Raw genomic sequence first — 45,026 nt, forward strand, 5'->3', positions numbered from 1 at the left:
GATTAATGACATCTAGGGCTTGAGAAACGAGCATAAAAAATCCGATAAACAATGTTTATCGGATTTTTACATACTCAGAAGATCGTTCAATTGATCTGTAAATAAATGCCTAACTGATCGGTATTACATCGAAAGATGGGCTTTTTGACTATTTTGGTAGAAATAAAAATTTATCAGCGATTATGCCAATGAATCTTGTAGCGGCGGCACTACTTGTTTTTTGCGGCTCATCATACCGTCAATCCACACTTTGCCGTCAACAGATGCTTTACCGTAAGCTTTTTCGGTTAAGTCGTCATTGTTGCTAACCACTAGCACTTCTGAGCCTTCTTGCATAATGTCTGTTAACACTAGCATTACACTGTGGTAATCGCCTTCAGCTTTTAATGCAGCGATATCAGATTGTAAGTCGGCTTTCATGTCATCAACTAGATTTAAGTTGATTAACTCTAATTGGCCGATACCAATTTTGTTACCGTGCATATTGAAGTCTTTAAAGTCACGCATCACTAAGTCACGCACTGGTGTACCCGCAACCGCTGATTTCACTTCAAACATTTCCATGCCTAATGCTTTGAAATCTTCAATGCCTGCAATTTCTGCTAATGCTTCAACGCATTTGATATCGGCAGTGGTACAAGTTGGTGACTTGAAAATAACGGTGTCAGATAAAATTGCACACATCATGGCACCCGCAATATTTTTTGGAATTTCTACGCCGTGAAAATCGTACATCATTTTGATAATGGTGTTTGTACAACCTACTGGGCGGATCCAACATTCAAGCGGAGTTGAAGTGGTGATGTCACCTAATTTATGGTGATCGATAATGCCTAATACCGTAGTGTCATCAATATCATCTGGCCCTTGAATGCGATCTGAGTGATCAACCACATAAATGCCATCGGTATCAGCAAAAGTCATTTTTAGTTCAGGTTGTTCAAAACCAAACTTATCTAAAATAAATAAAGTCTCTGGTGATAGCTCGCCTAAACGTGCTGGTTTTACATTTTCACCAGTTTGGTTTTTTAAATATGAAAGGGCAATTGCAGAGCAAATTGAGTCCGAATCTGGCACTTTATGACCAACGGCATAAGCTGACATTGAGCTATTCTCCAAGCAAATAGTTAACTTTAAATATGGAATGTATAATTGGCGCGTATTCTAGCAGCTTTTAGTGGATAAAAAAAAGCCGCTAATATTGCTAGCGGCCTTGTTTTTCATGTTTTTGCAGAGTTTCTTTATTTATTCACTACTTATAGTAACTCAAACATTTTTCTACTTCGTTGGCCGAGCCCATAATTACTTCAACGCGCTGGTGAATGTCGTTTGGTTCAATATCCATAATACGCTCTTTACTGGTTACCGCTAAACCGCCAGCTTGTTCAATTAAAAAGCTCATTGGATTGGCTTCGTACATTAGGCGAAGTTTGTAAGGCTTTTCTGGGTTTTTATTATCAGCAGGGTAAGTAAAAATACCACCGCGGGTTAATACTCGATGAATATCGCCCACCATGGCAGCAATCCAGCGCATATTAAAATAATCACCGCGCGGGCCCGCTTCACCAGCCACTAAGTCGCTAATGTAATTTTGCATCGGTTGTTCCCAGAAGCGTTGGTTTGACATATTTATTGCGAATTCGCGGGTATCTTTTGGTATCTGCACATTACGCTCAACCAGCAAGTAACCACCGTAGGTACGATCAAGGACATAAAAATGTGTGCCTTTACCTGTGGTCATCACTAGCATGGTTGATGGCCCGTAAAGCACATAACCGGCACACACTTGTTTGTGACCAGGTTGTCTAAATTGTGCTGGGTCATCGGCTTCCAAACCCGGGATGGCTTCATGAATAGAGAAAATAGTGCCGATTAGCGAGTTAATATCAATATTTGAGCTGCCATCAAGTGGGTCAAAAGACACAAGGAACTTGCCGCCTTTGTCACCTGCAACAGAAGTATCTTCTTCTTCCGATGAAATTGCGCGAACAAAGCCTGATTCTAACAAGATATCTTTAAATAATTCATTGGCAACCACATCCAGCTTTTTCTGTATTTCACCTTGAATGTTTTCATCTAAGGTGGAACCCATTAACCCACCGAGTTGTGCTTGGCTAACACGAAATGAAATTTCTTTGGTGGCTGCTAGTATGGTTTTGATTAATGAAATTAAGTCTAAAGGTACGTTGTCTTCACGTAAGGCTGGCGCTAGTCGTTGCATGGTTTTACCTAGTTACTTTTGATGAATTGGCAATTTAAGTTCAAGGTTAACTAATCAATAGATTGATTGATCTTTGCCAAGTGTATATTTTATAAAACATGATTGTTAATCATGGTAGCAAGTGGTTATTTTTCCTTCGTTTATTTGATCTAAATAATTGAAAGCTTTTAACAACACTTTCGGCCGATTATACAGTAATTTTATGACCGTTTTTAGTAAAAATAATAAGGAATTAGGATGAAAAATATTCGACTATTGGGATTGCTCATTGTCGGTGTCTTGATGCAGTCCCAAGTTTGGGCTGATATGGCTAGCTTTACCAAAGGTAAAACACTAACCAAAGGTTACTTCTCTTTTTACCATGATGCTAAAACAGGACAAGTGTTTTTAGCCATTGATAAACTTAACCAGCCATTTTTATTTCAAAGTAGTATGCCGCACGGTATTGGTTCAAATGATATCGGTTTAGATCGAGGCCAATTAGGTGATACTCGCTTAGTGCAATTTGAGCGTGTCGGCGACAAAGTATTTTTACGTCAGCTTAATACTTACTACCGCGCTACTAGTGACAATCAGTTAGAGCGACAATCAATAAATGAAGCGTTTGCTAGTTCAATTATTTGGGGCTTTAAAGTTGCAGAAAGTGATAAAAATACTGTGGTTGTTGATTACACGCCGTTTTTACTTTCTGATATTCATGGCGTTGGTGAGCGTTTAAAGTCGGCAAAACAAGGTAATTTTAAAGTGGATGCCAGCCGCAGTGGTTTATATCAAGCGCGCACTAAAGCCTTTCCTAAAAACACTGAATTTGAAGCAATGGTAACCTTTAAAGGTAGCGATGCAGGCGATTATTTAAAATCAGTAACGCCAGATCATTCTGCGGTAACCGTTAATTTTCACCACTCTTTAGTGGAATTGCCGGATGATAACTATCAAGCGCGCACTTTTCATCCGTTCAGCGGTTACTGGTCAATTAGCCATGCCGACTACGCTAGCGCGATTGATGAGCCATTAATTCAGCGAGTAATTCCGCGTCATCGTTTACAAAAGCGTGATCCTGATGCTGATTACTCTGAAGCAGTTGAACCTATTATTTATTACTTAGATGCGGGCGTGCCAGAGCCAGTGAAAAGTGCGTTACTTGATGGTGCGCGCTGGTGGAACCAAGCATTTGAAGCCATCGGTTATAAAGATGCATTCCAAGTGAAAATGTTACCGGCAGATGCAGATCCTATGGATGTACGTTACAACGTTATTCAGTGGGTACATCGGGCAACACGTGGTTGGTCATACGGGGCGTCGGTTATTGATCCGCGTACTGGTGAAATAATCAAAGGCCACGTTACCTTAGGTTCACTGCGTGTACGCCAAGACTACTTAATTGCTTTGGGCTTAACTTCACCATTTACCGAAGAAGCGACAGACACTTCGGCAATGAAAGAAATGGCACTTGCCCGCATTCGCCAGCTGTCTGCCCACGAAGTTGGCCATACCTTAGGGATTTCTCATAACTTTGCCGCGAGTGTGAATAATCGAGCGTCTGTAATGGACTATCCGCACCCGTATGTTGAATTAAAAGACGACCACATTGATTTATCTAACGCTTACGACACAGATATTGGTGAGTGGGATAAATACGTTATTGCTTATGGTTACAGTGATTTAGCGCCAGAAATAGAGTCACAAGCGTTATCAGGGTTAATGGCGAAAGCGAAACAACAAGGTTTGCTTTACATGTCAGATCCTGATGCGCGTCCTAAGTCAGGCGGCCATGCTACTGGTCACCTTTGGGATAATGGCGAAAATGCTGCGCAAGAGCTTAAACGCGTATTGGCGATCAGAGCAACGGCATTAAATAATTTTGGTATTAACTCTATCGCGAAAGGCACACCATTGTCGGAAATTGAGCAAGTATTGGTGCCAATCTATAACTTCCATCGTTACCAAGTTGAAGGTGCGGCGAAATTAATTGCAGGCGTTCATTATAGCTATGAAGTCAAAGGAGATGATGAACTTGCTGGCGTATCTCCAGTTGAAGCCGAAGCGCAGTACCAAGCAATAGACGCGTTACTAGCAACCTTATCGGCAAATACCTTAACCCTTAGCGACGAGCTAGTCTCATTAATTCCACCGAAAGCTTATGGTTATCAACGTGATCGTGAAAGCTTTAAAAGTAATACCGGTATTACCTTTGACCCAGTTAGTGCTGCAGAAGCCGCTGCAAAACATACAATTTCGTTAATGCTAAATGCCGAACGATTAGCACGACTTCAGCAACAAGCGGTGATGGTTAATGATATTCCATCAGTAGAAAAACTTATCGACCTGTTGTTAGAAAGCACCATTAAAGCGGAATCAAGTAAAGGGTTGGCATTATTAGTTCAACAACGAGTCAATCAACAAGTGGTAGAGCATATGCTGAGCCTTTGGCTGCAGGAAAATTTAGTGACAGAAGTACGTGCTGAACTTTATGTGGCATTAAAGGATCTAGAAGACTGGTTTTCGGAAAACCGTAAATCGAGAAAGCATGCTGGCATGAAAGCGCAGTTTACCTTGTTAGCTGAGCAAATTGACTTTGGTTTAGCGCAAGGGAAGTTAGTGGCACCAGTTTCTAAAATTAGCTTGCCGCCTGGTTCACCGATTGGCACAGACAGTTTATAGCGAATAATAAAAATGGCCTATTGAATGAAATTCATAGGCCATTTTTAATGCATTGTTAACACAAAGAAATATACCCTTATTCAGAATCGACACTTGTACTATGCTGTTGTATAAACAGGCTAATTGGTTACCGCCTTGTTCGATGTATCAATATCTTCTTGTAAGTTATCACTTACTTCTAAAGCTTTCTTTAATTCTCTCGGCTTGGTTAGCACCACGATATTGCCTATCATTATGGCAACAAACCCCAATACTGTATTCATATGCCATTCAAATCCTTCAACTACGGTTGATATGGCGACAGCAACCGCAGGAAATAAAATGTTAGCGTAAGAGGTTTTATGCGGCCCTATTTTAGTCATTAAGGTTAGGTAGCAGCCAAACGCGATTACCGAGCCAAATATTGATAAAAATAGTAATGAACTGACATAGGAAAATGACCAATCAAAAGTAAATGATTTACCTTGGACAAATATTAAACTGGTCATAAAAATAGTGCCGTAGAGCATGCCCCACGCATTTGACTGAACCACAGGCATAGCACGTCGTTGGTTACGAATAGAAACCATATTGCCAGTGGACGCTGATAATGTGCCAATTAAGCAAAGTATTAAACCATATAGGGTTTTATCATTTAGGTTGAGGCTTTGTACTTGCGGCCAAAATAAAATAACAATACCTAACAGCCCTAAACTACCACCAATAATGACCTGAGCAGAGACCGGCGTTTTATACCAAATACGGGCGTTGATAATGTTAAAGAACAGCAAAGTTGAAAATGCAATGCAGGCTAATGCCGAATTAATGTTTTGCTGGGCTTGATACAGCAGAAAATAATTAAAACCAAATAAAGCAATACCGAATAAGCCCAACCAAAGATGTTGAGAACCGGTCATGGCAAGCGGTAATTTTTTTATTTTACAGTAAATAAATAATACCAAAGTAGCTAAACCAAAACGGTAAGCAATAGATGCTTCAGGCGCTACCGTACCTAACTGGTAATTGATCGCTATCCAGGTACTTCCCCAGATGAGAACGGTAAGTAGGTAGAGTACTGAGTTGTTCATTGGCAATTTTCCTATAGCGCTCCATTGAGCATAAATAACTTTAGCTGAAGTAGCATCATTTTGTAACGCTGATATTGTTAGCGCATTTTACTCGCTACAGTTTTTAACTGATAAATATCCTTTTACTAATAACAATTACTTCAACAAATGGTCATTAATTTAGCGCTTTTCTGTGTTGTTCATGCGCAAAGGCAAACGTTTGATTGAAGTAATTAATAGTAATTTTACTGTTAATTTGTTTTAATAACATATACAAAAAAATGAAAATGCAACCTATACAGTTTGATGAAGTTACTTAATAAAAACTCTAACGACTTTTTATATCAGCAAATCGTTGAGTTTATCGATCAGCAGCAAAACCAAGGTTTGTTAAAAGCCGGGGATAAATTGCCGAGCTTGAGAAAATTGAGTAAGCAACTGGAAATCAGTGTACCTACGGTTAAGCAGGCCTATATTGAGCTAGAGCGCCAAGGGCGAGTTTGTGCAAGGCCACAATCTGGTTATTATCTGCAAGCAGAGCAAGTAAAAAACTTGCAACCAAGACCAAACAAATGGGCGGGTAGTCAACCGGTAGAAGTTAATTGTCGTAGTTTAATTGAACAAGTATATGATGCCGTACATTTACCGAATACGGTCGCGTTAGGCATTTCAAATCCGGTTAATGCCCACCCGCCTGATAAAGCATTAGCAAGGTTAATGCGTTCAGTGATCAGTAAAGTCGCTGAAAAAGCAGTGAGCTATGGACCAGTTAATGGTGATGCCAAGTTGCGTATGCAGTTGGCGTTTCGTTATCAAGAGCAAAGTGTTGCAGTTAATTTTAACGATATTGTTATCACCAATGGCGCACAGGAAGCTTTAGCTATTGCCCTGCAATGTGTGGCGAAAAAAGGCGATATTATTGCTATTGAGTCGCCAAGCTTTTTCGGGTTAATTGAGTTAATTGAAAGCTTGGGCATGAAAGCGCTTGAGGTGTACACCTGCCCGGAAAATGGTATTTGTTTGGATGATTTACAACAAACTATCAGCCAATATCCAGTTAGTGCCTGCCTTTTTTCTACTGCGATTAATAACCCGTTAGGCTCTTGTAGCTCAGATAGTCAACGACAACAACTAGTGGCGATGTTGGAATCGGCAGATATACCGTTAATCGAAGATGATGTTTATAGCGATTTATATTTTGAAGGACACAGGCCAAAGCCGGCACAGCTGTACAGTGAAAAAGGCCTAGTGCTAACCTGTTCATCATTTTCAAAAACCGCAGCGCCGGGCTATCGCATAGGCTGGCTTATTCCAGGTCGTTTTGAAGAACAAGCTAAACGAATTAAGCGCGCTCAGTCTTGCTCAACAGCTATGCTGCAACAGTGGACAATTACCGAATATCTGCTGTCGGGTGAATACGATAGACATATTGCGACCTTAAGAAAAAAATTAACTTATAACTGTGAACGTATGCGAGCATTAATTGCCGAGCATTTTCCAGACAATGTTTGCGTGTCTAAACCTAAGGGCGGTAGCGTACTTTGGGTCAGATGTCGTTCTCATATTGATACCAGTGAATTGTTCCATCAAGCCATCGCACAGGGGGTGAGCTTTGCCCCCGGCAATGTATTTTCACCTTCGGATAAATATCGAAATTATATGCGGATAAGTTTTGGTGTACGTTGGGATGAACAAATCGAACAAGCAATTCGTACCTTAGGTGCTTTGGTAAAAGCACATCAATTAAATTAGAGGAAGTGCAGTGACCCCGTCTGCCCGAATTATTTCTACTAAATTACTTCTACCTTTGCTGGCATCAATTATGGCGGTATCACCGCTAGCGATTGATTTATATTTACCAGCCATGCCACAGCTAGCTAGTGCACTGCATACTGATATGCCAGCCATTCAAAATACCTTAAGTATTTATTTAGTTGGCTATGCAATGGGCTTACTATTTTTTGGTCCGCTGGCGGACAAGTACCCGAGACGTCATTTAGTACTACTTGGCTTAATTGGCTTTTTGGTGGCAACGGTAGCTTTGTTATTTGCTAGCAATATCGAGACATTTCTTGCGATGCGCTTTATCCAAGCATTTGTCAGCAGCGCAGCAACTGTTGTGGTGCCAGGAACGATTAGAGAAGTTTATCAACACAATACCGCTAAAGGGCTGTCGTATGTCAGTATGATCATGATGTTGGCGCCTATGATTGCACCGAGCATTGGTAGTGTTATTTTGCTGGCGCATAGTTGGGAAGCGATTTTTATTTGCTTGTCGCTATATGCTGTGGCGGTGTTGCTATGCGTTTACTTTTTTCTACCCAACTCTTCGACGTCAGTTTCAACTGAGCAAGTCAGCTTTTTAGGTCGTTATAAAATTGTTCTAGCTAATAAAGGCGCGCGATTAGAGCTGTTTGCGTCTATGCTGGTTTCATTGGCCTTTTTTGCCTATATCACGGCCATTCCTTTTGTTTATTTAACGGTGTTTGGCCTAAGTGAATTTTGGTTTAGCATATTATTTGCTGCGAATGTTTTAGCGTTAATGTCGGCGCACTTTATCAATTCTAAATTAGTTACACGTAAAGGTTCTCGCCGAATGTTTGGCTACGGCGTAGTAGTTGCTACCTTAGCTTCTTCATCATTAGTCTTGGTTAATTATTTAGCCTTACCTTTGTTTTATACTGTGCTTTCGATTTTACCTTTGATGGGCAGCATCTCAATGGTTGCGGTTAATGCAGATGCATTGGTGTTGCAAAACTTTGCTCACCAGTCTGGCACGGCAACGGCAGTAATTGGCGTATTAAGGTTTGGTGTTGGTGGGTTCGCTGGACCAATATTGGCGTATTTCTATGACGGGAGTGCTTTACCCTTTAGTTTACTGATGTGGTGCTCTGTGCTGTTGGTTGTTGCCGCGCAAATGCCAAGAATTTTCAGAGAGCGTAAATTATCTAAAGCTTAATTGCCGTTCTTTGAAACAGTTATACGGGGTAATACTAGCGTAGGCTACTAACCAAGTTAATTAATCTGTAGAGCGCTAGTTCTGCTGTTCTTGCTCTTGTTCTTTTAGTTTTGCTTGTTGGATACGCCACTTTTGCATTGCTGCATAATAATGATCCCATACGCAAGGGTTGCAGGCGCTATCACAACATTCGCCATCAGCGGGTGGCTTTGGTTTTTCCAATAATTTTTCAGGTTTTTTGTCATTCATAGTAAATTTAAATCAAAGTAAACACTTGCTCCAAATAGCAAATGTGTTGCTGGCTATTATAACGAAATTTACCCATAAAAAAACGCCAAGCTGTTGCTGGCGTTTTTATATCTGAGCGGCCCCTAAGTGACAGCTAATAAAGCTTAATCTTGCTCTGCTAATTTCTTTTCAAGGTAGTGAATGTTCGCACCACCATTAACAAAGCCTTCATCACTTAAGATATCTTTATGTAGTGCGATATTGGTTTTAATACCGTCAACTACTAACTCATTTAACGCATTGCGCATGCGAGCAATTGCTACTGCACGGTTATCACCGTAAGTGATCAATTTACCCACCATTGAGTCATAATATGGCGGTACTGAGTAATCGGCATAAATATGGGAGTCCCAGCGTACGCCTAAGCCACCAGGAGGGTGGAAACGGGTAATTTTACCCGGCGATGGGATAAAAGTACGAGGATCTTCGGCATTGATACGACACTCAATGGCATGGCCAGAAATTTTAATATCATCTTGGGTGTAAGATAATGGTTGGCCAGCGGCTACACGTAATTGTTCTTTGATTAAGTCAACACCAGTGATCATTTCTGTTACTGGGTGCTCAACCTGAATACGAGTGTTCATTTCAATAAAGTAGAACTCGCCGTTTTCATATAAGAACTCAAATGTACCTGCACCGCGATAATCAATTTCGATACAAGCACGGCAACAACGTTCACCAATTTGCTTACGCATTTCTGGAGTGATGCCTGGTGCTGGTGCTTCTTCCACAACTTTTTGGTGGCGACGTTGCATTGAACAATCACGCTCACCTAAATGAATAGCGCCACCTTGACCATCAGCAATTACTTGAATTTCAACATGGCGTGGGTTTTCAAGGAATTTTTCCATGTAAACCATATCATTGTTAAAAGCAGCGCGTGCTTCAGATTTGGTTAATTGAATGGCATTAAGTAGCTCAGATTCTTCACGTACTACGCGCATGCCACGACCACCGCCGCCACCAGAGGCTTTGATGATTACCGGATAACCAATGCGTTTACCATGAGCTAAGTTCGCGGCATTATCATCAGTTAATGGACCGTCTGAACCTGGTACACAAGGTACGCCTGCAGCTTTCATTGCTTTAATGGCTGAAACTTTATCACCCATTAAGCGAATGCTATCGGCTTTTGGTCCAATAAAGGTAAAGCCTGACTGTTCTACTTGTTCGGCAAAATCAGCGTTTTCGGCAAGGAAACCATACCCAGGGTGAATAGCGACGGCATTTGTAATTTCCGCCGCAGTAATAATACTAGGAATATCTAAATAACTTTCAGTCGCAGGTGGCTTACCAATACAAATGGTTTCATCAGCAAGTAAAACGTGTTTTAAGTTTTTATCTGCCGTTGAATGCACCGCTACAGTTTTAATACCGAGTTCTTTACATGCACGTAAAATACGTAATGCAATCTCTCCTCGGTTAGCGATAACAACTTTATCTAACATGAAATTACCCTTAATGGTTGGGCTTATTCAATGATGAATAGCGGTTGGTCGAATTCAATAGCGTCTTCGTTTTGCGCTAAAATTTCTTTGATAACGCCTGACTTGTCAGCTTCGATTTGGTTCATCATTTTCATTGCTTCTACGATACATAACGTATCGCCAGCGTTTACATGTTGACCCACTTCAACGAATGCTTTTGCATCTGGAGATGGAGAAGCGTAGAAAGTACCAACCATTGGTGAGCGTACAATATGGCCTGTTAATGCTGGCGCTGGAGCATCACTTGCAGGCGCCGCAGCTGCTGGCGCTGGAGCTGGTGCTGCCATTGGTGCCGGAGCCGCCATAGGTGCTGCGTGCATCATTGGCGCTTGAATCATAGTACCGCCTTTATTAATGCGGATTGATTCTTCACCTTCTGAAATTTCTATTTCGTTGATACCTGATTCTTCTACTAATTCAATTAGTTTCTTAATTTTTCTAATATCCATGATTACACCTTGTTGTTGAGTGTGGATTAATTATTCTGTTGGTTGGCCTTTAACCAATTTTGTGCTGCATCAAGTGCTAGGAAATATCCTTGGGCACCTAAACCGCAAATAACGCCATTGGCTATGTCCGATAAATAAGAGTGATGCCTAAAGGCTTCACGTTGATAAATATTGGAAAGGTGAAGTTCAATAAAGGGAATAGATACTGATAATAGTGCATCTCTTATTCCAACACTGGTATGGGTATAAGCAGCAGGGTTGATCACGATAAAGTCCACTTCTTGATAAGCCGCTTGTATACGGCTTATTAGTTCACCTTCTGAGTTTGATTGAAAATGTTCAACGGTTAGATCGTTTTTTGTGCCATGGTTCGTGACTTGAGACATTAATTCATCTAATGACAATGTTCCATATATGCTAGGCTCACGTTTACCCAACATGTTTAAATTTGGTCCATTTATAATCAGAATGTTAAATTTTGTTGTCATATTCTTCAATCTTGCTGTTATTTGTATTAAGTTGAACTTTTGAACAATATATAAGCTATACATTGTGGAGTCCAGAGCGAAATAACAGATTTAAACTCATTTAGCCGGATATTATAGTTATTTCGCAGAAATTAGCAGCAAAATACTGGTCTAATGACTAACGAGGGTTAAGCCGACAATAAAAAGGCTTTGCGAGCAAACTAGATTTGACTACAATGTATTAGTGTCATGTCCCACTAAATGTCTGTAATTAAAATAGAAGTGCGACTTTAAATTCAAATTATTGCTAGCTTACTAGTTAGGTGTTCCTAGAAGCGTTACAAGGACGTTGTTATTAAAAAATTCATTTTCCTTGCCATTTGCTTTGCCTTTTTTCCTTTTTCTTCGCTTGCTGAAGAGATACAGGCAATTGCGCATCAATCCGTTAGTCAACAGCAGCTTTCAAAACTTGAGCTAAGACGGATTTTTTCCAAGCGAGTCACTAAATGGCCTAATGGCCAACCGATTGTTGTTTTTGTCTTACCCAGTAAGCACCCTATTCATCAGCGTTTTTCAAAAGAAGTTTTAAAGATTTTTCCTTATCAGCTTGATCGCATCTGGAATAAAATGACGTATTCCGGTGTTGGGACGGCACCAGTGGTTATTGAAAGTTATCAACAATTGCTTGAGGAGGTTAAGAGTACACCTGGCGCCATAGGTTATGGCGAGAATGTATCGCAAGAAGGAGGTTTGCATGTCATTCAGATCACAGATTAAGGTGCTGCGTAATAGTTTAGCTAACGCTATTGCGTTAATTGTATTAATTAGCGCCAGCCAAGTATTTGCCCAACAAAACGATAAGCTACAAGTGCACGGCTTTATTGCACAAGGGATGATTAAAGCTAATGGTAGTGACTTTGTTAATGACGATGGCGATCTATCATTTGAGTTAACAGAAGTTGGGGTTAATGCGTCATATCAAATTAACAATAGTGTGCGTTTTGCTGGCCAAGGTGTTTACCTTAATGCTGGCAACCGTTTAGCTGCAGGCGCTCGTATTGATTATGCCTTGATTGATTGGTCGGCATATCAATCATTGTCTAGCCAATTAAATATTTATATTGGCCGCTATAAGAATTATCACTGGCTTTATTCAAGTACACGAGATGTACCATTTACCCGTCCAAGTATTGTTTTACCTCAATCAGTTTATTTTGATGGCTTTAGAGATATAGCCGTTGGCGGAGACGGCATTGCCCTTTCATATAAACATAATAAAGAAGGGTGGGGAGATTTCGACTTCATTATTAGTCATGGCACATCAAATATCTCAAATGAGCAGACGTCAATCATTTTAAGTGAATTTGCTAAGGGCGATATGGAGCACGACTTAGATTATCAAGCCAGCATTTATTGGCAGCCTGAAGCGAGCCAGTGGCGATTTGGCGCTGCGGTTGTTGACGCTGACTTTACCTATAAAGCAGATGATATCGACAATTTCCAAAATGCCGGTATTACCTTGCAGCGTTATTTATTTAATATGTTGTATGAAGGGGAGCGCTGGGAAATTAGTGGTGAAGCAATTCAGGAACGCTTTGTTTTAGATGGCTTTTACTACCCTGACTACCATCAGGATAATTTTGGTCAGGGCTTTTTTGTTCAGTCACGTTATCAGGTTAATTCTAAAGTTAAGTTTTTAAGCCGGTTTGAAAAATTTTATTCAAATAAAGATGACCGCAGTGGTAAAAAGTTAGAAGAGAGCACTAACGGCCTTGTTCCTTCGTATTTTGGTTATCAACATGATATTACTTTAGGATTATCAATAAGTTTTATGCCTAATTTAGAACTTCAATTTGAGCATCACTGGGTTGAAGGAACTGCGCGACTAACGCCCGTTGTTTTACCAAATAGAGTGATTAACGATCAACGAAAATGGCGCATGTGGGCAGCGCAGTTAATGTATTGGTTCTAGTTAAATGGATAAAACTTTTATCAGTGTACCGCTAAAGTTATTAAGCCTTATTGTTGGTACGTTATTGCTTATGAGTGCTGGCTTTTCAGTATTGTCACTTTGGCGCTTGCAAGGTGAATTTAAGCAATTTCAAATAGATAAACTAAGTCAAGGTTCCACGCAATTTTCTTTAGAAAAAGAAGGGTTGGACAACCAATTACGTATATGGGTTGAGTCATTTTCCGATATTGTTGGTGTTAGCGAAGAAGATAATTTTGAACAATTGTCTGGCGCAATTGCTGCTCAATTCTATGCGTTGCAACTGCACCTAAATGTTGAAAAATTATGGTTAATGGATGAGAACCTGCAAACCTTGTGGTTATCACCCGATTTTACTCCGCGATTGGTGAGAGAACACGCCAGTGAAGTGTTAAAAGCACAAGAACCCTTTAGTGCTATTCACTGTGAAAGTGATTGTCAGCTTTATACTAGTGTCCCTGTGATTAATGCAGAGGGGAAAATTGCGGTTATTACTATGTCTGCTTCACTAATTGATGTGATTTTTGCCTTAAATCGCAGTTTAAAAAGTGATGTTGCCGTGATTAGCCTGCCAATAGAAGAACAATTGTTGTTAAAGCAAGCTCAATTTGTTTCTTCTACTAACCCGCAATTGGGTAACGACTTATTTGCGTTAGATTATCCTGAAACTTCTATTGCTAAAGTGGCCACAGAGGGCATGGAACTATCGAGTATCGATAATCACTTCTTGATCAATTTACTGCCTTTGGCGTCGAATGATAAGCGAGATTTTTATTTAGTGCTTATCGACAATGTGTCTGAGTTTAAAGAAAAAAATGAAAGTTATCGTCGATACTTTTTAATTACTGAACTATTAATTTTTGTAACCTTGGCGCTATTGGTATTTTTTATTACCAGTCCATTTACTCGTCGATTAATCAACTTAGCAAATGCTTTACCTTTGTTAGCACAAAAAGAGTTTGCTGAGTTTCGTAAGGTGCCACTTAAACGGCGGAGTTTCTTTGTCGATGAGTTAGATATCTTGGCCAATTCAGCTCAAGAATTAAGTTTTGAGTTAGAGCAACTTAATATTGAAATTGAGCAAAAAACCAAAGAACTTGAAAATATTGCTATGTACGATTTGCTCACCGGCTTACCGAATCGCAATATGCTAAATCACCAGTTACAAAAGATGGTCGTTAATTTACATCGTAGTCGCGGTGGTTTAGGTATTTTATTTCTCGATTTAGATGATTTCAAAAAGGTTAATGATAGTCATGGTCATGGCACCGGTGATCGTTTGCTTGAAGAAGCGGCGAACCGCATTCGTACTTGTGTCAGTAAAGGAGATTTAGTGTGCCGATTTGGCGGTGATGAATTTGTTATTGTACTCAACCAAATACCGTCAATTGATAAAGCGAAAAAAGTCGCCGAAGATGTGCTGAGCCGCTTTAAAGCGCCGATTAAAATTGATTCCAGCATTTTTTACGTATCGACCAGTATTGGTATGTTATTTAGCGATGATGAATCTATTCGCGCCGATGACTTAGTCAGCTTTGCCGATATTGCCATGTATGAAGCTAAGAAAAGTGGTGGTTCGCAATATCACGTCTATCACCCTGAGCTATTTGAGCGGGTTGCGCAACGAGTTTCGCTAGAAGGTGAAGTACGCCAAGCGCTTCTTAAAAAACAATTTAGCGTGAGCATGCAGCCACAATTGTCGGCCAAAGATAAAAAACTGGTGGGTTTTGAAGCGCTATTGCGCTGGCACCACCCAGAGAGAGGCATGATCCCGCCAGACGACTTTATCCCTATTTTAGAAAACTCAGAGTATATGATTGAGCTAGGTTACTGGGTAATGCGTCATTGTTTTGAACTTGTAGGCGAGCTAGTCAATAAAGGCTTACCAGATATTCGAATTGCGATAAATTTATCGGCCATGCAGTTCTTAGATCCTAAATTGACTGACTATTTACGGCAGTTAATGCGACGCTTTAACCTGTCACCGCGTCATTTTGAATTAGAACTTACTGAGCAAACGTTAGTTACCGATATCGATAAAGCTATAGCTGTGATGCATAGCCTGAAAAATATTGGCTTTAGCTTTGCTATTGATGATTTCGGCACTGGCTATTCATCGCTAGCGTATTTAAAGAAAATGCCAGTTGATGTCATTAAGATCGATAAAAGCTTTGTTTTCGGGATGTTAGAAAATGACTCTGACTATCAAATTATTCGGTCTACTATCGCCATGGTCAAAAACTTAGGGTTAACTGTGGTTGCAGAAGGTGTTGAAAGCAGTGCTCAGCTACGTAGCTTAACTCAAAATGGTTGTGATGTAATTCAAGGTTATTATTTTTCTAAACCGATCCCTGAACATCAGCTCAATGACTTTATTGAAGAAAAATTGTCTGATGGTTATTGGAAAACCCAAGTTAAAAAAGATAGCGACTAAGGCTAGAAGATAAGAGAAACGATATGACATCATGGGCCGAGCTGCTCGCGAATGAAAAGCAGCAAGCATACTTTATTGATACACTAAATGAAGTTGACGCTAGACGGTCGCAAGGTATTACCGTGTTTCCGCCACAAGATGAAGTCTTTAATGCTTTTAAAACACCGCAATTTGACGATATTAAAGTGGTTATTTTAGGGCAAGACCCATATCACGGCGCTGGGCAAGCACATGGTTTATGTTTTTCGGTAAAGCCAGGCATAAAGCCACCGCCTTCGTTAGTTAATATGTATAAAGAATTGGCAACCGATATTGAAGGTTTTGTCATCCCAGAACATGGTTATTTGCAGTCATGGGCCGAGCAAGGCGTGTTTTTACTTAATACTGTGTTAACCGTTGAAGAAGGGCAAGCCCACTCACATAAGCATTTAGGCTGGGAGCGTTTTACTGACCATGTTATTAGCCAATTAAATCAATATGGCCAGGGCATCGTCTTTATGTTGTGGGGCTCTCACGCCCAGAAAAAAGGCAAGGCGATTGATACTGCTAAACATTGCGTATTAACCGCTCCTCATCCGTCACCGTTGTCAGTTTATCGTGGCTTTTATGGTTGTAAGCATTTTTCTAAAGCCAATGAATACTTGACGTCACAAGGCAAAACGGCAATTAATTGGCAGGTTTAAGCTATCAATAACGCAAGTTAATAATGCCATTTAACAGCTAATACTTAGTTGTTTCAATTGACCGCCTTTTGGTAAAGGCGGTAAGTCGAATACCTTTAATTAAAGGTATTGTTAATATGTTCGGCAAATTCTTTCGCTCCCATAAATCCGGTTACCCGTTTATTGGTAACTTCATTGCCAGATAAATCGAAAAATAAGATTGATGGCAGTCCAAAAACATCAAAATGTTCCATAAGTTCAATAGAGCTTTTGGCACCGGTATCGGTTAGATCAATTTGTACTAACACAGTGTTGCTTAGAGCTTGCTGAACCTCTGGTTTAGGGAAGGTGTATTGCTCAAATTCTTTACAGGCGATACACCAGTCGGCGTATAGGTCTAACATTACCGTTTTACCTTGTTGATTGGCATCAGCAATGGTCGCGGTTAATTCAGCTAAGTTATTTACATGAACAAAAGTTTGTTCATGTGTGGCTTCTATTTGGCTTGATTGGCTCGGAAAAAGTGTTTGGTATAAGTAATTGGCGCTTAAAAATAAGCCAATAAAAATAACCGCACTGCGCAGGCCAAACCAAAAATTCTTGGCTGAGTTAAGGTTGGCGACATAGAAATAAGTTGCCGCGCCTAATGCTAAAGCTCCCCATAACAGTGCTGCAATATTAGCTGGAATAAAACGCTCTAGTAAGAAAATAGGGACAGCAAGCAATAACAGGCCGAAGATATTCTTAATGATATTCATCCAAGCGCCAGCTTTAGGTAATAATTTACCGCCAGAACTGCCTAAAATAAGCAGCGGTAAGCCCATACCAATACTTAATACATAAAGCGCGGCAGCACCTAAGATAATGTCACCAGTTTGTGAAATATAAATAAGGGCACCAGTTAGTGGTGCGGTAGTGCAAGGTGATGCTACTAAGCCAGATATTGCCCCCATAGACAACACGCCATTATATGAACCGCCACTTTGCTGGTTACTAAGTTCGTTAAGCTTATTTTGCCACGCGGCTGGCAGTGCTAAATTAAACATGCCAAACATTGAAAGTGATAAAAAGATAAACAGCGCACTCAGCACAATTAATACCGCTGGATGCTGAAACATCGCTTGGAACTGGGCGCCGGCAAGTGCAACCACTACACCTAAAATAGTGTAGGTAATTGCCATACCTTGCACGTAAAAAAATGACAAACTAAATGCGCGTTTGGTCGATAATTTATTACCTTGGCCAACAATAATACCGGTTAAAATTGGGTACATTGGAAACACGCAAGGCGTAAATGATAATAACAAACCGCCAGTAAAAAATGCGATTAAGGTAACTAACAAACTTTCGTTTTCAAGCACTGATAATAACTTAAATTGTTCGCTGTCACTGTTACTATCGCTACTTGATGTTTCAACGTTATTACTAGGTGTTAACGCTTCTGCAGAAGGTGAATTCGTTTGGTTTAGTGCCGCTAAAACATTAGCAGATGAAGTAGCAGTTACGGCTGACAACTCCACTGTTTTAGTGGTTGGCGGATAGCAAAGACCTTTTTTGGCGCAGCCTTGATAACGAATGGTAACGCTACTCTGGTCAGTTGCCGATAAAATAGGAATAGTAAATTCGACATTTTCTTCGAAAACTTGCTGGATACCGAAAAATTCATCTTCATGTTCTATTCCTTGGGGAATAACCACTTCAGCTAACTCAGCATTTTCTGCAGTAATTTTAAATTGATGGCGATATAGGTAGTAGCCCGGCTTAACATTAAAACTCACCAGTAGCTGATCGTTATTTTGGAAAAAGTCGAAAATAAAGGCTTCATCGACTTTTAAAAATTCATCATCATTACTAAACAGACTCGATGATGAAGTATCGAAAATGCTATTTTGGGCTAGTGTTGGTGCAGGAAGGGTTAACAGTGATATCCAGCTTAAAAATAAAAACGTCAAATTTTTCATAGGTTACTTCAAAGAATTCGCTATCCAGTTTAAATAATCACTATCACCTTGTTGGATATCCAAAGCGATAATTTCAGGCACTTCATATGAGTGAAGTTGCTTAATAAGCTCAGCAACTTCAGCAAATAACGCTCGTGAAGTTTTAATGATTAACATTACTTCACTGTCTTGCTCTATCTTACCTTGCCATTGATAAATCGATGTGACATTCGGCATGATATTAACGCATGCCGCCAGTTTTTGGCTCACTAATGCTTGCGCTATTTCTTCTGCAGATGACTGCGTTGGGCAATTACACACTACAACTTGATACATTGTTTACTATGCTATTTGACAATTTATCGCGTATTTTTACCATTTTGGCGGCAATAATGCACTGTTGAAAGCATTGAACTGCTATTACGCTTGAAAATGACCAGATAATCCCCATTTATGTTTCATCTATTTTAAAGAGATTTATTATGTTCCGTATCTTATTTGTTTTATTCGTTGTTATTCCAATTATTGAAATTGCCGTATTAATGCAAGTAGGAGAGTTAATTGGTGCATGGCCAACAGTGGCAATTGTTATTATTACTGCTTGGCTTGGCGCGAAAAATGTTCGTCAACAGGGGCTTGCTACGGTACAAAACTTACAAACTAAAATGGCGTCTGGTCAAATGCCGTCAAAAGAAATTGTTGCCGGCTTATTATTACTTGTTGCTGGTGTGTTACTGGTAACTCCAGGCTTTGTCACTGATGCATTTGGCTTAAGTTTACTTATCCCGCAAGTGCGTTTAGCGCTGGTTAAAAGTGTACAGCAACATTTAACGGTACACGCGGCTAATAGCAACAGTTTTACCTATTCAGCGCATTTTACTGAAACCCAGCAACAATCGCCGTTTAACGATGAAAAATTAAATAAGTCAAAGCCTAACATTCACCAAGGCGACACAATTGAAGGTGAATTTGAACGCAAAGATTAAAAAATTTTTGAAAAAGGGTTGTATTGGACAAATACGACCCTATTTATTCAAACAACTCTTTAATAAACAACTATTCTCAGGAGAGAAAATCAATGAGCATTCGTCCATTACACGATCGCGTAATCATCAAACGTAAAGAAGTAGAGTCAAAATCTGCTGGCGGTATCGTTTTAACGGGTAGCGCTGCTGAGAAGTCGACTCGCGGCGAAGTAGTTGCTGTTGGAAATGGCCGTATTCTTGAAAACGGTGACGTACGCGCTTTAGACGTTAAAGTTGGTGACCAAGTTATTTTTAACGAAGGTTACGGTGTTAAAACTGAAAAAATCGACGGTGAAGAGGTTCTGATCCTTTCGGAATCAGACATTTTAGCAATCGTTGAATAATTTTTTAGATTAGCTTGTCGCTACTTCATCTTAATTGCGGCATCAGAAGTGCTCACATATGGGTATATGCTTCGCGCTTCTTCTTCGCTCTTAAGCGAATTAGCTTAAAGCAAATTAAAAAATGAATAAATTAATAAAAGGAAGATATTAGACGTAGGAAATTTGCTTTAATGCAATGACAATTTACCGAGTTTACAAGTGTAAATGAGTAAATTGAAGGCGGCAGCAAAGCAAAGTTACAAGTCTTCCTTTCAGTGAAAGATTAAGGAATTTTAAAATGGCAAAAGACGTACTATTTGGTAACGACGCTCGCGTAAAAATGCTAGCGGGTGTTAATGTTTTAGCAGACGCAGTAAAAGTAACCTTAGGCCCTAAAGGTCGTAACGTTGTATTAGACAAATCATTTGGCGGTCCATCTATCACTAAAGATGGTGTATCGGTTGCGAAAGAAATCGAGCTAGAAGACAAGTTCGAAAACATGGGCGCACAAATGGTGAAAGAAGTAGCGTCTAAAGCAAATGATGAAGCGGGTGACGGTACAACAACCGCTACTGTGCTTGCTCAAGCAATTGTTAACGAAGGTTTAAAATCAATCGCTGCGGGTATGAACCCTATGGATCTTAAGCGCGGTATCGACAAAGCCGTAATCGCTGCAGTTGAAGAATTAAAAGCAATTTCTACTCCTTGTGCAGATAACAAAGCAATCCAGCAAGTGGGTACTATCTCTGCAAACGCTGACGAAAGCGTAGGTGAAATCATTGCTACTGCAATGGAAAAAGTTGGTACTGAAGGTGTTATCACGGTTGAAGAAGGTCAGTCGTTAGAAAACGAATTAGACGTAGTTGAAGGTATGCAGTTCGACCGCGGTTACCTATCTCCTTACTTCATCAACAACCAAGAAAGTGGTGCGGTTGAATTAGAAAACCCATTCATTTTATTAGTTGATAAGAAAATTTCTAATATTCGAGAATTATTAAGCACGTTAGAAGGTGTTGCTAAAGCTGGTAAGCCGTTATTAATCATCGCTGAAGATGTTGAAGGTGAAGCGTTAGCGACATTAGTTGTTAACAATATGCGCGGTATTGTTAAAGTTGCAGCAGTTAAAGCGCCTGGTTTTGGTGACCGTCGTAAAGCCATGTTACAAGACATAGCAACGTTAACTGCGGGTACAGTAATCTCTGAAGAAATCGGTATGGAGCTTGAAAAAGCGACATTAGAAGATTTAGGTCAAGCGAAGAAAGTGGTTATCTCTAAAGATAACACAACCATTATCGACGGTATTGGTGAAGAAGCTGACATTCAAGCTCGTGTTGCTCAAATTCGTGGTCAAATCGAAGAAACGTCTTCAGATTACGACAAAGAGAAACTTCAAGAGCGTTTAGCTAAATTAGCTGGCGGTGTTGCGGTAATCAAAGTTGGTGCAGCGACTGAAGTTGAAATGAAAGAGAAAAAAGATCGCGTTGACGATGCACTTCACGCAACTCGTGCTGCGGTTGAAGAAGGTGTGGTTGCCGGTGGTGGTGTTGCACTTGTTCGCGTTGCAGACAAGATTAAAGCGCTTAAAGGTGACAACGAAGATCAAAACCACGGTATTAACGTAGCACTTCGTGCGATGGAAGCGCCACTTCGTCAAATCGTGGCTAACTGCGGTGATGAGCCATCAGTAGTATTAAACGAAGTACGTAACGGCGAAGGTAACTTTGGTTACAACGCGGGTAATGGTACATACGGCGACATGTTAGAAATGGGTATCTTAGACCCTGCTAAAGTGACTCGTAGCGCGTTACAATTTGCCGCATCAGTTGCGGGCTTAATGCTAACAACAGAAGCTATGGTTACTGACTTACCAGCAAAAGATGCTCCAGCAATGCCTGATATGGGCGGTATGGGTGGCATGGGCGGCATGGGCGGCATGATGTAGTGCGAAGCACTCAAGCGCCTTACTGCTAATACAGCTATTTAAATTGGAAATAAAAAGCCTGCTTTATGCAGGCTTTTTTACATTTGAAATTTCATTAGAACCAAATCGTCAACTGGTTATCTAACCACTCAAGCTATTCTTTGTATGCGTACATTCTGTAGCAAATTTAATATGATTTGATGCTGCGTTATGAGTACAATCAATTAATAACTCTTTGAGAAAGCTATGTTTTAGGATGAACTAATGAAACAACTGAAAATATTTATCGCTATTGCTTTTACCAGCTTGTTGTATGCGTGTGTGCAAGTTGAGTCTGCGCCGGCATCTTCGCCTTTAGCTGTTTCTAGTGTGAGGGATTTACCGACTAATTATGCCCAAGGCAGCAGTTTTGTATTACAGCCAAGGTTTTTAAAAAAGTATTCGCTTTCAGAAAGTGAGCAACAAAAACTATATCAACAATACGGGCAAGCCATTGTTTCAGTATTTGAGCAAGCAGGGTATCAGCACGCCAAGTCGCAAACGCCGGACTTTGTAATAGGCTATGGAATTGCACTTTCCAGTGATTTTAGCGATGACAATATCAGCAAATTATTTGGGGTTTCTCCCGGGCTTGCTGACAACAATGCAGCAGTAAAAGGTAGCTTTCTTATTTATGTTGAAGATGCTGAGACTAAACAAAGGGTTTGGCGAGGTGCGGTACAAGGCTTTACGCAAAATGAGTTTACCCAAGAGCAACGAGAACAGCGTATAGCCAATGTTATAGATATGGTTATTTCACAATTTTTTAAATCAAGTTAACACTTTGTAACAGACGTTGGCGATTGAAGATGCTTCAATGATGATGTTAAGAAAATTGTTAACTAGGAGTAAATGCAATGAAATTTAAATCGTCATTACTAACTCTTATATTAGGTGTAGTGCTATCTGGCACCGTAATGGCTCAACCAGTAGAAATTAGTTGGTCAAACCCTGACAAATACCGAGATTTACGCTCTGTTGTTGAAACTAAAACTAAGATTCAGCACCGCTTTTTTAAAGAAATTAATCAGCATATGAACAAGTTGAGTGAGCAACTACCACATGGCTATAAGCTAACCATGGACGTTACTCAAGTTGATTTGGCTGGAAAAATTGAATTTGTTAATAGTCAACAAATACGGGTAGTTAAAGATATTTTTTACCCTAATATGGCATTTAGTTATCAGCTTGCTGACGAGAGTGGCACGATATTGTTTAAAGATGATGCCCAAATTAAAGGCAAAAATTTCTTAATGAACAGTCGCCAATACAGCAGTTTTGAGCAATTTCCTCATGAGAAGAAAATGCTGACAGAATGGTTTAATAAAGAAATAGTGACTAAGGTTACAAAATAGTTGCAGTTTGAGGAGTTAGATATGAAAAATGTTAAGTTGCCTACAGCTTTTGCTACGTTAGCTTTATTGGTTTCCGGCATGGTCAATGCTGCTGCCGTAGAGGTGGAATGGTCTGATCCTGATAGCTATCGTGATATTCGCCCTGCAAATGAGTCGCGAGAAGGTTTCAAACAGCGCACATTTAAAGATTTTGAGAAAATTTTTGCCAAGCTTGCCGCTAAGTTACCAGAAGATAATACCTTAAAGCTTAAGGTGACCGATGTTGATTTAGCCGGTAGTGTCGAATTTGGTCGTACTCAGCCAATTCGTGTGGTGAGAACCATAGATTTTCCTCGCATTGATTTTAGTTATCAACTGTTAGATGGAAAGCAACAGGTGATTGCTAGCGAAGAAGTTAGCTTAAAAGATATGAACTTTATGTCGAATAACCAAGCTCGATTCAAAAACCAAAGTTTAGGTTATGAAGAACTAATGCTGGAACGTTGGTTTGATAAAACTATGAAAGATTATATTGTTCAAACAAAATAATTCCTTATCACCGTCATCGTTAGTAAAAAGGCCGCGATGTTTCATATACATAGCGGCCTTTTTTTGATCATTAAACTATCTGGGCTTATTCGGTGTAACTGCGCTCAAAGTTATTGAGTACTAAAAATAATTGCTCAATTTTTTTTACTAGACTAACCAGTTTTTCTTTGTTTTGCGACTGTTGCCAAATCAGTAGTTCATCAGCAATTTCTTCAACATAAGGTTGGAATGTATTGGCGTTTGATCTAAAGCCGGCATCTTGTTTAAAAATAGCGGAAAAGCCGGCTTTCTTTTGTTCACGTAGCGCAGCTAAGGTGGCATCTGCTGCCAGTGATTTTTTTAGAATAATCGAAATATTATCGATAAGTTGCTGATTAATAGACTCTGACATAGTAACAAATATTTAGGGTGGAAATTATCGGCACATTATCGCAAATTTATTGGCGTTTTGTTAGCTTCACCGGCAATTTCTCTCACCAGTTTCGGCATTAAAAATCCCGGTAAAATCGCCATTAATTCATTTACTATGTTTATCGCATCTTGCTCAGCAACGTCGAAATGTGCAGCTCCTTGCACTTTGTCTAATAAATGCAGGTAATAGGGCTGAATACCGTTATCAAATAGTTGCTCACTTAATTCTGCTAATATTTGCGCGTTATCGTTTACTGTTTTTAGCAATACGCTTTGGTTAAACAGTGGAATGAAGTGTTGTCGTAATTGAGCTACTGCGGCGCTTACTTGCTGATCAATTTCCTGAGCGTGGTTAATATGAAAAACTACCGCTGGCTTTAAACGGGTTGTACTTAGTAATTCAACCAAGTTATCGGTGATACGGCTTGGTATAACTATCGGTAAACGGGTATGAATACGTAACCTTGTGACATGAGGAATTTGTTCAAGTTGCTCAACCAGCCAAGTGAGGTGTTCATCGCTTGCCATCAGTGGGTCGCCGCCACTAAAAATGACTTCATTAATTTCACTGTGTTGTTTTATATAGTTAAGTGCTTGCTGCCAGCGTAGTTTATTCGGGCTGTTATCCTGATAAGGAAAATGTCGGCGAAAACAATAGCGACAATTTACCGCGCAGCCGGCCTTAACAATCATTAATACCCGATGTTTATATTTATGCAATAAACCTTCGGCGACAGTATTGTGCTCTTCAAGCGGATCTGCGCTAAAGCCCAAGTTTTCATCAAATTCGGCATTAAGCGGCATTACCTGTTTTAATAAGGGATCGTTGATGTCACCGATATTGATTCGGCTTAGATAAGGTCTAGGTACACGTACGGGAAATAGCTTACGGGCAGCAAAGTGTTGTTGGTATTGCGCTGGGTTAATTTTCAGTAAGTTTAATAGCTCATTCGGATCGGTAACAACATTGGCCAATTCTTTTTGCCAAGAACTATGCAAATTTTCTTTAAATTGAGTTATTATCTGCGGCATTTCTAAATTCAATCTCTCGAAAGTAAAGCGAGTAACTATGGCTTCTTATAGTACAAACCAATTTAAAGCCGGTCTTAAATTAATGATCGACGATGAACCTTGTAACATTCTGGAAAACGAAATTGTTAAGCCAGGTAAAGGTCAAGCGTTTAACCGCGTTAAAATCCGTAAACTAATCTCAGGTAAAGTGTTAGAGAAAACCTTTAAATCTGGTGATTCTGTTGAAGGTGCAGACGTTATGGATTCAGATCTTGGTTATTTATATGCCGACGGTGAATTCTGGCATTTTATGAATAATGAGACCTTTGAGCAAGTTGCAGCCGACGAAAAAGCGGTTGGCGATAACGCAAAATGGCTAGTTGAAGGTGATGTTTGTACTATCACGTTCTGGAATGGTAACCCAATTGCGGTAACGCCACCTAACTTTGTTGAGTTAGAAATCACCGAAACCGATCCAGGTCTTAAAGGTGATACTGCCGGTACCGGTGGTAAGCCAGCAACATTAACTACGGGCGCTGTTGTACGTGTACCTTTATTCGTACAAATTGGCGAAGTAGTAAAAGTTGATACGCGTAGCGGCGAGTACGTATCACGCGCAAACAAGTAAGAATATTATTGATGGAAAAGCTCGCTTCGGCGGGCTTTTTTTATCGGTAATTTTCGTTAGCACTATTGAAAATCAACAGTTTGACCACATACTAAGTTATTCAATCCAGATGAGGTATTGTTCATGATTCCCGCTTTAGAAATCAAAGAGTTACAGAAAGTCTATAAAGGTGGCTTTCACGCATTAAAAGGTATTAATTTAACTGTACAGCAGGGTGACTTCTTTGCGTTGCTGGGACCCAATGGTGCCGGTAAATCAACGACCATTGGTGTGATCACTTCATTAGTTAATAAATCATCAGGCACAGTTAAAGTGTTTGGCCATGATATTGACCAAGCATTAGAAACTGCGAAATCCTTTATTGGTTTGGTGCCGCAAGAATTTAACTTTAATCAGTTTGAAACGTTAACGCGCATTTTGGTTAATCAGGCCGGTTATTATGGCGTTGAGCGATCATTAGCCCATAAGCGAGCAGAAAAATACCTTAAGCAACTGGATTTATGGGATAAACGCGATACGCCTGCGCGTATGCTGTCTGGCGGTATGAAACGTCGATTAATGATTGCTCGTGCACTAATGCATGAGCCAAAAATTCTTATCTTAGATGAACCAACCGCAGGGGTTGATATTGAGCTACGTCGCTCAATGTGGGAGTTCTTACGAGAGTTAAACAGCCAAGGTATTACCATCATTCTGACCACGCACTATTTAGAAGAAGCGGAAATGCTTTGTCGCAATATCGCGATTATTGATAAAGGTAATATTGTTGAAAACACTAGCATGAAGCAATTATTGGCGACGCTAGATATTGAAACGTTTGTTTTAGATTTACCTAGCGATAGCATTAAACCAAAGCTGAACGATTTTACTTATCGTTTACTTGATGATCACACTCTGGAAGTGGATGTGCAAAAAGCCCAAGGCTTAAACGGAGTGTTTGCTCAGCTGTCAGAGCAAGGGGTGCAGGTGTTGAGTATGCGTAATAAATCGAACCGCCTCGAAGAACTCTTTGTGCGTTTAGTCGCTAAACAAGAACAACAAGCGTAGGAGCTAAGATGATCTCTACCACAAACTTTATCGCGTTAAAAAGTATCCTACATAAAGAAATTCATCGCTTTATGCGTATTTGGGTACAAACTTTGGTGCCACCAGCGATCACTATTAGTTTATATTTTGTTATTTTCGGCTCATTAATTGGTAGCCGTATTGGTGAAATGGGCGGCTTTGATTATATGTCGTTTATTGTACCCGGCTTGATCATGATGAGTGTAATTACTAACTCATACTCAAATGTTGCCTCATCATTTTTCAGTGCTAAATGGCAGCGTAATGTCGAAGAAATGTTGGTAGCTCCTGTACCAAACTGGGTCATTGTTGCTGGCTATGTTGGTGGTGGTATGGCGCGCGGCATTTTAGTGGGGGCAATCGTCACTATTATTGCGTTGTTTTTTACTAACCTGCATATTCACAATATTTGGGTGATTCTTATTACCGTCAGTTTAACATCGGCAGTGTTTTCTCTTGGTGGTTTAATTAACGCGGTGTTTGCTGGTAGCTTCGATGATATTTCGATTATTCCAACCTTTGTATTAACGCCTTTGACCTATCTTGGCGGGGTATTTTACTCGATCAGTTTATTGCCTGAATTTTGGCAGGGCGTATCACAAGTTAACCCAATTGTTTATATGGTCAATGCCTTCCGCTATGGCTTCTTAGGGATCAGTGATGTTGATTTATCAGTTGCGTTTGGCGTGTTAGGTGTATTTATTGTTGGCCTTTGGGCAACTGCTATGTATCTAATTCGCAAAGGCATTGGCTTAAGAAGCTAGTCAAATATGAATACAAATTCTACTCATAAGCCGATTGGTGACTCGAAAGCGATTGTCACCAATCAAACGGGTATTCACGATAATTTGGCTGAAGTCGTCAATAAGCACTTAACGCATCAATTTGAAAAGCCGTTTCAGGCACATACTCTTGAAGTGTTTAATGAGCTTGATGCGAAAGTTAAGGCGTTTAATGGTGACATTATCTTAGATGCGTGTTGCGGCGTTGGTCAAAGTACAAGGTTATTGGCAAAAGCCAACCCAAATGCATTAGTGATTGGTGTTGATAAGTCAGCACATCGTGTTAATCGTAATGTTGAACAGCATTTTCCTGTCGACCTAACTGGGGTCGATAACTATGAGATTGTTCGTGCCGATTTAAATGACTTCTACAGACTCGTGGATCAAGCTAAATGGCCTGTAACTCAGCATTATATCTTGTACCCTAATCCTTGGCCCAAGTCGAAGCACCTTCAGCGTCGCTGGCATGGCGCTGCTGTTTTCCCTAATATCATTGGGATAGGAAACAAAATCACTTTACGTAGCAATTGGTTACTTTATCTTGAAGAATTTAAGGTGGCGGCTAAATTGGCAGGGCGAACAGGGGAAATAACTCCTTTTCATCTTGCCGATAATGAAGTGGCGCTTACGCCGTTTGAGCAGAAATTTTTTAATAGTCATCAGCCGTGCTGGCAGTTAGAAATTAGTTGACTAATAGCGCGTAAACCTTAGTCGGTTTTAATAAAAATTGGTGAAAATTACTAATAGCATAGTGGTTGTAATCAGTTGTTTGGTGTGTAAGTTTTTGAATTACAAAATTAAATTACTGTTGGTTTGATATTTGAAAGATCATAATAAAAGGAGAATTATTATGACCACGAATATCAAAAGAAATGTATTAACAATTTCACTATCGGCTGTAATGTTAATGCAAGCAACCATTATTTATCTTGGCTAATTGTTAGTTTTCTACTTATTTGAGCTTAAATGGCGCTAAGTTGGGCTTTAATTAGGGTAAGTTAGCTGCTAGCAAAGATAAAGATACAAGACATTTGATTTAATTTTGATTAAACTGCCGCATCCATTTTGTATCGCTAAAAGCTGATCGGTAACATTTTAATTACGGTAACATATGACGGCAGGTAAACGCGCAGCCGATGCATCTATTGAATCGCTGCACCGCATTTTTACAATTCCAGAAGCGCCAGATTCGACTTTAGGTCGGATAGAAAAAGAAATTTCTGAAAATTTGGCTGGCTTCTTAGGGAATCATATTGTTGCTACGGAACAAGCACTAACAGATATTGAAAAGGACTTTGCAGGCGCCACTATCCCCGAACAACCGTCGTTCGTTTCCGATCATATGCACCACTTGCTCGAAAAGTTGGTGTCGCGTTCTGTTCACACTTCAAGCCCAAGCTTTATCGGTCATATGACCTCTGCCTTGCCTTATTTTATTTTGCCTTTGTCAAAATTAATGGTTGGCTTAAATCAAAACTTAGTAAAAATCGAAACCTCAAAAGCCTTTACACCGCTAGAGCGTCAGGTGCTTGGCATGATGCATCGTTTGGTCTATCAGGATAATGATGAGTTTTACCAATCGTGGATGCATAGTGCTAACCATTCACTGGGCGCATTCTGCTCAGGCGGCACTATTGCTAACCTGACGGCACTTTGGGTTGCTCGTAATAATTTACTTAAAGCGGACGGTGAATTTAAAGGTGTTGCTAGAGAAGGTCTATTTAAAGCGCTTAAACACTATGGTTATGAAGGTTTAGCCATTTTAGTCTCTGCGCGCGGTCATTATTCTCTGAAAAAGTCTGCGGATGTTTTAGGCCTAGGTCAAGACAGCGTTATCGCTATTCCAACTGATGAACTTAACCGCATTGATATTGAGCAACTTAAACTGAAGTGTCAGGAACTGAGTGACAAAAATATTCGCGTGTTAAGTATTGTTGGCGTGGCCGGTACCACTGAAACAGGTAATATTGACCCGTTAGATCAAATGGCAGATATTGCGCAAGATTTTTACTGTCATTTCCATGTGGATGCTGCTTGGGGCGGGGCAACGTTATTATCAAATAAATATCGTCCATTACTGAAAGGTATTGAACGCGCTGACTCTGTCACTATTGATGCCCATAAACAAATGTATGTGCCAATGGGCGCTGGCTTGGTGGTATTTAAAAACCCCGCTTCTGTTGCTGCCATTGAGCATCATGCCGAATATATTTTACGTAAAGGCTCAAAAGACTTAGGTAGTCATACCCTTGAAGGTTCTCGCTCAGGTATGGCAATGCTAGTTTATGCCAGCTTGCATATTATTAGCCGACCGGGTTACGAATTGTTGATTAACCAAGGGATTGAACGAGCAAATTACTTTGCTGACTTAATTGATCAGCATCCAGAGTTCGAGTTAATCACTCGCCCAGAGCTGTGTTTATTAACCTATCGTTATGTGCCATCGCAAGTTCAGGCATTTATGAAAAGTGCTGATGTTGCTACTAATCAACGCATTAACAAGTTTATTGATCGCTTAACTAAGTTGATTCAAAAGCGTCAGCGTGAAGCCGGTAAATCGTTCGTTTCTCGTACTCGTATTGAAGTACAAAAATACGGTGGAGAAAAAGTGTTAGTATTTCGTGTAGTGCTAGCTAACCCATTAACCACCAATGAAATTCTTGAAGATATTTTGGCTGAACAGGTTGAATTGGCGCAGGCAAGTATTCAATATTTGCCGGACTTATTAGACCGAATCAAGTAATCAATTGAGTAACAGGTGGCGAGTTTCACTTCCATCTGTTACTTATTTCTCTGCGCTTTATTAAATCAAATTCCCGCTTTTAAACTATTTATTTAACAAAAAATTTACTAATTTTAATTAGTTTCTTATTATCCGATAAAATTGCTCTATAATTTGTTTATCAGATGTTCTTTGAGCGCTATTTATTTGTATTTTATGGAAAATTTATCGGAGATTAAAATGGATAAGGTCAAAATTTCCCTATTGATGCTTAGCATATTTACAGCTTCTAGTGGCGCGGAAAGTTATTCGGCTAAACGTATGGGGAAAGGCTTTACTTCGGTGACAAAAGATTTCACCTCACTTATCAGCAATCCAGCCTTGCTACAACGTTACCAAAAAGAAGATGACCTATCATTCTCGCTTAATATCGGTGCGGCATTATCTGATGAATATGAGGTAGTAGATAAAGGGGAAAATATTGCTGATAATCTTGATGAACTTGATGATGCCATTGACAATATTAGTGATGTCCCACCTGAGGAATTACTTGAATATATTGCTGCACTTGAAGGCTCTGTAGATGAAATCTTAGATGATTTAAATGGTATAGAAGGTAACCCTTTCGAGGGACGAGCGGGTATCAATGGATTTATTAGCTTACCTAATGAAGTTATTAGCTCGGCAATATTTGTTAATGCTTACGGTCGTATTGGTGGGTTAATTGATTATGTTGAAACTGATGAACAGGTGCTTAGAGAAGCTATTGATAATCGAGAGTTAGATTTAAACGATTTACAATCGTATGCTTTGGCTATTGGCTATAATGTGCTCGATATTGGCTTAGCGATTTCTCATCAGTTTGAATTGGCTGATGACACCCAATTAGATGTTGGTGTTAACCTTAAATCTCAGCGTATTGACTTGTTTTATAATAGCATTTCTATTGCAGACTTTGATAAAGATGAGTTTGATATATTCGGCGAAGACAATTTACATGATGATACGGCTTTTAACTTAGATCTTGGTGCCCATATTACTTTTGGTGAACATCAAAATTGGCATGCAGGGCTTGTTGTTTACAATGTAATGGGACATGACATTAACTTTAAAACTCAATCTTTAAACTTTGGTTTAGATCCAAGTGCGGTAGCAGGATTAAGTTATGAAGGTAGTTGGTACACACTTTCAGGTGAAATTGACTTAATTGATCGAGATGAATTTGCAAGTTTAGATGGTTCAAAATATGTTTCAGTTGGCGCAGAATTTAGAGCGGGTCGACATGCACAATTACGAACTGGTTATCGTAAAGATTTTAACGATGTTGAAGGTGATATTTTTACTTTAGGTGTTGGTATTTCACCTTTTGACACGGTATTTGTTGATATTGGTGGTTACAAAGGTGATAACGACTTATATGGTGTTGCACTGCATCTTGGCTTTAAAATTTAGTGTTACCAAGTAATAAATAAAAGTAAAAAGTATAAGTAGCAAAGCAATAAAAAAAGCATAGTGTTTAGTCGACACTATGCTTTTTTTATGACTAATTCTTTAAATGAAAAATTAGTCAGTTCAATAGATTATCACTACCTTTTGATATTAACCTGAAGGTTATCAATCAACCGAGCTTTGCCACAATGGGCGGCAGCTAAAATGACTAGCTCTGCATCGTCCTCACTTGCAGGCTGTAATGTGCGCGCGTGAACTACTTGAATATAGTCAACAGTTAATCCAGCTAGATTAATTTTATGAGCAGCTTGTTTCGCTAAGCCAATAAAATCATCATCATGCTGAATTTGTTCAGCAAGCCACTGTAAACTTTGATAAAGCACTGGAGCTATAGTTTTTTCATCATCGGTTAAATAGCCATTTCTAGAACTTAACGCTAAGCCGTTGTCTTCACGCACTGTTGGTACCGCGACTATCTCAATCGGCATATTTAAGTCTTCAACCATAGTCTGAATCACTTGCACTTGTTGATAGTCTTTCAAACCAAAATAGGCAACGTCCGGCTGCACAAGGTTAAATAGCTTACATACTACTGTTGCCACGCCTCTAAAATGGCCTGGGCGACTTTCGCCACAATATCCTTCAGATACCTGCAATACTTCAACAAAGCTTTGTTTATCAAGCCCTTTCGGATAAATAATATCGGGAGTTGGGGTAAATAATAAGTCCGTGCCTAGTTCAGATAGTTTGTGTTGATCCGCTTCCATGGTGCGTGGGTAGCTGTCGATGTCTTCATTAGCGCCAAACTGCATAGGGTTGACAAAAATACTGGCCACCACTTTATCAGCACGCTTTTTAGCTTCGGTGATAAGTGATAAATGCCCATCGTGCAAGTTCCCCATCGTAGGAACAAAACCTATGGTTAATCCTTGTTTTTGCCAAGCTTTAATTTGTGTGCGTAAGGTAAGAATATCACTAACAATTTGCATACTGTACTCGTCTAACTTATCTGAAAATGTGCGCTTCGCCAGGGAAGTTGCCATTGGATACTTCTGAAATATAAAGCTCTATCGCTTTTTTAATATCACCGGTATCTATTAAGAAGTTACGTGAAAATTTTGGCATATAACTGCATGAAATGCCGAGGGCATCATGCATGACTAATATTTGCCCATCAGTATAGCGACCTGCACCGATACCAATAGTTGGAATGCTGACTGCTTCAGAAATTGCTTTACCAAGCGCTTCTGGAATACATTCTAATACTAACAATTGAATGCCCGCCGCTTCTAGCGCTTTAGCTTCTTCAATCATGGCATCAGCTTGCGACTGTTCACGGCCCTGAACTTTAAAACCACCAAAAACATTTACCGATTGCGGTGTTAAGCCTAAATGGCCACAAACTGGAATACCGCGCTCAACTAAGCCTTTAATGGTATCAATCAACCAGCTGCCGCCTTCAATTTTGACTATAGAAGCACCGGCCTGCATTAATTTTGCCGCGTTAACAAAGGCTTGTTCTTTAGTGGCATAGCTCATAAATGACATATCGCTGATAATCAAGGTTTCTTCAACTCCTGCTTTTACGCAGCGAGTATGATACGCCATATCATCAATGGTTACGGGTAAGGTATCGTCTTGCCCCTGCAAAACCATGCCTAATGAATCGCCAATTAAAATGGCATGAATACCTGCCTGATCAAATAATTTTGCAAAACTGGCATCATACGCGGTAATGGTGGAAATCTTCTCACCATTTTGCTTCATTTTTAAAAGTTTAGAGGTTGTTATTTTTGCCATAATTGTGTCCAATTTTTTGTGTCGGCTGCATCTGACTCATTATTGGTAGTGCAACTTACCATAAATTTTTAAGCCGTTGCTGTCTATTTGCTCACTAAGCTGTTGAATACTATCGCCATCGGGTAATACTAAGTCGGTGGTAATTTCTGCCAGTGGCAGTAATACAAACTCACGCACTTTTAAACCATAATGAGGAACGATTAAACGGTCGTTATCTATCACTAGATTGTCAAACAGTAAGATATCTAAATCAAGGATACGCGGCCCCCAGCGGTTATCTTTGCGAATACGACCTGCAAGATTTTCTATACGCTGCAATTCATCTAATAACGCTAAAGGGCAAAGTGACGTTGATAATTCAACGACGGCATTCATATAGTCAGGTTGATCTTGAGGCCCCATCGGACGGCTAAAATATAATGATGACACTTGGCTGATGCAAGATTTTGGTATGCCAGCTAACGCATCAACAGCTAACTGTATTTGTTTTGCTGGCTCAGATAAATTACTACCTAAACCAATGTATGCTAGCGCCATATTAATCGGCCTGTACGGTTTTACTGCGAGGCTTACGACGTTTTCTTATATTGCGTCTTGGTGAGCGCGGTGATGGCAACGATTTGATCATCATCTGCTGTAATTCCTGATTCGCCGCTTGGAAATCAGTCCACCATTTCGCCAGTGTTTCTACCTCACCACCTTCAATTTCACCGCGTAACAACAAGAAGTCATAGCCCGCTCTAAATTTCGGGTGTTCAAAGGTTTTATAAGCACGTTTACCATCGCGTCGCGCTAACTTATCTTGCAGAATAAAAATGTCTTTCATCGGCGCCTGAAAGCGCTTTGGAATAGCGATGCTGCGTTGTTGCTCTGACATTACTTCATGAAGCGCGCCAAAGAACGCATCTTGCGGTGTTAATTGGGTGGTATTTTTTAACTGCTGAACTTGCTTTTCTAGCGGATACCATAACATTGCCGCTAATAAAAAGGCTGGCGTTACCCGTTGCTCATTATTAATACGGGCATCGGTATTGGTCATTGCTAAGGTGATAAAGGCCGTAGAATATTTATTGTTAGGTTCAGCCAAATGTTGCTCAACAAGAGGGAATAGGTATTTAAACAGACCATAGTCACGCAGCATAGTAAAATTAGCGACCGCTTTGCCTGAAATAAATAATTTTAAAAACTCTTCAAACATTCGTGCTGGTGGAATATTACCCAGTAGTGACGCCAGCTTGCTAATAGGCGCCTCAGTTTCACTACTTATGTGCATATCTAACTTAGTAGCAAAACGAACGGCACGTAGCATACGCACGGGATCTTCACGGTAACGAGTTTCCGGATCGCCAATTAAGCGTATTTGTCGTTTATTAATATCTGCAACACCGCCGGCAAAGTCATAAACGTTAAAGTTGGCAACATTGTAATAAAGCGCGTTAATGGTAAAGTCGCGACGCTCAGCATCTTCTTCTATGCTGCCGTAAATATTATCGCGTAATAGCATGCCATCACTGCTTTGCTTGGATGTTTTCTTACAGTTTTTTTGCTGTTCATCAGCGCTTTCGTGATGACCTCGGAAGGTGGCAACTTCGATAATATCGCGGCCAAACACAATGTGAGCTAGTCGAAAGCGACGGCCGATTAATCGGCAATTGCGAAATAGTGCTTTTATTTGCTCTGGTGTTGCATTGGTGGCGATATCAAAATCTTTTGGGGTGATACCTAGTAGCATATCGCGGACACCGCCGCCTACAAGGTAGGCTTCAAAGCCACCTTTTTGTAATCGATACAGTACTTTCAGTGCATTGTCGCTGATCAGTTTACGAGAAACATTATGTTGATCGCGGCTAAAAACGATAGGGAATTGCCCAGCGTTCTGAGTATCTGATTGAGATTCTTTATTTAGTAATTTTTTACACAAATTAATAACGCGTTTGATAATAATAACCTTAGATAAATAGAGCGCGCAGAAAACGCCGCAATTTTAACCTAGCGTCAGGCAAAAGAGAATGAAAACTATCATTATTCTAGAATAAAAGGTCTAATCTTAACGGCACGTTACTTTAAATTAGCTTATTTTTACGGACTTGCTTTAGCCACTTTGGCTTAGGTTGCAGGTTGTATTTGGCCAATTTGAATTTCTGAGCTTAGTTAAAAAGCAATCACTTGTTGATGGGTTTTAGGTACTTGAGTGATTTGCCAATTGGCAATTGCCCAGTTAATCACTTCTTCAGTAGTTGCCTGTGATAACTCTGATGGAGGCTGCTGATTCAAAAATTTAAGTGCGGCAATTAAGCTGGCTTGTGGCGCGTTAATATCAATCGCTGGCGCTTTGTTTTGTTTACTGAGTTTGTACCCTTCAGCGGTTACGACTAGCGGTACGTGCGCATATTGCGGCGGGTTAAAACCGAAGGTTTTATATAAGGTTAACTGCCTGGCAGTTGGTTCAAGTAAGTCACAGCCACGGACAATGTGGCTAATGCCTTGGTAAATATCATCCGCCACTACCGCTAGCTGATAAGCATAAAGCCCATCTTTGCGTTTAATAATAAAATCTTCACTAGCCAGAGCTGCATTGCATTGCACCTGACCTTGAATCATATCTTGGTACTGATTAATGCCGTGATGGTTGATAAGTCTAGTACCATTACCTTGTTCTGGTAAATTAAGGGAACGACAAGTATAGGTATAAATACTACCGAGCGCTTTGATTTGTGCCCGTGTACATTGGCAATAATAACTTAAAGCTTGCTGATTTAGTTCGGCAAGTAAGGTCTCATAAAGTGCACTTTGCTGGCTTTGATATAGAACATCTTCGTCCCAATGCATGCCGTATGCCTCTAATGTCCGCAAAATATCGCTGGCGGCACCAGCTTGCTCACGTGGCGGATCGATATCTTCTATGCGAACCAACCAAATGCCATTATTGGCTTTTGCATCGAGATAACTGGCTAACGCGGTAACTAACGAGCCAAAATGAAGTAAACCTGAAGGGGAGGGAGCGAAGCGGCCTCGATATTGATCATCAGACCGCTCGTTAAGCGAAAACGCCATATAATTTATAGGTTAGTGGCGAGTTAGCCTGCCATTTGACGTTCTTTGATTTCAGCAAGCGTTTTACATTCGATACATAAATCGGCTGTAGGACGCGCTTCTAAACGGCGAATACCAATTTCGATACCGCAAGAGTTACAGAAACCAAAATCATCTTCTTCAATAAGTTGAAGTGTTTTTTCGATTTTCTTGATCAGTTTACGTTCACGGTCACGAGTACGAAGCTCTAAACTGAACTCTTCTTCTTGCGCGGCACGATCAACCGGATCAGGGAAATTCGCTGCTTCATCTTTCATATGGGTAACGGTGCGATCCACTTCTTCACGAAGTTGGTTACGCCATGCTTCCAAAATCTTCTTAAAGTGTTCTAGCTGCGCAGCGTTCATGTACTCTTCACCAGGCTTCTCTTGATATGGCTCTACGCCAGCTAACGCTAGAATACCTAATGCTTTTTGTTTGTCTGGCATGCTGAATCTCCTAATGCTACTAGTCCAGTATGGGGAGTATGATTACTCGCTTGAATATGCCATCTGGTTTCAATTGCCAAGTTTTAGGCCCTAAGACCTTTCCATAACCTAATTTAAAACGGCTATATTGTGCTTATTAAAATGGTTTTCAAGTAAAAACGCTGAATAATTTAACTAAAGTAATATTTTCAATGGGTTAAACAATAGCGTACCGAAGAGTGGTTGCCCCATTTATAAACAAGCATGACCTTTTAGCAAGATTTACTAGCGTTAGTCAATGTTTATTGGGTAGATATCATCAATAAATTCAATTTTTATGATTGGATCGTGTGGGAAAATCCAGCGTTTAACGGTAATAAAATGTTAAATTTTGTTGTGAATAAGCTTGAGCTTTATGTAAAAAAACGTTTCAAATCAGTTGAATGAAACAGCTAGTTACAAAGCTAAACAACTCTACATTAAAAGACATTATTTAATAGCGGCTAAATAACATTACGCTAAAAATAATAATGAAAATGGATTATCAACCGGCCATATCGTCGCCAACGAGTTGCTGTACGCCTAATTATTTTTTACATCAATTTGATGCGGTAAAAAATCAATTTTGTTTTGTTCATACCAGTCAACAACAATTAAACCATTGCACATTTCTTGATGGCAGAGAAAACTTTTCTATTGATGATATCTACTATCAAATAGACGGTGCTGAATTTGTCGAACAAACTACCCAATATGCCAATGCCAATGCCAATGCCAATGCCAAACCTTTAGCCATGCCGTCGTTTATTTTTCATATTGGCTTTTGTGGATCAACCTTGTTGGCTAAGTTACTTGGCAATTTATCAACTAAGGTGGTGAGTTACAAAGAGCCGCAAGTACTGATTGATTTTGCCGAGCTTAAAGCCAAGAGCCATGGTTTATATCGGCAACCTAAGCGTTGGCAGTCGTATTTTTCGGCAACTGTTAAGCAATTAAATAAAACGTTTACTGATACCCAACGAGCTGTTATTAAGCCATCAAATTGGGCGAATAACTTACTACCTGAACTTGTTGGTTTAAATCCTCAAATTAAGGCAATGTTTATAACTATGCCGTTAACTGAGTTTATTGTCGCGATTATCCGTGGTGGAAAAGAACGTATTGGCTTTTTATATCAACTTAAGCAACATTTACTGAGTGCTTTTCCTGAGTTAATTGGCATAAGCCAAGCTATTGATGGCAGCGATGATGAAATAATGTTGCAGGTGACGAAGAATGCGGCGTTAGTTTACTACATGCAACATCAGCTTTTTTATCAAGCGCAATCGAAGCTTGATACAGCTAATTGGCAGCAACTGACCTACAAGGAAATCGCCAATAACCCGTTAAACGTTTTACAGCAATCATGTGAATTATTTGAAATTAAAGCAGCACCGCAAGAGCTTGAAAGCTCGGTTGCTCAATCAATTGCTAGGCATGCTAAAGACAGTAGTTATCCATTTAATGAACACCAACATTGTGCGATTTCACAACAAATTATCTATAGTTACCAGCAGGCAATTATTTTGGCTGAGCATTGGTATCAACAACAGTTTAACAGTGAACAAGGCTGTCAAAAAATTGCTTAAATTAACCTAAGGTTAAGTTAGTGGTGTAAAGCTAAATTTGAGCGTTATTCATATAGAAAAGTGTAATGCTTAGTTAAATCAACTTTATACTCGATTACTTGTACGCCCGCATTTTTCGCCTGCTCAAACGCAAGGGCATAGTTAGGGTCTATATGCTTAGCAATTTTTACCGATTCAATACCTGTGTGTAATATGGCAAAAATCAAGGTGGCTGATTGCCCATTAGTCACCATATCGCTAAGCTCACGTAAGTGTTTTTGGCCACGCACTGTTACTGCGTCAGGAAAGTACCCCTGATTTTCGCTGAGTAAAGTGGCGCTTTTTACTTCAACATAGTTGTTAGTTTGACCATTAACTTGATCCTCGTAGGTGAGTAAAAAATCAATTTTACTATTCTCATTGCCATATTTTACTTCGCGCTGCAAAGTTTGATAGTTGGCAAGTGCAGAAATTTCCTGATTAATTAAGGCGTGCTCAATAAATTGATTGGCACGAATTGTATTAACACAAATTAAGTCACCATTGGCTTTTTCGGTTAGTTCCCAGCTCAATGGATACTTTCGTTTGGTGTTTGCTGACGTGCTGTACCACACGATATCGCCTTCATCTGCACAACCAGTCATTGCGCCAGTATTAGCAACATGTAATGTTGTGATTTTGCCATCGGCTAATACGACATCGGCAAGGAATCGCTTGTAGCGTTTGATTAGCACAGCCTTATTTAATGTTATGGTCATACGGTTATTGTTATGGTTAATTATCTTAGGGTTACTTGTCTTTAGGTTATTAGTCTTAAGGTTTGACGTGTCCTATAAAGCCAAAGACTATAACATAGTTAGCTAATTTACTGCGTGAAAAGAGTCGCTTGGATGGAAAGCTAAAACAGTAGAAAATTAAAGACAGCATTCATCAAAGTTTACGATATAATGAAAAGCGGTAGGTAAGTGGGGAAGACAATGTTACAGCATTTTTACAGTGATGAAGCGGTTCGATACAACAGTATTGAAATAGCGGTGATCCTGCAAAAATTTCGTGAACTACTTGAACACAATCAAGTGTTTAATCAGCACTTTATAAATAATTGCTACTGGATAAAAATCTCAGAATCTTCATTGGTAGAGCTGTTCCCATTTATTGAAAAAGGCAAGTTATTGCGTACTTTATACCGCATGAAAGAACTTGGCTTAATTGCGCAGAAAAAAGATCAAAGTAATACCTATTGGTTTACTGTCACTGAAGTTAAACTTCAATCTCAAGCCGTTGCTAGCCAAGCTGATCATCAAATAGCCTCTCAAGCGACTTCTCAAGGTATACCAAGCAATCACCACCATCAGCAAACAACAGAGCCTGCAGCATTTACTGCAAATGGCTTTGAACCTGCGGCTAAGCGCCTTTGGTCAGATGTTGACGAGCAATTTATGATGGAATCAGTGGCTAAACTGGTACAAAAACATGGCTATAATCAGCAACACTTTTTAGATATTTGGCACACATTTATCTCAACTATGGATGCCAATGGTGAGCAGCCACCAGCAAGAGTGGATCTTATTCAAAAGCGTTTTGTTGCTTATGCCAATAAAGTGCAACTGAATATGAGCCATGCCAATATGCGATATCAACATTCGGTTACACAGAATCAACAGAAAAAAGATCAGGCGGTAGAGTCTTGGTTGGCTTATATTAATCAGCCGCGAGAAGATATTTTATGTAAAGTTGATACCAGTCAGTTGCAAACTCCGGTGCTGGATGTCTGGAATAGCTTTATTAATAAGTCTTATGAAAAGCAAATTCCGCTTAAACATGATTATCAAATCGAAAATGGCTTTACTAATTATTTACGCGCTTGGGTAAGTAATGAGTCTAAACCTCAAGCTGGTAAAAGCACTTACAGTTCGCGTAGCAGCTATGAAAAACTTGACTACAACAGTACTTCTTGGGCGGATGATATTGATTTAGAGGGATTATAATGAATCAGCAAACACCAAAAAATATCACAGGTTTGGTGAATCAGTATTCACCTGATAATCAACAACTGCAGCAGCGTGAAGCAAATCCAGCGCCGCGGGTTCCTCAAGAATTACAAACCATGATTAATAAAGTGGTGAGCTCTATTGATGGTATGTATCAGTTTTCGGGGTTTCGTAACAATACTAAATTAGATTTATATAAAGCAGAATTAACCAAAGCGCTATACAAAGTGCGAGACAAGGTTAACGAACAAAGTTTAAAAGCCGCTTTAGATTTATTTCGCACCAAAGGCGGTAAATTTCCACCGAGCGTACCTGAATTTATTCAAGCGGTGTTAGGCGAGCATGAAGAGCAAATTAAAGCGCCTGAGCACCACTGGTTTGATGCGTCAAAAGCATTACCTAAATATTCAGCTGAGCAGATGAGTGAAATTGGCAAACACGGTATTGAATTAGCGCGCGCTGCTTTGCAGAAAAAGTTAATACGTTAGTTTTATTAAACGCTAATGCACTAGCTAAATAGTGATAATTTCGCAGTAAACGACACAATAATAAAAAAGCCACCTAAAGGTGGCTTTTTTACGTTACAGCAACTCGCCAAATACGAGTCATGAAACAAAGGAAAACGTTTAACTTTTACGAGCAAATCGTAAGCCTAAAGCAATAAGTGCTATACCAAAAATAGCAATAGTGCTTGGCTCTGGTACTTCAAAAGATAATGCCGCTACGCGCATACCGTCAGCTGTACTTGAGCTGAAGATAAAGCTATTACCTGAAATTAATGTGGTGTTGAACGCCATGTTTTGATGATTGCTATTTAATGTATTCGTGTACTGGTAATTGCTTTCACCAAAATCAATTGATGCTTGTTCATTTTGACCAAACGAATTGCCACCCCAAGTTAAATCAGTAGGGAAGAATAAATTAAAGTCAGTAAAACGAGCGCCCTGTGGGCCAGTAATTTCAAACACTAAGTATTCATCGTTAGCAACACGGCCTTGCTTGTCTGTACTCCAAACACCTAATCCATCAGCATTGCGATGTACGTCAGCTTCTTTGCCGTCGCTATCAAATGCTGTGATTGAAAGGGTTATACCTTCCTGCTTATAGATTAATGTATCGAATTGACCTTTCTCAGGGATAGATTCAAAGTTGAAGCTAATCAAGTTAGCACTGGCACTAAACGCTGTTAGTAATGAAAAGGTAACAAGTGCCGCTTGGCGAATAAATTTAAACATGATGTCTCTTTCTACAACATACTTCAGAAAAAACAATTATTAGCAAAACCTATGCCGCATACAATAACTCTAAACAAATCTGAAGGTTACTGCGAATTTTGCACTTGGCTAAAAGTGGAGTGTAAATTTTTTTGACATTATATTTAGCCATTTTCAGTTGAGGTAAATAATTCTGCGGCTATTTATTTTCGATTATTAATCACAGGGGCTTAGCAATTACAGTGAGGCTGGTATACTGGGCAAAACAACATAGTGTTCACAATGTTAAGGTAAAATTATGACCTCTAAAACGACAATCTTTCTTACTAATCAATCTCCTTCTACTAATTGGCAGCGCAATAATTTAGTGCAAACTATTGGCGACGATATTTATGTCTTTATTGATCAGGCTAATAAATTTCCGCTTCGTGATATTCAAAAAGCAGGGCGAAAGATTGAAAGTATGGGTGTTGAGTTTGCTCAGCTTTGTGGTGATGCTTGGTCATCAGCTACGCAATGGGCATTTGCCTTAGGTTTTACCTGTGTCGGTAAGCTTACCAATGTTGAATTTACCGGTGACGAGAGTGAGTTGTTAGCTAAAAAACTGGCGGTATATGCTTGGAGCCGAGATTTAACTAATCAAACACCTGCAGAGCTTTATCCAACCAAACTTGCGGAATTGTCATTAGAATATTTATCAGCGCTAGCTCCTGGAAAAATTTCCAGCACGCTTATTACCGGTGAAGCGTTAGCCGAACAGGGACTGGTTGGTATTTATAATGTTGGTAAAGGCAGTGTTAATCCACCTTGTTTACTGGAAATTGACTACAACCCTAGTGGAGAACAAAGTGAAACGGTTTCTGCATGCTTAGTGGGCAAAGGAATCACCTTTGACAGTGGCGGTTATTCAATGAAGCCAAGTGTTGGCATGTTTGATATGAAATGTGACATGGGGGGCGCTGCCGTCGTTGTTGGTGCTTTAGCCCTAGCGATAGAGCAAGGGTTAACTAAGCGCGTAAAATTATATCTGTGCTGCGCAGAAAATATGGTGAGTAGTTTTGCCTATAAACTAGGTGACATTATTACCTATAAAAATGGCATCACTATGGAAGTGGCTAATACCGATGCTGAAGGGCGTATTGTTTTAGCCGATGGCCTATTAATGGCTGGTGAAACTGGTGCGCCATTAATTATTGATGCCGCAACCTTAACAGGGGCGGCAGTTGCCGCAACTGGTGGTGACTACACGGCGTTATTCGCATTAGATCAGCAAACCGCACAACGAGCTATCAACCAAGCCAACCAAGTCAATGAACCTATTTGGCAATTGCCATTAGAAACATGGCATCAGGGAAAAACCCCATCGTCGTTTGCCGATACTGCCAATAGCCGACCAATTCCGGGAGGCGGTCCAGGCGGTGCAAGCAATGCGGCTGGCTTTTTAAGTCGTTTTGTTCCAAATGAAGGGCAAGGCTGGTTACACTTTGATCTGGCTGCTGCTTACAATGGTAAAGCAACGGATATTTGGGCGGCTGGCGCTACTGGGTTATCGATTGATACAATTGCGAGTGTGCTAACAGCATAAAGTTAAGCACGCTCATTATTAGCAAACTTGAGATTGTTCAGCTAAAAAACTTTGTAGCCAGTCTTGTGCGCTGGCTACATTGCTAAACACAAAAAATGGCAGTCGACAACTGCTGTAAATTCGCCTTAATTGCATTTGCTGAATGTCGGCTTGGGCACTATCTAAAATCACCGTTGCATTAGCAATCATATTGTTTTTCATTCGAAACTTAGTGATATCTATAATGTGCTTTTCAGCTTCTGGTGAAAACACGCCACTGCCTTGGTAAACCACCAATGATGCCCAGAGTTGGTGTTTCATTTCTATGGTTAGTTTGACCATATCTTGATGGTACTGCTTAACTACATCAGCATTGAACAGGTTATTTGCTTGGACAAAAAGAATGTTGTCTTTTATCTCAATATTATATTGTTCTTGATGTAGTGCGTTCATGCCAATATTTCCAAATTTTTAAAGGGGCTATACTTGTATCAGGCTTAGCAAGCTTTGCCAAGTAAGCAGATTTTCTCCAAGTTACAAGTTTTATATTGCTATTTAAAACAGTTGGTTGTAACAAAATTAATTAAACTGTTACTAAATAATTAGCGAAATATGAGTCTCGCACAGGCTAATTGTTAGGCTATTGCGGAATTAGTGTTAGACACCTGTTAGCTAGCGTTTATCGGCCAAGTTTGCATTGCTTGATATTCAACGCCTAGGTTGGTTGAAATCGAACGATATAAACTAAAGCTATTAAAAGTGAGCTTATGTTGAAAGCTTACTTGATTAGGTAATGATTTAGATAATGGTTCAGGTAATTGCGTAACTTTTCGACTTAAGGTGATATGAGGATGATAAGGCCGAGGATCTAGATTAATGCCAAGTTCGTCGGCGGCAATAGCCAGTAGCTCCACTAACTTAGTTAACCAATTGGGTGTATGTGTTAGGCCTAAATATAACACTTTTGCTTGTTTAAATACGCCAAGCTGATCTGTGGTTAACTGCACAGGTTTAATTGTCTTGTCTATTGTTTTTAGATTAGCTTTTGCCGCTAGTTCGTTCACGGCTTTAGCAACCGATGTTAACTGAATTGCGTCAAGCTGACCTAAAAACACTAAAGTTAAATGCAAATTATGTTGTTTGGTGGGTTTAGGTAATGGCGGGGTAATTTGCTGTTGGAATTGGTTAAGTAACGCTTTATCTTGCGCGCTAAGATCAAGGGCAAAAAAATATCGAGCCATAATGTTTATTTACTAACAATTATTTAGTGTAAAAACCAAATGCAGGTAACAGTTAGTAAAGCATTATCGCTCGATATTAATCAATTAATTTAACGTCGTAATTAATCAGTAGGATTAATTAACCTGAGATCTGTATAAGAACTAAAGCCGAGTCACTTTGATGCTCGGCTTTTTCGCTTTAAATGTATAGGCAATTAGCCCTGCCATTAGATTTACCATAAACGAAATACAGCTACGATGCCT

Annotated in this window: 44 protein-coding genes and 1 pseudogene; 23 read left to right on the forward strand and 22 right to left on the reverse strand. The window is 39.8% G+C overall.

Annotated elements, in window-relative coordinates; genetic code table 11:
- Positions 1 to 180: 180 nt before the first annotated feature.
- Together ACOB82_RS16905 and ACOB82_RS16910 are read right to left on the reverse strand one after the other, a co-directional pair.
- Positions 181 to 1,104, reverse strand: a complete 924-nt coding sequence (locus tag ACOB82_RS16905) for a manganese-dependent inorganic pyrophosphatase (protein WP_448214176.1) — start codon at positions 1,102 to 1,104, stop codon at positions 181 to 183.
- 148 nt (positions 1,105 to 1,252) lie between these two features.
- Positions 1,253 to 2,221 carry a class 1 fructose-bisphosphatase gene (locus tag ACOB82_RS16910; RefSeq protein ID WP_448214177.1) on the reverse strand — a complete coding sequence of 323 codons (969 nt, stop codon included), beginning with the start codon at positions 2,219 to 2,221 and terminating at the stop codon, positions 1,253 to 1,255.
- Positions 2,222 to 2,458: 237 nt separating this feature from the next.
- Here ACOB82_RS16910 and ACOB82_RS16915 point away from each other — a divergent pair, with 237 nt between their 5' ends.
- Positions 2,459 to 4,882 carry a zinc-dependent metalloprotease gene (locus ACOB82_RS16915; RefSeq protein WP_448214179.1) on the forward strand — a complete coding sequence of 808 codons (2,424 nt, stop codon included), beginning with the start codon at positions 2,459 to 2,461 and terminating at the stop codon, positions 4,880 to 4,882.
- Positions 4,883 to 5,001: 119 nt separating this feature from the next.
- On the opposite strand, the gene ACOB82_RS16920 is transcribed toward ACOB82_RS16915, so the two are convergent.
- Positions 5,002 to 5,949, reverse strand: a complete 948-nt coding sequence (locus tag ACOB82_RS16920; protein WP_448214181.1) for a DMT family transporter — start codon at positions 5,947 to 5,949, stop codon at positions 5,002 to 5,004.
- Between the two features lie 282 nt (positions 5,950 to 6,231).
- On the opposite strand from ACOB82_RS16920, the gene ACOB82_RS16925 reads away from it, so the two are divergent.
- Both ACOB82_RS16925 and ACOB82_RS16930 read left to right on the forward strand, forming a co-directional pair.
- Complete coding sequence (locus ACOB82_RS16925) at positions 6,232 to 7,680, forward strand: aminotransferase-like domain-containing protein (RefSeq protein ID WP_448214182.1); 1,449 nt, start codon at positions 6,232 to 6,234, stop codon at positions 7,678 to 7,680.
- Positions 7,681 to 7,690: 10 nt separating this feature from the next.
- Positions 7,691 to 8,887, forward strand: coding sequence for a multidrug effflux MFS transporter (locus ACOB82_RS16930; protein ID WP_448214183.1), 1,197 nt, complete (start codon positions 7,691 to 7,693; stop codon positions 8,885 to 8,887).
- Between the two features lie 75 nt (positions 8,888 to 8,962).
- Here ACOB82_RS16930 and ACOB82_RS16935 read toward each other — a convergent pair whose 3' ends face one another.
- The 4 genes from ACOB82_RS16935 to aroQ form a co-directional block, all read right to left on the reverse strand.
- Positions 8,963 to 9,136: an oxidoreductase-like domain-containing protein gene (locus tag ACOB82_RS16935; RefSeq protein WP_448214184.1), complete on the reverse strand. Its 174-nt coding sequence runs from the start codon at positions 9,134 to 9,136 to the stop codon at positions 8,963 to 8,965.
- A gap of 143 nt (positions 9,137 to 9,279) precedes the next feature.
- Positions 9,280 to 10,626: an acetyl-CoA carboxylase biotin carboxylase subunit gene (gene accC, locus ACOB82_RS16940; RefSeq protein ID WP_448214185.1), complete on the reverse strand. Its 1,347-nt coding sequence runs from the start codon at positions 10,624 to 10,626 to the stop codon at positions 9,280 to 9,282.
- A 23-nt stretch (positions 10,627 to 10,649) separates the two neighbouring features.
- Positions 10,650 to 11,114, reverse strand: coding sequence for an acetyl-CoA carboxylase biotin carboxyl carrier protein (gene accB, locus ACOB82_RS16945; protein ID WP_448214186.1), 465 nt, complete (start codon positions 11,112 to 11,114; stop codon positions 10,650 to 10,652).
- A gap of 26 nt (positions 11,115 to 11,140) precedes the next feature.
- Entirely contained in the window at positions 11,141 to 11,602 is a 462-nt protein-coding gene (gene aroQ, locus ACOB82_RS16950) for a type II 3-dehydroquinate dehydratase (protein WP_448214187.1), read from the reverse strand.
- 606 nt (positions 11,603 to 12,208) lie between these two features.
- On the opposite strand from aroQ, the gene ACOB82_RS16955 reads away from it, so the two are divergent.
- The 4 genes from ACOB82_RS16955 to ung are packed head-to-tail and all read left to right on the forward strand — an operon-like array spanning position 12,209 to position 16,688.
- Entirely contained in the window at positions 12,209 to 12,358 is a 150-nt protein-coding gene (locus ACOB82_RS16955) for a hypothetical protein (protein ID WP_448214188.1), read from the forward strand.
- Positions 12,336 to 13,553 carry a hypothetical protein gene (locus tag ACOB82_RS16960; protein ID WP_448214189.1) on the forward strand — a complete coding sequence of 406 codons (1,218 nt, stop codon included), beginning with the start codon at positions 12,336 to 12,338 and terminating at the stop codon, positions 13,551 to 13,553. Before ACOB82_RS16955 ends, ACOB82_RS16960 begins: the two co-directional genes overlap by 23 nt.
- A 4-nt stretch (positions 13,554 to 13,557) precedes the next feature.
- Positions 13,558 to 16,005, forward strand: coding sequence for an EAL domain-containing protein (locus tag ACOB82_RS16965; RefSeq protein WP_448214191.1), 2,448 nt, complete (start codon positions 13,558 to 13,560; stop codon positions 16,003 to 16,005).
- Positions 16,006 to 16,028: 23 nt separating this feature from the next.
- Entirely contained in the window at positions 16,029 to 16,688 is a 660-nt protein-coding gene (gene ung, locus ACOB82_RS16970) for a uracil-DNA glycosylase (protein ID WP_448214192.1), read from the forward strand.
- 95 nt (positions 16,689 to 16,783) lie between these two features.
- On the opposite strand, the gene ACOB82_RS16975 is transcribed toward ung, so the two are convergent.
- Entirely contained in the window at positions 16,784 to 18,628 is a 1,845-nt protein-coding gene (locus tag ACOB82_RS16975; protein ID WP_448214194.1) for a protein-disulfide reductase DsbD, read from the reverse strand.
- 3 nt (positions 18,629 to 18,631) lie between these two features.
- Positions 18,632 to 18,943, reverse strand: coding sequence for a divalent-cation tolerance protein CutA (gene cutA, locus ACOB82_RS16980; protein WP_448214195.1), 312 nt, complete (start codon positions 18,941 to 18,943; stop codon positions 18,632 to 18,634).
- A 146-nt stretch (positions 18,944 to 19,089) separates the two neighbouring features.
- Between cutA and ACOB82_RS16985 the strand changes: the two genes are divergently transcribed.
- The 6 genes from ACOB82_RS16985 (at position 19,090) to ACOB82_RS17010 (ending at position 23,798) form a co-directional block, all read left to right on the forward strand.
- On the forward strand, positions 19,090 to 19,593 hold the full coding sequence (locus tag ACOB82_RS16985; protein WP_448214196.1) for an FxsA family protein: 504 nt from the start codon (positions 19,090 to 19,092) through the stop codon (positions 19,591 to 19,593).
- 92 nt (positions 19,594 to 19,685) lie between these two features.
- Positions 19,686 to 19,976, forward strand: coding sequence for a co-chaperone GroES (locus ACOB82_RS16990; protein ID WP_448214197.1), 291 nt, complete (start codon positions 19,686 to 19,688; stop codon positions 19,974 to 19,976).
- A 277-nt stretch (positions 19,977 to 20,253) separates the two neighbouring features.
- Positions 20,254 to 21,897, forward strand: coding sequence for a chaperonin GroEL (groL, locus tag ACOB82_RS16995; protein WP_448214198.1), 1,644 nt, complete (start codon positions 20,254 to 20,256; stop codon positions 21,895 to 21,897).
- Between the two features lie 243 nt (positions 21,898 to 22,140).
- Positions 22,141 to 22,695, forward strand: coding sequence for a DUF4136 domain-containing protein (locus ACOB82_RS17000; RefSeq protein ID WP_448214199.1), 555 nt, complete (start codon positions 22,141 to 22,143; stop codon positions 22,693 to 22,695).
- Between the two features lie 77 nt (positions 22,696 to 22,772).
- Entirely contained in the window at positions 22,773 to 23,270 is a 498-nt protein-coding gene (locus ACOB82_RS17005) for a DUF3016 domain-containing protein (protein WP_448214200.1), read from the forward strand.
- A 21-nt stretch (positions 23,271 to 23,291) separates the two neighbouring features.
- Positions 23,292 to 23,798 (forward strand): DUF3016 domain-containing protein, encoded by a 507-nt coding sequence (locus tag ACOB82_RS17010; protein WP_448214201.1) that lies wholly within the window; start codon positions 23,292 to 23,294, stop codon positions 23,796 to 23,798.
- A gap of 85 nt (positions 23,799 to 23,883) precedes the next feature.
- Here ACOB82_RS17010 and ACOB82_RS17015 read toward each other — a convergent pair whose 3' ends face one another.
- Complete coding sequence (locus ACOB82_RS17015; protein WP_448214202.1) at positions 23,884 to 24,189, reverse strand: hypothetical protein; 306 nt, start codon at positions 24,187 to 24,189, stop codon at positions 23,884 to 23,886.
- 35 nt (positions 24,190 to 24,224) lie between these two features.
- On the reverse strand, positions 24,225 to 25,241 hold the full coding sequence (gene epmB / locus ACOB82_RS17020; protein WP_448214203.1) for an EF-P beta-lysylation protein EpmB: 1,017 nt from the start codon (positions 25,239 to 25,241) through the stop codon (positions 24,225 to 24,227).
- 37 nt (positions 25,242 to 25,278) lie between these two features.
- Here epmB and efp point away from each other — a divergent pair, with 37 nt between their 5' ends.
- The 6 genes from efp to traF all read left to right on the forward strand — a co-directional run bounded on the left by efp (position 25,279) and on the right by traF (position 31,869).
- Positions 25,279 to 25,848 carry an elongation factor P gene (efp, locus tag ACOB82_RS17025; protein WP_448214204.1) on the forward strand — a complete coding sequence of 190 codons (570 nt, stop codon included), beginning with the start codon at positions 25,279 to 25,281 and terminating at the stop codon, positions 25,846 to 25,848.
- Positions 25,849 to 25,974: 126 nt separating this feature from the next.
- The gene (locus ACOB82_RS17030; protein WP_448214223.1) at positions 25,975 to 26,895 is read left to right on the forward strand and encodes an ABC transporter ATP-binding protein; all 921 of its coding nucleotides are present in this window, start codon (positions 25,975 to 25,977) and stop codon (positions 26,893 to 26,895) included.
- 8 nt (positions 26,896 to 26,903) lie between these two features.
- Complete coding sequence (locus ACOB82_RS17035) at positions 26,904 to 27,677, forward strand: ABC transporter permease (RefSeq protein ID WP_448214205.1); 774 nt, start codon at positions 26,904 to 26,906, stop codon at positions 27,675 to 27,677.
- Positions 27,678 to 27,683: 6 nt separating this feature from the next.
- A complete protein-coding gene (gene trmB, locus ACOB82_RS17040; RefSeq protein WP_448214206.1) occupies positions 27,684 to 28,385 on the forward strand; it encodes a tRNA (guanine(46)-N(7))-methyltransferase TrmB in 702 nt (233 codons plus the stop codon).
- Positions 28,386 to 28,806: 421 nt separating this feature from the next.
- On the forward strand, positions 28,807 to 30,438 hold the full coding sequence (panP, locus tag ACOB82_RS17045) for a pyridoxal-dependent aspartate 1-decarboxylase PanP (protein ID WP_448214207.1): 1,632 nt from the start codon (positions 28,807 to 28,809) through the stop codon (positions 30,436 to 30,438).
- A 219-nt stretch (positions 30,439 to 30,657) separates the two neighbouring features.
- On the forward strand, positions 30,658 to 31,869 hold the full coding sequence (gene traF, locus ACOB82_RS17050) for a conjugal transfer protein TraF (protein ID WP_448214208.1): 1,212 nt from the start codon (positions 30,658 to 30,660) through the stop codon (positions 31,867 to 31,869).
- Positions 31,870 to 32,003: 134 nt separating this feature from the next.
- On the opposite strand, the gene panC is transcribed toward traF, so the two are convergent.
- The 6 genes from panC to dksA form a co-directional block, all read right to left on the reverse strand.
- On the reverse strand, positions 32,004 to 32,855 hold the full coding sequence (gene panC / locus ACOB82_RS17055; protein ID WP_448214224.1) for a pantoate--beta-alanine ligase: 852 nt from the start codon (positions 32,853 to 32,855) through the stop codon (positions 32,004 to 32,006).
- Positions 32,856 to 32,871: 16 nt separating this feature from the next.
- Positions 32,872 to 33,666, reverse strand: coding sequence for a 3-methyl-2-oxobutanoate hydroxymethyltransferase (panB, locus tag ACOB82_RS17060; RefSeq protein WP_448214209.1), 795 nt, complete (start codon positions 33,664 to 33,666; stop codon positions 32,872 to 32,874).
- A 39-nt stretch (positions 33,667 to 33,705) separates the two neighbouring features.
- Entirely contained in the window at positions 33,706 to 34,203 is a 498-nt protein-coding gene (gene folK, locus ACOB82_RS17065) for a 2-amino-4-hydroxy-6-hydroxymethyldihydropteridine diphosphokinase (protein WP_448214211.1), read from the reverse strand.
- A 1-nt stretch (position 34,204) separates the two neighbouring features.
- A complete protein-coding gene (gene pcnB / locus ACOB82_RS17070) occupies positions 34,205 to 35,587 on the reverse strand; it encodes a polynucleotide adenylyltransferase PcnB (protein WP_448214212.1) in 1,383 nt (460 codons plus the stop codon).
- A gap of 230 nt (positions 35,588 to 35,817) precedes the next feature.
- Positions 35,818 to 36,720 carry a tRNA glutamyl-Q(34) synthetase GluQRS gene (gene gluQRS, locus ACOB82_RS17075; protein ID WP_448214213.1) on the reverse strand — a complete coding sequence of 301 codons (903 nt, stop codon included), beginning with the start codon at positions 36,718 to 36,720 and terminating at the stop codon, positions 35,818 to 35,820.
- Positions 36,721 to 36,743: 23 nt separating this feature from the next.
- A complete protein-coding gene (gene dksA, locus ACOB82_RS17080) occupies positions 36,744 to 37,187 on the reverse strand; it encodes an RNA polymerase-binding protein DksA (protein WP_448214214.1) in 444 nt (147 codons plus the stop codon).
- 515 nt (positions 37,188 to 37,702) lie between these two features.
- Between dksA and ACOB82_RS17085 the strand changes: the two genes are divergently transcribed.
- Positions 37,703 to 38,794 carry a hypothetical protein gene (locus ACOB82_RS17085; RefSeq protein ID WP_448214215.1) on the forward strand — a complete coding sequence of 364 codons (1,092 nt, stop codon included), beginning with the start codon at positions 37,703 to 37,705 and terminating at the stop codon, positions 38,792 to 38,794.
- A 44-nt stretch (positions 38,795 to 38,838) separates the two neighbouring features.
- On the opposite strand, the gene sfsA is transcribed toward ACOB82_RS17085, so the two are convergent.
- Positions 38,839 to 39,531: a DNA/RNA nuclease SfsA gene (sfsA, locus tag ACOB82_RS17090; protein WP_448214216.1), complete on the reverse strand. Its 693-nt coding sequence runs from the start codon at positions 39,529 to 39,531 to the stop codon at positions 38,839 to 38,841.
- Positions 39,532 to 39,750: 219 nt separating this feature from the next.
- On the opposite strand from sfsA, the gene ACOB82_RS17095 reads away from it, so the two are divergent.
- Together ACOB82_RS17095 and ACOB82_RS17100 are read left to right on the forward strand one after the other, a co-directional pair.
- Complete coding sequence (locus ACOB82_RS17095) at positions 39,751 to 40,761, forward strand: hypothetical protein (RefSeq protein ID WP_448214217.1); 1,011 nt, start codon at positions 39,751 to 39,753, stop codon at positions 40,759 to 40,761.
- On the forward strand, positions 40,761 to 41,252 hold the full coding sequence (locus tag ACOB82_RS17100; RefSeq protein ID WP_448214218.1) for a hypothetical protein: 492 nt from the start codon (positions 40,761 to 40,763) through the stop codon (positions 41,250 to 41,252). The genes ACOB82_RS17095 and ACOB82_RS17100 overlap by 1 nt, the downstream gene beginning before the upstream one ends.
- Positions 41,253 to 41,390: 138 nt before the next feature.
- Here the strand turns inward: ACOB82_RS17100 and ACOB82_RS17105 are convergent, their stop codons facing one another.
- Entirely contained in the window at positions 41,391 to 41,999 is a 609-nt protein-coding gene (locus ACOB82_RS17105; RefSeq protein ID WP_448214219.1) for a PEP-CTERM sorting domain-containing protein, read from the reverse strand.
- A gap of 277 nt (positions 42,000 to 42,276) precedes the next feature.
- Here ACOB82_RS17105 and pepB point away from each other — a divergent pair, with 277 nt between their 5' ends.
- Positions 42,277 to 43,563 carry an aminopeptidase PepB gene (gene pepB / locus ACOB82_RS17110; protein WP_448214220.1) on the forward strand — a complete coding sequence of 429 codons (1,287 nt, stop codon included), beginning with the start codon at positions 42,277 to 42,279 and terminating at the stop codon, positions 43,561 to 43,563.
- Positions 43,564 to 43,581: 18 nt separating this feature from the next.
- Here the strand turns inward: pepB and ACOB82_RS17115 are convergent, their stop codons facing one another.
- The 3 genes and pseudogenes from ACOB82_RS17115 to ACOB82_RS17125 all read right to left on the reverse strand — a co-directional run.
- Positions 43,582 to 43,995, reverse strand: coding sequence for a hypothetical protein (locus ACOB82_RS17115; protein ID WP_448214221.1), 414 nt, complete (start codon positions 43,993 to 43,995; stop codon positions 43,582 to 43,584).
- Between the two features lie 215 nt (positions 43,996 to 44,210).
- Positions 44,211 to 44,783, reverse strand: coding sequence for an RNA 2',3'-cyclic phosphodiesterase (gene thpR, locus ACOB82_RS17120; RefSeq protein ID WP_448214222.1), 573 nt, complete (start codon positions 44,781 to 44,783; stop codon positions 44,211 to 44,213).
- Positions 44,784 to 44,924: 141 nt separating this feature from the next.
- A pseudogene (locus ACOB82_RS17125) lies at positions 44,925 to 45,026 on the reverse strand (IS982 family transposase); the annotation flags it as partial.

This window comes from Colwellia sp. MEBiC06753 (assembly GCF_053470325.1).

Excerpts from the sequence above, each read along its gene's own strand:
- pepB (WP_448214220.1), top strand. The coding sequence starts at position 42,277 with ATGACCTCTAAAACGACAATCTTTCTTACTAATCAATCTCCTTCTACT.
- traF (WP_448214208.1), top strand. The coding sequence starts at position 30,658 with ATGGATAAGGTCAAAATTTCCCTATTGATGCTTAGCATATTTACAGCT.
- thpR (WP_448214222.1), bottom strand. The coding sequence starts at position 44,783 with ATGGCTCGATATTTTTTTGCCCTTGATCTTAGCGCGCAAGATAAAGCG.
- gluQRS (WP_448214213.1), bottom strand. The coding sequence starts at position 36,720 with ATGGCGTTTTCGCTTAACGAGCGGTCTGATGATCAATATCGAGGCCGC.
- trmB (WP_448214206.1), top strand. The coding sequence starts at position 27,684 with ATGAATACAAATTCTACTCATAAGCCGATTGGTGACTCGAAAGCGATT.
- ACOB82_RS16935 (WP_448214184.1), bottom strand. The coding sequence starts at position 9,136 with ATGAATGACAAAAAACCTGAAAAATTATTGGAAAAACCAAAGCCACCC.
- ACOB82_RS16985 (WP_448214196.1), top strand. The coding sequence starts at position 19,090 with ATGTTCCGTATCTTATTTGTTTTATTCGTTGTTATTCCAATTATTGAA.
- ACOB82_RS17105 (WP_448214219.1), bottom strand. The coding sequence starts at position 41,999 with ATGTTTAAATTTATTCGCCAAGCGGCACTTGTTACCTTTTCATTACTA.
- accC (WP_448214185.1), bottom strand. The coding sequence starts at position 10,626 with ATGTTAGATAAAGTTGTTATCGCTAACCGAGGAGAGATTGCATTACGT.
- accB (WP_448214186.1), bottom strand. The coding sequence starts at position 11,114 with ATGGATATTAGAAAAATTAAGAAACTAATTGAATTAGTAGAAGAATCA.
- efp (WP_448214204.1), top strand. The coding sequence starts at position 25,279 with ATGGCTTCTTATAGTACAAACCAATTTAAAGCCGGTCTTAAATTAATG.
- ACOB82_RS17085 (WP_448214215.1), top strand. The coding sequence starts at position 37,703 with ATGGATTATCAACCGGCCATATCGTCGCCAACGAGTTGCTGTACGCCT.
- ACOB82_RS17015 (WP_448214202.1), bottom strand. The coding sequence starts at position 24,189 with ATGTCAGAGTCTATTAATCAGCAACTTATCGATAATATTTCGATTATT.
- aroQ (WP_448214187.1), bottom strand. The coding sequence starts at position 11,602 with ATGACAACAAAATTTAACATTCTGATTATAAATGGACCAAATTTAAAC.
- sfsA (WP_448214216.1), bottom strand. The coding sequence starts at position 39,531 with ATGACCATAACATTAAATAAGGCTGTGCTAATCAAACGCTACAAGCGA.
- ACOB82_RS17035 (WP_448214205.1), top strand. The coding sequence starts at position 26,904 with ATGATCTCTACCACAAACTTTATCGCGTTAAAAAGTATCCTACATAAA.
- ACOB82_RS17095 (WP_448214217.1), top strand. The coding sequence starts at position 39,751 with ATGTTACAGCATTTTTACAGTGATGAAGCGGTTCGATACAACAGTATT.
- cutA (WP_448214195.1), bottom strand. The coding sequence starts at position 18,943 with ATGTATCAAGTTGTAGTGTGTAATTGCCCAACGCAGTCATCTGCAGAA.
- ACOB82_RS17010 (WP_448214201.1), top strand. The coding sequence starts at position 23,292 with ATGAAAAATGTTAAGTTGCCTACAGCTTTTGCTACGTTAGCTTTATTG.
- ACOB82_RS16905 (WP_448214176.1), bottom strand. The coding sequence starts at position 1,104 with ATGTCAGCTTATGCCGTTGGTCATAAAGTGCCAGATTCGGACTCAATT.
- groL (WP_448214198.1), top strand. The coding sequence starts at position 20,254 with ATGGCAAAAGACGTACTATTTGGTAACGACGCTCGCGTAAAAATGCTA.
- ACOB82_RS17100 (WP_448214218.1), top strand. The coding sequence starts at position 40,761 with ATGAATCAGCAAACACCAAAAAATATCACAGGTTTGGTGAATCAGTAT.
- ACOB82_RS16910 (WP_448214177.1), bottom strand. The coding sequence starts at position 2,221 with ATGCAACGACTAGCGCCAGCCTTACGTGAAGACAACGTACCTTTAGAC.
- ACOB82_RS17000 (WP_448214199.1), top strand. The coding sequence starts at position 22,141 with ATGAAACAACTGAAAATATTTATCGCTATTGCTTTTACCAGCTTGTTG.
- ACOB82_RS16915 (WP_448214179.1), top strand. The coding sequence starts at position 2,459 with ATGAAAAATATTCGACTATTGGGATTGCTCATTGTCGGTGTCTTGATG.
- dksA (WP_448214214.1), bottom strand. The coding sequence starts at position 37,187 with ATGCCAGACAAACAAAAAGCATTAGGTATTCTAGCGTTAGCTGGCGTA.
- ACOB82_RS16965 (WP_448214191.1), top strand. The coding sequence starts at position 13,558 with ATGGATAAAACTTTTATCAGTGTACCGCTAAAGTTATTAAGCCTTATT.
- epmB (WP_448214203.1), bottom strand. The coding sequence starts at position 25,241 with ATGCCGCAGATAATAACTCAATTTAAAGAAAATTTGCATAGTTCTTGG.
- folK (WP_448214211.1), bottom strand. The coding sequence starts at position 34,203 with ATGGCGCTAGCATACATTGGTTTAGGTAGTAATTTATCTGAGCCAGCA.
- ACOB82_RS16955 (WP_448214188.1), top strand. The coding sequence starts at position 12,209 with ATGACGTATTCCGGTGTTGGGACGGCACCAGTGGTTATTGAAAGTTAT.
- ung (WP_448214192.1), top strand. The coding sequence starts at position 16,029 with ATGACATCATGGGCCGAGCTGCTCGCGAATGAAAAGCAGCAAGCATAC.
- panC (WP_448214224.1), bottom strand. The coding sequence starts at position 32,855 with ATGCAAATTGTTAGTGATATTCTTACCTTACGCACACAAATTAAAGCT.
- ACOB82_RS17005 (WP_448214200.1), top strand. The coding sequence starts at position 22,773 with ATGAAATTTAAATCGTCATTACTAACTCTTATATTAGGTGTAGTGCTA.
- ACOB82_RS17115 (WP_448214221.1), bottom strand. The coding sequence starts at position 43,995 with ATGAACGCACTACATCAAGAACAATATAATATTGAGATAAAAGACAAC.
- ACOB82_RS16975 (WP_448214194.1), bottom strand. The coding sequence starts at position 18,628 with ATGAAAAATTTGACGTTTTTATTTTTAAGCTGGATATCACTGTTAACC.
- panP (WP_448214207.1), top strand. The coding sequence starts at position 28,807 with ATGACGGCAGGTAAACGCGCAGCCGATGCATCTATTGAATCGCTGCAC.
- ACOB82_RS16920 (WP_448214181.1), bottom strand. The coding sequence starts at position 5,949 with ATGAACAACTCAGTACTCTACCTACTTACCGTTCTCATCTGGGGAAGT.
- panB (WP_448214209.1), bottom strand. The coding sequence starts at position 33,666 with ATGGCAAAAATAACAACCTCTAAACTTTTAAAAATGAAGCAAAATGGT.
- ACOB82_RS16960 (WP_448214189.1), top strand. The coding sequence starts at position 12,336 with ATGTCATTCAGATCACAGATTAAGGTGCTGCGTAATAGTTTAGCTAAC.
- ACOB82_RS16990 (WP_448214197.1), top strand. The coding sequence starts at position 19,686 with ATGAGCATTCGTCCATTACACGATCGCGTAATCATCAAACGTAAAGAA.